Origin of the sequence: Collimonas silvisoli (genome assembly GCF_018305005.1) — a bacterium.
Classification (GTDB): Bacteria; Pseudomonadota; Gammaproteobacteria; order Burkholderiales; family Burkholderiaceae_D; genus Collimonas; species Collimonas silvisoli.
In genome coordinates, this window is record NZ_JAGQEG010000022.1 from 1 (window position 1) to 57671 (window position 57671).

Genomic DNA, 57671 nt, shown 5'->3' on the forward strand with positions numbered 1-57671 from the left:
CCAAAGACAGCATCAACCTGGATGTGGCGCACAGCTTCGAGACCCAGGGGCAAACCAATACCGCCAAAGGCTGGAGTACGGATAACCGGGGCAGTTTGCCGGTCGGGGTATTTAACAGCAACGGCAAGGGCAACGGCAGCACCGACACCATCCACGGCACAACTCTGTCGGCCGGCGGCAAGGCCACGCTGGCGACGACCGAGGGCGATATCACCCTCACTGCCGCTAACCTGGTGGCCAGCAGCGATCTGAGCATCAACGCCGCCAGAGATCTGACTATCCAGAGCGGGCAGGATACGCTCACGAACGCCAACCAGAACAACAGCCAAGCCATCGGTAAAGTCGTGATCTCCGATACGGAGCACTTTGCCGGCTACCATTCAGAGAAGAACCACGCGAACGATACCGCTATCACCCAGGTCGCCAGCAATGTCGGCAGCCTGCAAGGCAATGTCAGCCTCAGCGCGGGCGACAAATACACCCAGACGGCGAGTAATGTCTTGGCCAAGAACGATATCAACATCGTCGCCAAATCCATCGATATCAATACTGCCGCCAACACAGGCAGTAGCGATCAGAGCAGTGCTGATCTGAAAATAGGGGCGTTTGCCAGAGTCAGTTCGCCGTTGATCGATCTTGGCAACAATCTGGAGAATGCCAAGAAATCGGATGGCCGCCTGCAAGCCATGCAAGGCTTGGCAGCGGCGTCGAATGCGTATCAAATTGCCAGCGCCGCCAATGCCGTTGCAGGCGGGGCCGGAAGTGGCGAATTGCTCAAAGCCGAAGTCGGTGTCGGCTTTGCCAGCGCCAATAGCAAGGATCGCAGCAGTTACAGTCAGGCCCAGGGCAGCAGTGTCCAGGGGGGCGGCAACGTCAGTCTGACCAGCACCGAAGGCGATATCCACGCTACCGGGGCGCATATCGCTGCCGGCGATGCGGCAGGTAAAACCTTGACGCTGGATTCGGCCCGCAACATCCTGCTCGATGCCGGTCAGAGTACCGCGACGAGCAGCGGCAGCAATCACAGCGCCGGTGTCGAAGTGGGCGTGGGGTATGAGGTCGGTGCGAAAACGGGTTTCTATGCGTATGCCACGGCGAATGTGGGTAATGGCAATTACAACAACACCTCAACGACCAACAGCAACACGCAGTTAAGCGGCGACACCGTCACTTTGACTTCCAAAGGTGATACGACCTTAAAGGGGGCGACTGTCAAAGCCAATACGATCAATGCCGATGTCGGCGGCAAGCTGGCGATTGAATCGGTGCAAGATACCAGCGTCCAGCACAATGAACAAAGCAGCGTGGGCGGGCGGATACAGATCTCCTTTGGCACCGCGTGGGAGGCCTCGGGCAACGTGGGGCAATCGACGGCCAACGGCAGCAGCAACGCGGTCAATCAGCAGTCTGGCCTGTTTGCCGGCAACGGCGGTTATCACGTTACGGCCGATACGGTGGCCTTGAAGGGCGGTGCGATTGCCAGCAGCAATGCTGGCAAGTCCGATCTGACGGCCAAGTCCATCACGTTTGAGAATCTCACCAATAAGATGGATTACTCGGCAGACACGGTGAGTATGTCGGGTGGCGTGAGCGGTGGTAGCAGCAACGGCAATAGCAAAGGCGAGGCGCCAGCGCAAACCAGCACCGGCGCCAGCAATCCGAACGTCACTCCCGGCATTCCATTGTTGGAGAGCGGCAGTGCCAGCTCTACCACTTACGGCACCCTCACCGACGGCAACATCACGATTGGCGGCCAGCGCATGACAAGTGCGGCCGGCTTGGGCGCGCATACCGATCTGGCGACGGCCCATACCGCCATCGCACCCTTGCCTGACCTGAAGAATGTCATGAACAATCAACAGGCCATGGCAGCCGCCGCGAATACCGTGATTGCCACCAGCGCGCAGATCGCCAACGATTTAGGTACCGCAGCGAACAAGAAATATGACAAAGCACAAGCCGTGCTCAACAATAAAGACAGTACGCAAGAGCAAAAGAATCAAGCACAACAAGACGCCAATGACGCACAAGCCGCTGTTAAGAACTGGGGACCAACGGGCGATTACACCCGCGCCTTGAAAGTCGTGACCGGGGTATTAGTCGGCGGCGTTGCCGGCCAGGGCGCAGGTCAGATTGCCGCCAACGCCAGCGCCCCGTATGCGGCCAACGCGATAGGGGATTATTTCGCGCAACCCGGTCATGAAAACCAGACTGCGCAAGTATTAACCCACGCTGTGCTGGGTGCTATCCTCGCCGCTGCTAATGGCGGCAGTGCTGCAGCCGGGGCCGGTGCAGGCGCTGCAGGCGAGCTTGCCGCGCAACAGATTAGCCGCGAGTTGTATCCGCAAGCCTATGATGCCGATGGCACCTTCCATCCTGAAAAGCTGGATGCTAATCAGATTAATACGGTCATTTCCTTATCAACGGCAGTGGGTGCGCTGGTGGCGGGAGCGACGGGTGGCTCGGCGCTGGATGCCAGCGTGGGAGGAAATATTGCGGCGAATGCGGCGACGAACAATTGGTTAAGCCAAAAGCGGAAAGGCATGAGGCTGTCGGAGCAGGAACAATTTGACGCGGCTCAGAAAAGGTGCACGGAGACCGGTGATTGCACAGCGGCACGAAATTTAGCTGAAATTTCTGCATTACGAGATGCTAATTTAAATACAGCTTGCGCAGATAGAGCTTCGTCGGCGTGCGGTGCAGCTATCAGCGATGCCCGGGCGAACGGCAACACGGTGATTTTTGGAAATAATGGTCACGCTTATGCTTACCCGACTGGTTCTCCGACATGGCAAGCCATAGCTGACCCACGACAAGGGACGTATGAGTCGGCTCAGGCCGCCAATTTGAACGATGCCTTGCAGTACGCTGCAATGGATTCTGTGACGGGGATAGCCCTTAAAGGGATTGTTTTCGGTGCCAAGGCCATTCTTGGAGGTGCTGAAACGCTTTTAGCTGGCCTAACAAAGAGTGCTGCGGAAACAGTGCTTGCTGTGCCAGGTAAGGCAATTGGTCAATTTGATATGATCGCCAATCCTGGGCCTTTGGCAAGTATGCCCGGTACACCTGCAGCTAATTTTGCTGGCGGTAAATATACGGCGGTTACCCTTACCGATGATGTCACTCTCTACCGAGGAGGTGACTCAAATGGAAAGGCTCTTGGTCAGTGGTTTACTACGGAGGCACCTACTTCAGTTGCGCAAGTACGGATAGATACGGCCGTCAAGCCACAGTAGATTGACCCAATAACAGGACAATTGACGAGTAGCTCTCCTATCGATGCTGTCTACGCAGTTAAAATTCCGGCTGGCACAACAATCTATCAAGGTCCTGTTGGAAATCAAGGAGGAATCTTTGTTGGAGGGCAAAATGTTAATCAAATTTTTATACCTCAACCATGGAAAATTCCAGGGGTTCAAGTCGTCGGAAAACCTATTCCTATAAAATAGAGCAATGGAAAATTTAAAAATATCTCACGCGCTTAAACTTCTTGCGGAATTGCAAAATATATATTGCAAGGAGGGAGGGGAAAACTTCGTTTCCGGAATCATGGCTACTATGGCTTCTTTATCTGATGATCAAATATCAGAAAAGGATCGATGGTCTCAGGCCTGTTCCGTTTATCGAACAATGGCTGGATCAAAATCGGGATTTATGGATTTTTATATCGATCGCGAATCAGCGGAGCAAAGAATTATTGCAAATGCCCGTCTCGACAATATTCGTGATGAACTTTGGGCATTATTTGATTATTAAAGCATGCGTTGATTAATGAGGAATAAGAAGGTCACAGGCGAATATTCGCATTGGAAATAAAAGGGTCAACATTCCTTAATTTACAGAAGAAAATCACCTTTTGCATGCTGCAGGAATAAAGGGTCGGAGTCAAATATTCTTCGAAAAATAGTGCTGAATGACTTCAGGTCACCAGGTGACCTGTCCTTCCTGTTTAGCCGATGTGCAAAAAAACTGAATCAGGCCGTCATGACGACGACCAGCCTTTCATTCGTGGGTAATCACTAGACAACCAGGCATCACCCGCACCCGAATGCGGTCATTGGGCAAGAAGCCAGCTTGTCTCAGCCATAAGCCATGCAGGCGTATCCATGATTTGGGGAGGCGACAAAACGGATTGTTGCTGATCATCTGCTCTGGGTTAGCTTCCGGGAATTTCGCCACGGTGATCCAGCGGTCTTGAAGGTGTTGATGGAGGGATGCGGGAATGCGTGCGGGACGATCTGGCCTGCTGCTGGTGGTGGATGGGCGAGAGAGATTGGGCGTGCGAATGTCGAACATGATACCTCCGTGTAATTTGATTAAGCCGATTCCCGCTTCCTAACGGGGGAGGGCGGCAAATAGTAGGGTAGGAAGACCGGTACACACGGAACCCGGCAAGCCTTGCGGCTTCCCTGCTATCGCCGCCCATAGGGGCGCGCGAAGGCAGAACGAACGAGCCGTGAAGAGCGGTACGTTCGCCGGTGTAGTCAGGCTTCCCAACCTGGACCCTGTTTTTTTCAGGGACGGCAACGACTATAAACGCTATTGGAAACGAAGACAATTAGAAGAACGATAAATGCATTGCTATCTCAACACCGACAGCACGATCTCTACCTGGTCAACGTCGGGACACTGGGCGCTGCCGGCAATCTGACGGTCAATGCCGGCAATCATCTGTCGTCGACGATGGAAGCCGATGGCACCTTGAATGTAGCCGCCAACCAGATCAACAACGTGCGGCAGAACGTGCAGGTCAATACGGTGACGGTCTCGGATACGACCAGCACGATGACGCAATCGCCATGGTGGACATCGTTGGGGCCGGGCAGTACGCCCACGCGTAACGGCAATACGCAGATGCACGATAAGTATTACCTGAATCCGGCGGCTATCATCTTTCGAGCGACAGGTAGCGGAGACACAAGTCCGCGCGGCCATCCTGAACCGCTTCACCCGCCTGGATGCGCCGACGACCGTGCGCGTGCCATAAATCCATCTGGAGAACGGGGCGTTACGACCAGCGATTACTTATGTAACAAAACCGGTGCCCAGACTACTCGAAGTGATAGAAAAAACGACCACACTGTGTACGATTAATCTACAATCCGCAATGTCCTACCTGCGGGAGTCTGACCTGGCCACGGGTGGCGAAATTTAACATGGCCAACGGGGTCTAGGTAGAGATTGTTAGAATTATTAAAATCAAAAAATATGAATAAATTAGTTGACTGCGAATTGCATGAGAACAATGATAAGGCCGTATACATTTCGCAGCGCATAGCCGTACTTATCCCATGCTATAACGAAGAAGCAGCAATTGCTTCGGTCATTCGCGATTTCCGCACTGCACTTCCCACAGCAAAAATCTATGTGTTTGATAATAATTCAACTGATCGCACTATAGAAATTGCAAAAAATTCTGACGCAATAGTTCGTACGGTCCCATTGCAGGGTAAGGGCAATGTTATACGAAGAATGTTTGCGGATGTGGATGCAGATATATACGTCATGGTTGATGGCGATAATACCTATGATGCGAAAGAAGCATCGCGCTTAGTCGAGAAACTCGTATCTGATGGACTTGATATGGTTATTGGGACGCGGGTTACTGAAGAGCAAGCAGCGTATCGCTTCGGGCATCGCTTTGGCAATGTATTATTGACTGGTTGCGTGTCATTTATTTTTGGCAGCACTTTCACCGATATGTTATCCGGGTACCGAATTTTTTCACGTCGGTATGTTAAGTCCTTTCCTGCGCAATCCGCAGGTTTTGAAACCGAAACTGAACTTGCAGTACATGCCCTGCAGCTGAGAATGCCGGTAGCAGAACTGGCTACTACTTACGGAGCACGGCAAGAAGGCTCTTCAAGTAAATTAAATACTTACAGAGATGGCTTAAGGATCCTAATCACTATATTTAGATTGTTCAAATCAGAAAAGCCGCTCACATTTTTTTCATTAGGATTTTTGTTTTGTACTTTAATTTCTATTATTCTTGCTGCGCCATTGTTTGAGACATATTTCAATACAGGCCTGGTGCCAAGATTTCCGACCGCGATTTTATGTGCAGCTTTCATGTTATTCGGCGTAATCTTGTTAACATGTGGAATTGTGCTTAATACAGTAACAAAAGGGCGTATTGAGGCTAAACGATTCGCATACCTGGCTAACCCCGCCCCATCTATAGGGCAATCGGAATAATGACCGGTTACCAGCAATTTATTCGCTTCGCTATAGTGGGAGCTATTGGTTTCGCGGTTGATGTAGGGGTTCTATATTTAAACCTTCATCTTGGCATGGGCTATTTTATTGGTCGTGCTATATCTTTTCTTTGCGCTGTATGGGTAACATGGAAAATTAATCGGCAATTCACATTCATTTCAAGTGGCGAAGGTTCTGACTTCAAGGAAATGTTGCGCTATCTTGCTGCAATGCTTTTTGGTGGACTGATTAATTACCTTGCATACTTGATAGTCGTAATGCAGGTGCGTAATTTACCTTTTCTTCCATTCTTTGCGGTGGCTATCGGTTCCGTTTCTGGGATGATGTTCAATTATTTTACTGCAAAATCATGGGTATTTAAATCTGTAGAGAAACTTAAGAATAAAAAATGAGTATTTTTCATCGAGTTATAAATAAAACTGGATTGCGTAATATCGATCTAAACGACTCAGAGACATTTAAGTATTTCTGTTTTTTTGTGCCGATTTTTTTTGGTCTCATTTCCTTATGGTTGGGTGCTGACACGAATTGGGATTTGCAAAATTATCACTTGTATAATGCCTTTTCCCTATTGAATAATAAACTGCATATGGATTTGGCAGTGGCGGGGATGCAGACATATTTTAATCCAACACTCGATGTGCCATATTATTTGATGACGTTGTATTTGCCTGCACCATTGGTCGGCTTTATTATGGGAGCAATACACGGAATCAATTTTATATTGCTGGCGGGTATATGTTATAAGGCTTTGCCGAATCTTCCGCCAGATGATCGTTTTCGGATTCCGCTTCTTCTCTCCATATTTGGCTGTCTTACGGCAAATTTTCTATCGGAAATAGGAAGTACGATGGGGGACGACACCACGTCCATTTTCGTTCTGGCTTCTTTACTTATTGTTTTAAATGATTGGAGCAAGCTTTTTGAACGCGGAATTCGTCCCATCTTAATCGCAATCTTGGCTGGTTCATGCGTGGGTCTTGGCGCGGGACTAAAGTTGACGAATGTTGTATATGCAGTGGCGTTGTGTGCGAGTTTTTTTGTTGTACCGGTTAGTTGGGCAATTCGTTTTCGTGTGGCATTCCTTTTTGGTTTTGGTGTACTGATTGGTATGGCGGCCACAAGCGGATATTGGTTTTATGAGATGTGGCGGTCATTCGGCAATCCGTTGTTTCCACAGTTCAGTGCTTTTTTTGCGAATCCATTGACGCATGCCGTCGCGGTGGTTGATGTCGTATTTCGACCAAAAAATGGCTTTGAAACCGTATTCTGGCCGTTCGTGTTTTCATTGAAATCTGAAAGGGCCGCGCAACTGCCGGGCATACATCAAATTATTTGGCCAGTCGTGTATATCCTTTTCTGGTGTTGGATCGTGATGGCGCTCGTTAAAAATAAAGACCCAAACACTGGAAATGGCATGCGACCATCTTCAAAATATATCGTCGCTGTGGTTGCTATTGGCTATTTGGTATGGATGAAACTCTTTAGTATCCAGCGCTACCTGGTGCCGATTGAGATATGCGCTCCATTAGTGGCGTTTATTCTTCTTATGCGGCTAACGCATTATCAGAAAGCACGTAAGATCGCCATATGGGTTCTTGCCATATCGTCTGCGATTGTGCTTCTCGGAGGCGTGCATACTTGGGGACACGCATCCTGGGCGGGAAAAATGTTTCGCGTTGATTTACCTCCGCTTGATGCACCAGAAAAAACGACCGTCCTTCAAGCTGGCGGTGATCCGCCTTTTGGATGGATTGCAGCCCAATTCCCAGCTAGCGTTGCATTCGCTCAAGTGCATGGTAGCTTTCCGGAAGCCATGCCGGAATATAGCAACCGAATTCATGCCATTGTGAAGGAACGTGGCGGCCCGGTTTTCGCCATTGTCCAAGGGACAAATCAATCTAGTCGGATAGCACAGATCGCCAAAATTAGTGAAACCGCGTCTCATCTAGGTATTACATCGAGTGAAAAGGGATGTGCAGCGCTTCAATGGGCATCTGTACATCTAAAGCTCCACGCATCCGTAACTGTTTTGGATCGCTCTCTTAGCAAAGCTAAATGCTCTATCGATGTATTGTCTTCGGATATCGTAGATGTTGACGCTAAGAACAGGGCGTTCGTTTCAGTCGCAGCAAAACAACTAGCAATTTATGGTTTCTCTATCGATTCTGCTTACTGCAGGCCATATTCAGCATATATCGGCAAGGACGAATCCCCTTTTCAGTGGTGCGAGCTATCTCAGTCTCAATAATTACCTTCGGGTTTTTACGGTCGAAAAGATGGTGTTGGCGGCGTGATTGTCTCAACGTCATGAGTGATTAGCTAACAAGAGAAGTGGGGCTGCTCAAAGTGGCCGCTGTCTTCACTATTGTTCATACAATTCCAGCGGCAAGCCATCGGGATCGGCGAAAAAGGTGAAGCGCTTGCCGGTGAATTCATCGATCCGGATGGCTTCCACTGCGATGCCCTGCTGCTGCAATTCTTGTGCCGCAGCGGCGACGTCGGGCACCCGGAACGCCAGGTGGCGCAAGCCGCAGGCTTCCGGCCGGCTCGGGCGCGGCGGCGGCGAGGGGAAGGAAAACAGCTCTATCTGTACGCCATCCGGGGTGCGCAGGTCGAGCTTGTAGGAATCGCGCTGTTCTCTATAGGTCTCGGCAACGATAGCCAGGCCCAGCAGCTCGCTGTAAAAACGCTTGGAGCGCGGGTAATCGGAGGCAATGATGGCGACGTGATGGATGCCGGAAATTTGCATGTGCGGTCGAAAAAATAGTATCGGCAGGATGGATGGCAGCCGCCAGCTTGCGGCTATCCAGCCATGACTATACCTGACCTATTCCGCTCAAACCCAGCAGCGCGCCGGCTGCGAGCACCCACAGTGGATGGACTTTGCTCTGGTAGGTGATCAGGGCGCAAGCCGCCGCGATTGCCGCCAGGCCCCAGGTATGCGCCGAGGCTTCGGTGATCAAGGAAGCGCTAGCCGCCACCAAACCTACCGTCATCGGCGCCAGCCCGGCTTGTACCGTGGCGCGCCAGGGTTTGTCCTTGAAGCGTTGCCACAGATGCAGAACCACTCCCGTCAGCAACGACGAGGGGCCGAATTTGGCCAGGCTGGTGACCAGTACGCCGGGCCAGCCGGCGACATGCCAGCCGACCAGCGTCACGATCATCATGTTCGGCCCCGGCGCGGCTTGCGCCAGGGCGAACATGGCGCTGAAATCCTGGGGCGACATCCAGTGATGGATGTCGACTACCTGACGTTGCATTTCCGGCAGGATGGTGTTGCCGCCGCCAAAAGCCAGCAATGATAATTGACTGAAAATCGTGGCAAGCGCGAGCAGGGCATCGGTCATGACGGCAGCTTCCAGATAGCGATCACGCTGAGCGGCGCCAGCACCAGCATGGTCGGCAGCAGGGGCAGGCGCAGCACGGCGATCGAGATAAAGAACAGGGATGCGATCAGCAGCGGCAACGGTTTCTTCAAGATCGGCATCAGCATTTTCAGCGCCATCGAGATCAGCAGGCCGGAAGCCGCCGCGGCCAGGCCGGCAAACATGTGCTGCACCGAGGGATTGTCCTGGAACCGCTGGTAGATCACGCCGAGTGCAATCACGATGGCCGACGGCGCTGCGATCAAGCCCAGCAGCGACGCGAAGGCGCCTCTGACGCCGCGAAAATGCAAGCCTATCGCCACCGCAAGATTGATGATGTTGCCGCCCGGGAGAAACTGGCACAAGCCAAGCATGTCGGTGAATTGCGCCGCGCTCAGCCAGCGGCGCTGCTCGACGATCATGCGGCGCGCCAGCGGCAGCACGCCGCCGAAGCCTGTCAGGCCGAGCATCAGGAAGCCGTGGAATAATTCCCGGCTAGAGGGCAAGGGTGCAGGGCGCACGATGTCTTGGTCGGTGGTGATGGTTTCTGTAGTCATTGTTAAATTTAAACGTTGGCGACGATGAAAAGCCTTTTGAACGGCAATAGTGTGATGCCATTCTCGCGCTGCGGGTACGCGGCGCGCATTGCTGCCGCATAGGCGGCGCGGAAAGCCGGGCGTTTATCCTCCGGCAAGGCGTCCAGATAGGGTCGCAGACTGGTGCCCGCAGCCCATTCCACAACTGCATCCGGGCCGCGCAAAGTATGCAGGTAGGTGGTTTCCCAGATGTCCAGCTTGCTGCTGTGCGGACGCAGCAGGTCGTAGTAGTTTTCAGCAGTCAGAATCGAAGGGTGTTGCGGCACTTTCTGCAGATGCGGCGCAAACGACGGCGATCTGGCTAACTCTGCCTGCATTTGCCGCAAGGGGGCGTCGTGCATGGCCGGCATCTGTACCGCCAGCCAGGCGCCGCGGCGCAGAAACGATAGCAGCCGTGGCAGCAGGGTGGGGTGATCTGGCAGCCATTGCAGCGTCGCATTGGAGTAAATCACATCCAGCAGGCCATCTGGCTGCCAGTGCGCCAGATCGGCGTGCTCGAAGCGGCATTCCGGTACCGCTGCCGCGGCGGCGGCCAGCATGTTTTCCGAGCTGTCGACCCCGAGTACATCGGCCGCTGGCCAGCGCGCCTTCAACAAAGCCGATACATTGCCGGTGCCGCAACCGAGATCGACCACCCGCTGCGGCTCCTGCTCCGGAACATAAGCCAGCAGATCGAGGGCGGGGCGCAGACGCTCATTGCCGAAGTGCATGTACTGCTTGGCGTCCCAAAAATCTGCTGTCGTATTAGCTGTACTTGCATTCATGTTATCTCCTAGTATTTGCCACAAGGTAAAGCATCTGGGAAGTTCTTGGCTGTTCCTGATGAAAGCGGCCATTACGGCAGAAGTGGCGATGAATACTGATTCGATAGACGCATGGTACAGAAATTCGAGGTGCCTACAAATCGACTTTTTTAGCGTTATGTTGTGACATATAATCACAAGCATGTCTCGCTCTCTCTCTCCCTCCCTTGCAAGCGCTACGCGCATTTGAAGTCGCGGCGCGCTTTGAAAATTTCTCGGCTGCCGCAGAAGAGCTGCATGTGACGCACGGTGCAGTCAGCCGTCAGGTGGCGGCGCTGGAGGCCTGGCTCGGCATGCAAGTGTTTCACCGCATCGGCAAGCGGGTGCAATTGACCGATGACGGCCGCCGCTATCTGCTCACGGTGCAGGCGGCTTTCGACAATATCGCCAGCGCCACCAAACTGCTGCGCGAGTCCGGCACGGTGCGGGTGTTGCATATCAACGCCTTGTCGACTTTTGCGATGCGCTGGTTGTTGCCGCGTCTGAGCGGCTTCCAGCGCCTGTATCCGGGCGTGGAGCTGAAGCTGTCGACCTCTACCTCTATGCAGCCCTTGGGCGAAGCGGGCGAGCTGTTCGATGTCGCGATCCGGCGCGGCCCGGGCCATTGGCCGAATTGCATGAGCGGTGAGTTCCTGGAAGAAAGCGAGTTGCCGGTTTGCAGCCCGGCACTGCTGGCGCGCGCGCCGATCCGGGCGGCCGGCGATCTGGCGGCGCACACCTTGCTGCATTCGGATACGCGCCCGGAGGCCTGGCCGAAATGGCTGGCGGCAGCCAATGTGGCGCCAGCCTTGTGCAAGAAAAAACAATCGTTCGATCATTTTTACCTGGCCCTGCAGGCGGCCGTCGACGGTCTCGGCGTGGCGCTCGGGCCGTTGCCGCTGATTACCGATGAGCTGGCCAGCGGCCGCCTGGTCATGCCGCTGGCCGAGCCGGTGAGCCGCGCCAGGAGCTATTGGTGGATAGTGGCGCGGCATCAAGCGGAGGTGCCCCTGATCAAGCATTTTTGCGACTGGCTGCAACAGGAGGCGCTGCGCTGAAGGAGATCCGGTAAAGCGGGTCCGCTAAATAGTGATGCATAATGGCAACGGCTGTTTTGAACTCAGATCAATTTTAAAAAAAAACGAATGAGGAGACAAAAGTCATGCGGGTTGCCCAGTTCTGCCAATCTTCAAAATTTCTTGCCGTCACGCTGCTTGGCCTGACGCTTAATGCTTGCGGCGGTGGTGGCGATAATTTGACGCCGCAATCGAAAGCATTTACCGCCGATGGCGGCGTTTCGTCGTTTTACCGATGGAGCGACGCTATCCCCGCTACGCCAGGCGTGTTGTTGCAGCAGGAAGCATTGGCGCCCGCTCAGGTACTGCCGAACGCCTCGCAAGGCATCCGCATTCTGTATAGCTCAACCGACGGCGACGATGGTAAAACCGCGATCTACGTTTCCGGCGATTTGCAACTGCCCAAGGGCACGCCGCCGGCCGGCGGCTGGCCGCTGATCGCCTGGGCTCATGGCACTGTCGGCGTGGCCGACGTTTGCGCGCCATCATGGACACTGCGTGATGCGCGCGATATAGATTATCTGGACGCCTGGCTGGCGCAGGGTTATGCGGTGGTGTCTACCGATTACCAGGGATTGGGCACGCCCGGCTTGCATCCGTATCTGCACGCGCGGCCCGAAGCCTACAGTGTTCTGGATAGCATCCGGGCGGTCACCAAAGCGTTCCCGCAACTCTCCAGTTCGGTAGTGATCGTCGGCCAGTCTCAGGGGGCGCAGGGTGCGCTTGCAACCGCCGCCTATGCGCCCAGCTACGCGCCGGAAATCAAGCTGTTGGGAACGGTGGCAACCGGCGTTCCGTACCAGTTGCAAAGCGTGCTGGCGTATCTGAACGCGCTGACGGCGCAGGTGCCCACCAGCGGTTTCACCTCGGTGCTGTCGACGCTGGAAGCTTACGCCTGGCTGGGTTACGCCACTGCAGAAAGAGTAGTGCCGAATTTCCTGCTGTCGGATCACCTGACTGCCAAGGGTAAAGCGTTTTACTCGGTGGTGGCGACGCAATGCCTGGGGCCGATTGAAGATTACATCACGCAGAACAAGCTGGTCACTGCCGATGTCTTCAACGGCGACGTGACCGCCTGGGCCACGCAAACCCTGCAATCCTCCAATTACCCGACAGTCAAATTCGCCGCGCCGATCTTTGTCGGTACCGGCACCCTGGATACCGATATTCCAACCGTGGTTCAGTATCAGTTCGCTAAAGACGCCTGCGCTGCCGGCAGTACCGTTGAGCAGCATTATTATGTCGGCCAGGATCACGATGGCACAGTGCTGACAGCGCTGGTGGATTCAAAGCCGTTTGTGCAAAAGCTGTTTGAATCCGCGTTTGGGCCTCGCGGTCATCTGCTGCCTTGGCACGCTGCAACTGCACTCCTAGCCAGGCCAGCAGCGGACGACGCCAGCCTTGCGCTGAGGCGGTCTCGGTGGCGTTGGCGATATCTGCCGGCGTCAAGCGGCCGCTTTGCAATAGTGCGGCGGCGGCCACCAGGCGCGCCAGCGGATCTTCGATAGCGCCGATGCGGCCGCTGCTGACCACCGCTTTGTGCTGGGCCGGCAGCAAGCCGGCGTCCAGGCCCTGCCATTGGCCATTTACATAAGCTGCATAACTGCGTTGGGCGGCGTCAGCGTCTTGCGCCAGCGGCTGAAATCCGGCGCAGTTGTCAAACTCCAGGCTGGCCGCACGCGCAGCGCAGCGCATCAGTTCTGCGCGCGCCACCAGATCGGCGCGGCCGGTACTGGCGACGGCATCGCGGGCGCGTGCGAATTCCTGATTGGCCACACGCGTGTCGCCGCTCAGATAAGCCGAGGAAAAACTTTGCAGAGAGTTGAATGCGTTGCCCTGCCAGTCGGGCGCCGGCGGCTTGCTGCTGCAAGCGGCTAACGAAATGGCAAACAATACCGCAAGCGATATAGCGGGTAATGCGGGAAACAAGCCGGGTGGGCAGGTCATTTTCATGGCAGTTTGAGCTCCGTATCGCGGGCGAAAGGCCATTTGCGGTTGATCTCATTGACCAGCTGGTTCACTTTACGCAAACTGGCGTCCACTTCGGCGCGCAATGCGCCCAGGTCGTCGCTGGCGATACGGACATTGCTGCCCACCGCTTGCGCCTCGGCCAGTACCGCATCCACTTTCTTGAGGCTGTTGCGGGCATCGCTCAGCACACCGTTAAGCTGGACGATGGCGGCTTGCGCATCGTCCATCACGCCGCGCTGGCCGGGCTGGCCGAATACGCGTTGGTCGGTTTTGGCCAGCAGCGCATTGACGCGGTCCAGCGTGGCGATGAGTTTCTTTGCATTTTCGTCGCTGCCCAAGGCGCCGCCCAGAACGCCGTATTGTCCAGTCAGGCGGCCGGTCATGGTCTGCACATTCGCCAGGCTGGTGTTAAGGCTGGAGTCTGCGGCGGTGATGGCTTGCAGGTTTTCCAGTAATTCCCTGGCGGTTGCTACCAGGCGCGGAATTTCTGCCGCGGTATCGCCGCGCAGCACGCTGCGTACCGAGTCGGGCGGCAACAGCGGATCGTCGAGGACGCCGGTAAAGGCGCGGATGCGGGTGTCGCCGACCAGGCCGCGTTCCAATGTGAATACGCTGCTGGTGCGCAGCCAGTTGGCGTCTTTGCGCGGGACGTCGATCAAGATGCGCGCCTTGCCGTCCGGCCCCAGATCTATGCGTTGCACGCGGCCGATGGGAAAGCCGGAGAAGGTCAGGTCCATGCCCACCAGCACGCCCTCGGAATCGTCCGCCACCAGCACCAGGCGCTGAGTGCTTTCGAACACGCCGCGCGCATACATCACATACAACACAAAACCGCACACCAGCGCAGCCATCAGGACCAACAGCAAGAGCGCCTTGAATTCAACGTTGGCGGGCGGTTGAGGAGGGGAAGGGGGGGAATCGAGGGCAGATGCCATAGTCGTTTTCCGAGTTAGATATATTTCACTGCCAGCGCCCCGACCTCGATCAGGACCAGCACCAACAACAGGCGCGTGGCGCCCGGCTGCAACGCGGATGACAGCGTGGCTTTGCGCCGCGCGCTTTCAAGAATCGCCGCCGCAGGGACTACCGCCACCGCCAGCCCGAACAGCAGGGTTTTCAAGGCGAAGCCGAGCGTAACCGCCGGCTCGAACACCCGTCCCACGGTGCGCGTGTAGTCAAGCAAGCCCCAGGGGGTGATGCCGTAGACATTGATATAGGCCAGCAGCAAGACAATCATGCCGCTGACCGTAGCCAGGCTCGCCACCGAGAAGGCGCTGGCGATCACGCGCGGCACCAGATCCGATTGCAATTGGGCGATATCCGGTGCTGCCGGGGGGTGGGCAGGGGCAGGGTCGGCGCCGGTTACGGCGAACTGTGCGCCGCTGAATGCCAGGCCGGCGCGCAGCGCCACGAACAGGGCCGCCGACAAAGGGATCAATTCCAGCACCAGCACCCGCACCATCATTTCCAGCGCGTAGCGCGACAGGCCGTAGCTCAGCGCGGTGACGATCACGATGCGGATCAGCACCAGGCTGAGCAAGGTAGAGAGCAGGGTGAACCAGGGCAGGATTTGCCAGGTGCCGGTGTAGATGTAGCGGTAGGTCGCGTTACGGTTGGCGCGGTGATAGGTAGATGGGGAAAATGCCATGACCAGCGCAATCCCGGCCAGATGCAGCATATACCACCAGCTGCGCAGGGCGCGCATGAAAGTCACGGCCCATTGTTCTGGTTTCAGGTAGCGGGAGCGGGGTGAGGTTGGATACATGGTTCAATGATAACGCAGCAGCAACTCTCAAAGTGCTTCTTTGAATTCCAGCCGATTTAATTGCCATAGTTCATCATCTTCAGTTGATCCAGTTGCATAAAATCAACTATCAAACAGTGCAACGGGTTTTCTCAGGGGGGGATAGATGACAAAAAGAACTTCGGTGTTGTTCGCCGTAATGGCATGTTTTGCGCTCAGTTCATGTGCACCCATGGTGGCGACCGCACCAGCCAGAATCGACGTGCCTGCTCAAAGCCAGGCTGCCCGGCAAATTCGGGTCTTGAAGGCCGCGCAAGCCGGCTATCAACGGGAGATAGCGCTTAACTCGATCTGGCGCGACGCAGGCAGTGCGAGGCAGCTGCGGCCAAGTAAATTTTGTGGCTGGCCGCCGCAGATAAAGCGGCCCTCCTATATGGGCCGTTTTTTTTTCCAATGTAATCCAGTTGTCAGGCGGCGCCGCGGTAAGAATTCAGATCCGGTGTAAGCCGCTGCGGGCCTTGCGGTTTGGAGGGCAGTTTGGGTCTCTGCGACTCGGCGACGCTTTCTACGCCATCGGCGGCAATTGCTTCGAGGAAACCGAGGATGTTGCGATAGTAATCGACGCGCATTTCAGCTTCCAGCAACTGCCTTTCCGATTGATACAACGCCAAGCGTGTATCGCGCAATTCATTTTCTGCTAGTTTTTCTGGCGTCAGGATATATTTCGTCGCCAATTTGTTAAGCCATCCCATGTCGACACCTCTTTTTTGTATAGAGACAATTTGATAATAAAACGTTCTTCCGAAATGCGGTTAAAAATTGACATCATTTAACTATGTTGTTGCGCAATTCCCACGCAAAATTTACATAAAACTACAATGCATCAATAGTCAAAAAATGCAAGGTGTGAAAAGCAAGATGCGCATCGCACATAGATTGGCGATTGGCGTTCAAGTGCGCGAGTTTGTCGCTTCGGCGCCTCGTATCTTGAATACGCGGTCGGTGGCGGCGGCAGACACGCTGCGCCGATCGACGCAATAGCACCATAGCGTATCCGCATTGCTGCAATTTGGCTGCGGCAGCACCGCTTAGTGAACCAGCAACGGCGAACGGTAAGACTTGATCCGGTCAAGCTTGGCGGCATACAGATCGTGATCGCCGCGGGTCGTACTATTTTCCATGGCGATACTCAAGTGCTTGGCCGCCTGATCTGTTTCACCCAGGCGCAGGCAGGCAATACCCAGCCAATACTGGAATTCATGGTAGTAGGGGTCGCGTGCAATTTCCCTGGAAAACTGCAGTTTTGCGGTTTTGAAATCTCCCGCACGCATGGCCGCCATGCCCAGGTTGAATGCCTGGAAAGGTGCTTCAGGCTGCAGTTGCGCCAACTTGGCCGCCAAATTTTTTGATTCCGCGGATTTGCCGAGATCATTGAGAACGCCGATCAGATTGAACATGACTACCGTGTTATCCGGTTCGCGTTCGGACACCAGCCGGAACGTGTGTTCGGCGTCCTGCAGGTTGCCATGGCGCCGATAGACGACGCCCAAGGTATTGTAGGAAGCCAGGAAGCCGGCGTCTTGCCGGATCGCTTCGCGTACCCACCAGTAAGCATCGTCCAGCTGGTGCAGGGCTAAGGCTTCGGCCGCTCGGTTATTCATGTACATGGCGACGATGGTGTGCTCGTCGATCTCTAGCCGGCGCTGGCCGTCGGTATCTTCCGGCGGCAGAAAATCAATCGTCATCAGGCGGCTATGGTCGAACGGAGTACGGATGGCGCTGGCTTTTTTGCCCAGGATGAGATTAACGTGTCCGCTGGCAAAGTAGAGGTCGTCGTTGCGGCTCCAGGCTTGATCCATCAGTATGCGCTGGTAGCTCACAGGCAGTCCCAGTTCCTTGGCGAAGGCGGCTGTCATGATCACCAGCGACAGGCAATTGCCGCTGCGGGCGGCGAAGGTCTGCGCCGCATTGCGGGTGCTTTCCGAGTTGTAGTCCAGTTTCAACTGGCTCTTGCTGTACAGCGCATCGAACAGCCCTTGTTGCATGCCGTTTGTGCGCATCTGATGAACCGTCTCCGCGCTGCTCAGATACTGTTTCATGGCAGGGCTGACGGCAAATACATCGTCGACGCTGATGCGCTGCGAGGGAGCTGAGAACAATTGATCGTTGAAGAGATGATCAGCCCGTGGCGCCTGCGGCGTGGTTGCGCAGGCGGCGAGCATGATGCATATAGGCAGGATTACCCAGTTTTTCATCTGAGGCCACCATGTGGAAATTTCTTGTGGTTCTTAATCCATACCTGAATTACTCAGGTTGAGGCCGCCCCATGATGTAGTGTTCGAGCTGCTGAATGATGAACTGCTGCTCGGAAATAATGTCCTTCACCAGATCGCCGATGGAGATGATGCCGATCAGCTTGCCATCGTCCAGGATCGGCAGGTGCCGCAAGCGGTTTTCCGTCATCAGCGCCATGCATTGTTCATTGGTGTCATCGGGGCGCACATACATGACGGAGGAAGTCATGATGTCGCGCACGAAAGTGTCGGTTGACGAGCGCCCCATGAGTATCATCTTCCTGGCATAGTCGCGCTCGGTGACGATGCCGACGATTTTTTCCTGTTCCGTCACCAGCAGCGCGCCGACGCTTTTGTCTGCCATCATTTTTACGGCGTCCAGCACCTTGTCTGCGGGAGAAATCGTGTAGACGGCCTGATTTTGCTTGGTTTTAAGAATCTGTGCGACGGTTTTCATCAGCTATCCCTCCAGGTAAACCTGCCATTCGAATAATTATTCTCGGTCCTGCCTAACTGAGAAAGTAGCCCCTTCGTTTTCAAAATGCAAGAGACTTTGGTGAAGAATCCATAGCGAATAGTCATTGCTGCCGTGTTCGCCATGGCTGGCAATTCTGACAGTAGCAAACGGCTTGCCAACCATACTATCATTGCATTTTGGAAATAAACTCCTGCCCTTGCCGGCGTTGCGCCACGAGCGTGCAGTTCGGTCACGGAAATCCGCCGGCAGATGGGTCCGGGCTATCGCATGGAACAGGAAATGACCTATCAATGACAATGTATTTCAGTTGCTGTTCCGCCGATGACTGATTCTGGTTTTGCCGTTGTGCTGAAAAAAGTACGAAAGTTCGATGTCGCAATGATTTTCTCGCGCAGATCGGATATCCGGCTGGCGCTGTTTTTTTTCGCAAGCGCATTAATCGCATGTATATGGGTAATAACCTTATATGACGAAGCCAGCGAAACGCAGCGAGAGCTGGAGCAGGTGGGCCGCGACGCGCAGAATGTGGCGAGAGCGTTCGATGAGAACATCAGTCGTGTCATTCAGCAGGCGGATGAAGCCAGCAGTCTTCTGAAATTTCAATACGAGCGTTATGGAGAGAAAATGAACAGCCCGGAATATCGGGATGCGCGCTTCATACAGAGCGATCTCGGCAACCGCTTCTTCATTCTTGATGAACACGCGGTACAGATCTATGGCGATGAAGATCTTGTGCTTGACGATCAGGTGGCTGCCCAACATATGCAAATGCACAGGCTGCGCGACTCCGGTCAGCTGCTGTTCCTTGTCAAACCGACGCGCGATCGCACGTCCGGGGAGTGGTCGCTGCAAGCCAGTCGCCGTCTTAACCACCGCGACGGCAGCTTCAGCGGTGTGGTCGGCGTCTCGATGAATAGTGTTGTCGTGACTAATTTCTATCGTCAAATCAATATCGGCAGCAAAGGGGCAATCAGCTTGGTCGGCGATGACGGCACGATCAAGGTGAGGAAGGCGGACGGAGAGTCCGACGCCAGCTTTGCAAATGGACTGGATATTTCCGGGGAGCCGTCGTTTGGCGTGATGAAGGCCCGCCGCCAAGGTTATCTGATTGCCCAAAGCCCGGTCGACGGCAGGTTGCGGGCGTATGCCTATCGGCATATGGAAAAGTATCCGCTGTATGTGATCGTCGGTATTGCCATAGATGAGGCTATGCAACCTTTTTACAGCAATCGCTATCGTGCGTCGATGCTGGCCGGTATTGCGATCATGATGGTGTGCGCCTTCACTATTTTTATCCTGTTCCTGGCTAATCAGTTATTGAGTACGCGCCGTACGGCGACACTTGCCAATCAGGCAAAGTCGCAGTTCCTGGCCAATATGTCGCACGAGTTGCGCACCCCGCTAACCGGTATCCTGGGCTACGCCGAGCTGCTGCGCGATGATCTGTACGGTACCGACAAATGGGATTTTGCGCAGGCGATTCATGACAGCGGAACGCATTTGCTGTTACTGGTCAATACCGTGCTGGATACCGAGCGGATTGCAGCAGGGAAAATGGAGGTGACCATTGCAACGGAAAATTTACGGGATCTGATGCATCAAATCGTCGCCGGCCATGCATCCACTGCGATACGCAAGAAGATTGCGCTGCGACTGATGCTCAATCCGATGTTGCCGCATGAGTTCGCCTGCGATCGCAGCAAGGTCGTCACGGTGCTCAATAACCTGATCCACAACGCTCTCAAATTTACGCATCAGGGAAGGGTGACGATATGGGTTCTTGCCGCGAATCAAATGCTGATATTTAAGGTGATGGATACCGGGGAAGGCATCCCTGCAGAACTCCAGAATGCTGTTTTCGAGAAATTTTTTCAGGTAGGCGGACCGGAAAGGCAAGCCCAGACGGGCAGCGGTCTGGGCCTGGCGCTGGTCAAGGATCTGGTGTCGTTCATGGGCGGCACGATTGCGATACGGTCGCGTCCTGGCAGAGGTTCCATCTTTACTTTCACGCTACCGATCTGAGTAAAACGTTAGGGGGAAATCAAGATGCACATCAAAAATATAATGGTGGTGGATGACAATCCGCTCAACAGCAATCTTGCTTCGATCATATTAAGCAGGGCAGGACATTCGGTCCAAGTGTTTACCGGCGCATCCGAAGCGTTGCGCTACCTTGAGAAAAACAGAGTGGATGTCGTGTTGAGCGATGTCGGCATGCGGGATATGAGCGGCAAGGAATTTTGCCGCCTGATTAAGAGCGGCGGCAATGCTGCCACTCCTCGCATGGTGGCATATACCGCATTTGCGATGGCAGAGGAATTGTCGTCGATCATGGCGGCGGGCTTCGATGCGATTGTGGTGAAGCCGGCAACCCGGTCGCAGATTCTTGCGGCGTTGGATCCCGTGTGTTCGCCCTGACGAAAATATGAGCCGGCCGATCATGCAATCCCGATCCTGCAGCCATTTCAGCGCGGAGATGTTTTTAAGACACTCCTACAACGACAGCGCCATTTTTGCGCAGCTGTGCAGATTGTTCCTGCAAGTGGGGGGCGAGCAATTTGCCCGGCTGGAGGCTGCCGTACGGGCGGCCGACGTTGTCGCCACGACCCGCGAATGCCATGCCCTTAAAGGGACGTTGCTCATTGCCGGCGCGCATACTGCGACCCTGCTGTTAGATCGCATCGATGACGAGTTCAATCGGGAAAAGTCGGCTTGCACCCAGGCTAGGTTCCTGGAGCTGCGCACTGAAATAATGTTGACCTTTGATGAGGTGCGCTGTTTCCTTGATAGTGACGGAGCATTCGGCAATTCCCTCAAGTCTTTGGCTGGCGACGAAACCTACCTTGCCTGACGATTATCCGCAGTCTGTCTGGCGTGGCCCGACAGCAAAGCCGCTGCGTCGTTGATCAGGCGCTCAGTTGGTATCGGCTTGGCAAAGGATGCCGCCAGGAGAGCCGCAAAACTGCCGACAACCAGTGCGCGATTCAATGCCGGCTTTGGCAATTGTTCCGCAAGCCAGAGAAAGCTGAGGCAAACAGCTGTCCCCAGTATCCATCCGCTGAGCGCTTCTGAAATCGAATGGAAATGCAAAAGTACGCGAGACAGTGCGATCAGCGCCGCAAAAGACATGCCGAGCAAGACTGTAGAGAGGCGGACCGCAAGCGTGTTTTGTTGCAAGAGAATATAGAAAAACGGCGGGATAATGGCGGCGGCGCGCATCGCATGGCCGCTGAAACCGGTGAAGTCAAGTGCTTCTATGCCGACGCCCCAGCCGACATAGGCGATTTTCGATGCGGCAACCAGCAGCAGGCCGCCGGCGAACAGCAGGCACCAATAGCAAGCCAGGCGCCAGGCCTGTCCGGCGGAAAGCCAGGCCGCCATCGCGGCAGCGGCCGGCAGCAAGATAGTGCTGCCACCGATTTGGGTGATTTGCATCCATGGGAACATAGGAGTGAGCGCCTGAACGTTGATGACAATACGGGTTTCTTGCGACAGAAGCAGATCGATAGGCGCGGATCGCGCTGCTATTGCTTATTCGGAGGCAGCTGCCGGGGCCGCCAGGCGGGATTGGCGCGCCTTGCGTGCGGCGCAGCCACGCAAGAAGCCTCGCAGTTCTTCGAAGACGATAGGTTTTTGAAAGAACAGCACTTCGTCCGGCAAGCCGCCGCGGGCGTCGAGATCGCTTTTGTCGAGAGTAGTGAGAACCGCAATCTCGATATGCCTGAGCTCGGGGTTGGCGAGCACCGCCTTGACTATCTCATAGCCGTCTATCCCATCCATCACGATGTCGAGCAACAGGATGTCGTGCTTGCGCCGGGCGATTTCTATCAGTGCCTGATAGCCGTTTTCACAGAAACGGAGTTCGATCGGGATATTCCAGGAGGAAATCTCTTTCTCGTAGATCATCCGTTGCAGTTGATTGTCTTCAACGATCAATGCGCTCAAGGTCGAGGAAAGCGAGCCTTTGACCTTTTCCACCAATAGATCGCTGCGTTCAGCTTTGAGCGCATCTACCGCTTCACGCGGGATGCGGCGATGTCCGCCTTGTGTTTTCCAGGCAACCAGAACCCCACGTTCCACCAATTGCTGAACCGAAGTAACGGAAATGCCGAGCAGGCGGGCGGCTTCTTGCGTAGTGACATCGCTTTGATTGAGTTTCACTGCTGTCATCGGGAGATTGGAGAAAGTTGGTTGAGTATTTTAGCAAACTATGAAATGTCAGGGATCAACAGAATTTCTGGTTATTAAATTCAAAATACTATAAAATTAAAAAAAACGTTATTAAATCATTTTTATCTGTATTTTATATGATATTTTTCATTTTGAAGTTACATCGTTACTTTCCAATAGCCAAGCTTTGACGGGCTATCGATAGTCAAACTGGATCGACGTGAATGAAATTGAAAAAAATATTGCTGCTGACTTTTTCTCTGGCATTGGGCGGATGCGCATTTGCGCCAGGCATGAAATTCAATTCAAATTCGCCGCTGGACGCCAGCGATCCAGCATCCGTCCCAGTCATCACACCGATCACGCTTAAATTGATACAGCAGGAAAATGCCGAGCGCGCGCGGGAAAAGCTGAACATCGACAATTACCGGGAGCTGATCGGCAAGCCGCAACCGTATCGCATGGGGCCGGCCGACGTGTTGTCCATCATCGTCTGGGACCACCCGGAACTGGTGGTTCCCAATCTGACCTATACCCTCGGAGCGACCGGCAACCTGTCGAGCAGCGGCATGACTTCGCAGACCTTGCCGGGCTACGTGATCAGTAGCGAAGGCGAGGTTCAGTTTCCGTATATAGGACAGTTCCAGGCAGGCGGGTTGACCGAGGGCGAAGCGCAAAAGAAGCTGCGCGAAATGCTGTCCAAATATATCCGCGATCCGCAAATCACACTGCGCGTAATTGGCTATCGCAGCCAGAAAATCTATGTCGACGGCGAAGTCCGTGCGGCCGGCGTCAAGCCGATCACCGACGTGCCGATGACCTTGTCCGAAGCACTCAACCAGGCTGGCGGCATCCCCGCCAGCGGCGACTCCAGCCGGATTACGCTGGTGCGCGGCGCCAAAAATTATCAGCTTAGCGTACCGGCGATGATCGACCGGAATATCAGTCCATCGACGATTGTGCTATTGAATGACGATGTGATCCGGGTAGCGCCGTTGGAGGACAACCAGATTTCGGTGGCCGGAGAAGTGTTGCGGCCGGGATCGCAGCCGCTGCGCAGCAACGGCCGCTTGAGCCTGAGCGATGCGTTGAGCGGCGCCGGCGGAGTTGACGCCAATACCAGCGATCCGAGCGCGATTTACGTGGTGCGGGCCGCCGCCGACGGCGGCATGCCGACGGTATTCCATTTGAATAGCAAATCTCCGGTCGGCATGGCGCTGGCAGAAAATTTCGCGCTCCAGGCCAAGGACGTGGTGTACGTCGACGCCCCTGGTCTGGTGCGCTTCAACCGTGTGGTGTCGCAATTGGTCGGCAGTTCCACCACGGCGGTCAACTCGCGTAATGCGGTGGATAAGAAAAATTGATCAAATCCATCCTTATCGTTTGCATCGGCAATATTTGCCGCAGCCCGATGGCGGCAGCGCTGCTTGCGCAAGAACTGCCCGATGTCGAATTGCGGTCGGCCGGCATCGATGCCTTGATCGGACAGCCTGCTGCGCCGTATTCGATCGAGTTGATGCAGCGACGCGATATCGATATCAGTGCGCATCGGGCGCAGCAACTGCAGGCATGGCAGTGCGAAATCGCCGATTTGATCCTGGTGATGGATACCCGGCAAAAACAGATTGTTGAAGAGCAGTACCCGACCACGCGCGGCAAGCTGTATCGGCTCGGTCAGTACGGCAAGTTCGACGTGTTCGATCCGTATCGGCTCGACCGCGACCAGTTCGAGGATTGCCTGCGGCTGATCGAGCAGGGGGTGGCCGATTGGGTAAGCCGCATCCATTCGATCAATCAATCATTACCGGAATACTGACCTGTCCATGACACAACTCAACTCGCCTCAGCTACATTCGCCACACTTGCCCGACAAGGAAGACGACATCAGTCTGGCCGCGATTCTCGATGTCTTATTGGATAATCGCCGCCTGATCTGTCTCGTCACTCTCGCCTTCATCGTGATTGGCGCGCTGTACGCTTTTCTGGGGACGCCAATCTACAAAGCCGATATTCTGGTGCAAGTGGAAGACAACTCGCCCAGTGCCGCCGCCAGCAATATCCTGGCCGACATGTCGACGATGTTCGATGTGAAATCGACCGCGCCGGCCGAAATCGAAATTCTGAGTTCGCGCCTGGTGGTATCCAGGTCGGTCGATAATCTGCACCTGTTCATCGAGCAGCGGCCAAAATATTTTCCGCTGATTGGCGCTGTCATCGCGCGCGCAAACAAGGACCTTTCCAATCCCGGATTGTTCGGTATCGGCGGCTACGCCTGGGGCAGCGAAAAAATCGATGTCGATATTTTCAATGTCCCGCTAATCCTGGAAGGCGAATCGTTCAAGCTGAAGACGCTAGGCAAAGGCCGTTACGCCTTGTCCAGTTCCAAGTTCGACCAGGTATTCGAAGGCGTGGCGGGGCGGACGGAAATATTCCATCTCGGCGACGACGTCATAGAGCTGCGTGTGGCTCAGCTGCAAGCCAAGGCGGGCGCCGTCTTCGATCTTGCGCGCAACTCAAGGCTGAAGACCATCCAGGATTTGCAAGAGCAATTGAGCATCGCTGAAAAGGGCAAGCAATCCGGCGTGATCGGCGCTGAACTGCTGGGGGCCGACCCGCTGCTGATCAGTGAGACATTGAATGAGATCGGCCGTCAATATGTACGGCAAAACGTCGAACGCAAGTCTGCCGAGGCCACCAAATCGCTAGACTTTCTTGACGGCCAGCTGCCGCAGCTGAAACAGGAACTGGACCGGGCCGAGAATCTCTACAATGCGCTGCGTGAACGGGCCGGCAGCATCGATATTGGAGAAGAAGCCAAGATAGTCCTGCAGCACGCAGTGACGGCCGAAACGCAGATATTCGAGCTGAGACAGAAGCGCAAGGATCTGGTTACCCGCTTTGCCGATTCGCATCCGTCGATCCTGGCACTCGACCGCCAGATCGCCGCGCTTCAGAGTGATCAGGGAAAGGTTTCAGGGCAGATAAAAAAACTGCCTAACAGTGAGCAGGATCTGTTGCGGCTGATGCGCGACGTGACCGTGAATACCACCTTATATACAGAGCTGCTGAACAATATTCAGCAATTGAAGCTGGTCAAGGAGGGCAAGGTCGGCAATGTCCGGGTGGTCGACGTTGCCGCAATTCCGGAAATCCCGGTCAGGCCGAAAAAGATACTGGTGCTGCCAATTGCCGCAATATTCGGCCTGTTTGCGGGGGTAGTGGCGGCCGTTGTACGCGAGACGCTTTACGGCGGCATCAGCAACCCCAACGATATCGAGCGCTTCGCCGGCTTGAGTGTGTATGCCACTGTGCCGCTGAGCGATGCGCAGGAGGAGCTGAACAAGAAAATCAGAAGGAAAGCCGGGGAGCCGGCCGTGCTGGCGCTGTTCCAGCCGCACGATACCGCGGTCGAAAGCCTGCGCAGCTTGCGCACGGCCTTGCGCTTTGCCATGCTTGAAGCACACAACAATATCGTGTTGCTGACCGGCCCCGCCCCGGGGGTCGGCAAATCGTTCATCGCCGCCAATCTGTCGGCGCTCATTGCCTCTTCGGGCAAGCGCGTGCTGCTGATTGACGCCGACCTGCGCCGGGGCCATCTCAATCAGTACTTCGGATCGGCGCGCGGCAAGGGCTTGTCTGAATTAATTGCCGGCGCCGCCATTCCGGCTGAAGCGCTGCAGAAATCCATCCTGCCGAATCTTGATTTCATTTCCACCGGCAGGCTGCCGCCTAACCCGGCCGAACTGTTCCTTGCCGGGCGCACGGCGGAGCTGCTGCAAGGGTTCTCCGCCGAATACGACATTGTGCTGGTCGACACGGCGCCGGTGCTGGCAGCCTCGGACGCAGGCATTCTGGCGGCAATGGCTGGCACGGTTTTCCTGGTCGCGAAGGCTGATGTGAGCAAAATCGGAGAGATGGTCGAATGCGTCAAGCGTCTGGCGCAGAACGGGATACGGGCAAAAGGAGCGATATTCAACGGCATCAGGCACGACACGCGCAGGTATGGCTATGGCGCCAGGTCGGGGCGCTACCGGTACGCCGCTTATTCCTATAAACCGCAAGACATCGTTTCTTGAGCCTGCCCCTCGCCATGAAAAAAACCAAAGCGCTGTTGCAAATCGTATTCGAGCAAGCGGTTTTCACCTTCTCGTTTTTTTCTACGCAGGCTTTGCTGGCTCGCTACCTGAGTGTGGAGGACTTCGCCACGTTTTCCGTCATTTACTCGGCCGTGATCCTGTTGAATATCGTGCATGGCTGCACGGTCATGGAGCCGTTGCTGGTGTTTGCCAAGGCGGACTATGCAATCGACCGCAAGCTGCTGATGAAATTGCATGTGCCGCTGGCGCTGGTCAGTGTGCCGGTATTGATTTATCTGGTATGGCGGATTCTCGATACGCCGCCGTATTTCGGTTACGCCCTGGTTCTTTCGCTGGCGGGCTTTGTCGCTTACTGGACGGTGCGCTCGATTGCCATTTTGGAAAACAAGAGTCTTAAATCCGTGATTCCCGCACTGGCGCAGCTGGCGGGCGTAGCTGCGGCAATTGCACTGATTCCAAAGAACAGCCCCTATGAGCTGAGTGAGCTGCTCGCCGCGCTGGGTCTGCCGATGCTGCTGACGAGCGCGCTGATTGCGGGCATGTCGAAAGAAAAGATTCGCCAGCCAGGTGAAGCGCCGAGTGCAAACAAAGCCTGGCTGAGTTTCGGCCTCAACAATTCTCTGAGCCAGATTCTGATCTGGGTGATGACCAACGGCTTGGTGATCTACTACATGTCCAGGCAGCAGGCGGATCTGGCGGCCAATTTCCGGGTGGTGCTGATGCTGGTGCTGCCGGCACAGTATTTGAACATCGCGATCTCGAATTTCGGCTTGCCGAGGCTGGCCCGGCTGTTCGATGAAAAATCGGCAGAATTTTCAGCGATGGCGCGCATGCTGATCGCGGCCACCTTGGCTTCCAGTCTTTTGTATAGCCTGGTCCTATGGATCTGGGGACAGTTCCTGGTCGGCTTGCTGTTCGGCGCCAAATACAGCGGCCTGAATATGCACGACTATATTTTGCTGCCGGTGATTCTGGCGGCAATTCAGGGCACCCGTACCGTATTGAAGGCGCTCAGATTGACGCACTGCGCCAGCTGGGCCGTAACCGGCGGATTCCTTTGCTTCATATTGGTATTCGCCGCACGTCCGGCAGCATCCGTCAGCACCTTCTTCATTCCCACCATCTTCGGCCTTTGCCTGGCCTCCATCATCATGTTTTACCAAATTCGCAAAAGCTTAACGGTGATCGTCCTATGAAAATCGTGATTGGCGCCGTGCCTTACAGCCCAAATCTGGGCGATGGAATTATTTATGAAAATATCCGGCAGCTGTTGCTGGAGCATATGCCGAGCGCGCGGGTCAGCGCCCTCGATATCGCCGGACGGGACGATTACGAGGCGCCTGGCGTCTCCAGGAAATCCTTGATCAACAAGGTGCCGAAGCGGCTGCGTCCCTATCTGGTTTGCGCTTACTTCGGCCTGCAATATTTTTTGCGCTGGCGTCGCAAGTGGCTGCGGCAACTGGCCAATGCGGATCTGATCGTGATCGGCGGCGGGCAGTTGTTCCTAGACGTGAATCTGAATTTTCCGATCAAGTTGTTCCTGCTATCGAAAACCATCAAGGCTGCCGGCAAATCCGGCAAGGTTGCGATTCTGGGGGTCGGCGTCGCCACCACCATGTCCGACGCCGGTACCGGATTGCTGCGACGGACGCTGGCCAATCTGGCGCCGATGCAAATCAGCACGCGTGACAGCGCTTCGGCGCACAATCTGCAACAGATTCTGGCAGAGAAGCTGGAAGTGCGAGTCACGCCGGATCCAGGTATCTATTCAAAGCAAACCTATGCCAGCTCTTTGCCGGTACGTGCCGCAGGGGATGTTTTGGGAATCTGCATTTCAAGCCCGCTGGAGTTGAATCAGCTTGGCGCGGAAGATGCGGATTATGGGCAGCGGATCGGCATGTATTTCCAGCAGCTGGCGAGGCAGGCGGTTGAACTGGGGTATCGGGTTCAGCTGTTTACCAACGGCTCTCCGGATGACGAGACATTCAAGGAAGTGCTGGCAAGCGACCTCGATCCCGCAGCCGTGCTTAACCTGCCGCGGCCCGACCTGCCGGCGCAGCTGGTTGCCAATATCGCCAATTGCGATTGCATCATCGCTCACCGGCTGCATGCCAATATCGTTGCCTACGCGCTCGACATTCCCAGCATCGGCTTGAGCTGGGACAGCAAGATCAAGTCATTTTTCAAGCAGACCGGCCGCGACCGCTTTTTCATCCAGGCGGCGATACCGGATGTCGGCCGCACGCTCAGCCTGCTTGATTACGCGCGCCGCAGCCGGGACGCAACAAAAAAAGCGGAATTGACGCAGCAGCTCACATCGGAAATTGCGGCCTTGCTCAACGCATCGAGCCCTTCGTGTGCAGCGCTGACGCCGGAAGACGCCAGCGCCGTAGTCACGGCAGCGGCATAGCAACGGCGATGAAAAAGCTATTCGACAAGCGCATTGCGGCCGAAATCAGGCTCATCAGCGGGGCGCTGATCCTGTTGCTGGGGGCGCTGGTCTATCTATATCAGCGAGTCTTTCTTCCAGCCTATTTTTTTACCGATGAACGGACGATTTACGATCTGATCCGATATACGGATCTTCATCTGGCAGAACAAAACTCTTTTGTCAGCATGGCCGTGATTTTCTCTTTTCTCGGCCAGGCCGGGTCGCAGTTGTTATTGGTGAGCGCCACCGGGCTGGTGATGATCTATGTCAGCAAGCGCTCGTTGCGCTTGGTCGATCTTGTGTTTGCCTGCGTCCTGATGTCGTCATTCGCATTGTTCAATCTCAAGCTGTCGAAAGAAGTCGTCGTCATTCTCCTGAACTTGGCGGCGTGCCTTATCTGCAGCCGGCGCCTGTCGAACCACAGCAAGATCGGATTGACGGTCGCCCTCTATCTGCTGTACGCATGGCAGTTCCGCATCTATTTCGTTCTGGTGGCCGCCATCCTGATAGCGCTGCACATGGTGGCCAGCAGCCACGGCAAACTGCGCGCGGTGATTGTGTTCGGCGTCCTCGCCGCTTGCCTGGCGCTGCCGGGCGACTTCTGGAATCAGTTGCAGCTGGCGCGCGATATTGTCAATGAAAACAGGGAAGGGATGGCGGACGCCAAGACTGTCTTCACGAATATCCTGACTCCCAGCGGCGTACTGACGGCTCTTCCGAATATCGGCTTTGCGACGATACGCTTTTACTTTGCGCCGCTGTTTTCACTGCGCGCGCAAGAACTGATCCTGTCTTTTACCTTGTGGTATCTGACCTTCGTTCTTTTCAGGCGGCGCAACTACCAACATCCTTTGTTCCTACTGCTGCTTGCCAATTTTGCGGTTCAGACTTTCTTTGAACCGGACCTCGGATCTTTTTTTCGCCACTTGACTGCCTATGCCTTCTGCGTGTTCGGCATCGACTATCTACAGCCTGCGCAGGAGGAGGTTGCGCGCAGATTTCCAGCTACAAGGCAAGCATAAAGGCAAGCATATTTTTCTTAGGGGGGGAATAATGCATAAAAATCGTCCGCTCAGTGTGTTGAACGTAGCAGAGACCATCAAAGGAGGGATCGCCACTTATCTCGATACGCTGGAGCGTCTAAGCGGCGATTTCAATTGCAATTTCTCGTATTTGATTCCTGCCTCGCAAGCCGATCAGCTGAATGCCGGCCGCAAGCATTTCCATGCCTATTCGCGCGCTGGCCTGGGGCCTCTCAAACTGGCGATCGCCATCGTCCGTCAGGTGCGCTTGCAGTCTCCCGATATTGTCTTCGCGCACAGCACCTTCGCCGGCGTGGCGCTGTGCCTGGCCAGACCCTGGCTTGGACGCAAGACAAAGACGATGTATTGCGCGCACGGCTGGGCCAGTTTCCGCGATCGCAGCAAGCTGGTGACGCTGCTTACCCGGGTTGTCGAAACGGGCATGTCCTACGTTCCTGATTCGGTGGTAGAGATTTCGCGTTATGAATATGAAAAAAACCGCAGATCCGGTTTTTCCCGAAACTGTACTTTGATCCAAAGCAGTGTGCTGGACCGAAAGGATGCGCCGCGTCCGCAAAGCAGGGACGACGGCCATTTGCATATCCTGTTTGTCGGCCGCCTGGACCGGGAAAAGGGTTACGATATTCTGCTGGAAGCTATTCGTATTTTGCAAAAGACCAGGCCGGAATATGTGTATCACATCGTCGGCGCTCCGGTGCTGGCCAATCTGGCGCTTGAAAAGGTGGATGCCTGGAATGTGCGCTATTACGGCTGGATCGACCAAGCCCATATCGACGCGTATTACGACCGCGCGAACGTGCTGGTAATGCCGTCACGGACAGAAGGGTTCGGCTTGGCGGCATTGGAAGCCTTTCGCAGCTATGTGCCGGTGATTGCCAGCAACCGCGGGGCATTGCCCGATATCGTTGAGCATGCGGTCAATGGCCTTATCTTCAATTGCACCGCCAGCGACCTGGCGGAAAAACTGGAAAATATCGACCACGACACCCTCAAGCGCTATGCAGTCGCGGCGCGGGCTGCCTACGTTGAACGCTTCTCGCCGCTGCAATTCATTGCCGGTTATCAGAAATTATTTTCCCATTTTCGGCAGTTGATGCAGTTGAGTTAGCGCGCAACCTGGCGGCTACATTTTCTTATACTGGAGGATAAACAGATGAAATTACGCGTAGCTCATGTTTCCCCTGTTTTTTTCTGTGGCCTGTTGCTGGCGGGGCCTGCCAGCGGCTGGGAGAAATACGGCATTCATTCCATTTATCCGGTCGCCATCAGCGTGCAGATCAAACCCTCCGCACTGTCGGACGACGATTTGAAAAGAGTCAAGAGGGCGGGCTTTGAGTACCTGCGATTTGGCATACGTCCGCCCATCGCGGCGATCGCCAAAAAAAATCCGGATTATTCGACACTGCTCACCCGGATCCATAACGCACAACTAAAGCCTATCGTCACGCTGTTTGGCGGGGTCGATGTCTGGGGCGGAGAAAAAATGGAATCGCGAATGGCCAGGACGCCGCAGGAATCCGCGGATAAATTTGCCGCCTTTGCGCTGGACACCCTGCGGCAATATGCAGACCCTGATATTTTGTGGGAATTGTGGAATGAGCCGGACGATCCCACTTTCTTGAAGCCGGAGCTGTTGCAATCGGGATTGCTGCCGTCGATACAGGCAATTTGCGCGTCCTTGAAGGGTAACGGGCAGCAGGGGCAACAGGGGCAACAGAAGGGGATTGCGCGCAAGAATATATTTGGCTTCGGTTTCAGCAAAATGCCGAATCTGACCCCTGATTCCATCGGCAGCCAACTCCTTGCCGCTTCGCTGGAGAACTGTCTCGACGGCGTTTCCGTCCATCCTTACCGAAACATTCCCGAGACGGTCATCAACGATGCTGAGCAGACGCGCAGCCTGATGCAACAATACGGACGCGCCGACTTGCCGATGATTGCGTCGGAATGGGGATATTCAAGCTTTACCGCCGCCCGCGATCAGGACGCGCAGGCGGAACTCATTCTGAGGGAATATCTGTCCACGGTATTTGCCGGTATCCCGCTATTGAGTATCTACGAATGGAAAGATTCAGGAACCGATCCGACGGCGATAGAACACAATTATGGACTTGTCGGCAACGACGACAGACCGAAACCAGCGTTGCTGGCGCTTAGCTATTTATTGAAGAAACTGGAACACACTCAACTTGCCGCCAGCAAAAAAGACGGGACAGCGTATCAGCTGACCCTAACCAGCGAGCCTGGCGTCAAGGAAAGGCGCAACGTCTACATGTTATGGGCTTCTTCTTCGCGTGCAGGCAGACCGTTCAGCATTCAAAGGAATGGCGCCAAACGCTGCATCATCAGTCAGTTTCATCCGCAGCAGAGCGATAGGCCCTGTCCGGGCAACGCGGAAAACGTCGAGGTGAACGCCGGTTCTGTGCCGGTGGCGGTAACGCTTTATTTCTAGCCAGAGACCAAGAGAAAAAAGGGAGGGGCGCAGGCCTCAGTTCATGCTCAATATGCGGACTTGCCGCTCCAGCCTTTGAAGGCGGTCCAGACCAGGATGCGGAAATCCATCAGGAAAGACCAGTTCTGTATGTAATGCATATCGAACTGAACCCTCTTTTCCATTTTTTCAAGCGTGTCGGTTTCGCCGCGATAGCCGTGGATTTGCGCCCAGCCGGTGATGCCGGGTTTGACCCGATGGCGCACCATGTACAAATCCAGAAGTTCTTCATACATCTGATTATGTTGCAGCGCATGAGGCCTTGGTCCGATCACGGACATGTCGCCCAACAAGACATTGATGAATTGCGGCAGTTCATCCAGGCTGAAGTGACGCATGAATTTCCCTATTCTTGTGACACGCGGATCGTCCTGGGTGGCCTGTGTAAGCTTGCCGTGTTCCTGATGCGGCTTCATGGAGCGGAACTTGTAAATCATGAATTTCTTGCCGTTCAGGCCCAGCCTGACCTGTTTGAAAAATACCGGTCCGGGCGAAGACATCTTGATGCACAGCGCTAGCGCCAGGAACAGCGGACTCAATGCCATCAGCACCGCCAGCGCGAACAGCTTGTCCAGAAAATGCTTGGCGATACCGCTGGCGCCGCTGCTGGCAGGACGATTCAGATCGAAGGTCGGGGTGCCGAGGAAGTTGCTCATCTTGCTGCTGATCATCTGGATCGCCTTGGTGTCCGGAACCCAGCGGATATCCACCAGCGAATTGCGCAGGTAGATTTGCAAAGGCCTGAGCTGAGCCGCCGCGGTCATCGGCAGCGTGATCCAGATTTCATCGATCTGGTTGGCGAGTACATAGCCATGGATCTGATTGAGCTGTTCGATCCGCGTGATATGGGCGTCGTGCAGAATGCCGGCCTCGTCGGCGTTGGCTACTACAGCCTTGACGTCATAGCCTATCCACGGCTGCTGCAAGGCGCGGCGGTGGATTTCCCGTCCGGCCTGACCATAGCCGACGATCACTACCCGCTTGCCGCCGAGGCGGAGTTTGCGCAGCCTTACCAGGGTGACGTAGGAGAAAGCACGATACAGCAACAGCAGCAGCATGCTGGTCATGTACCAGTAAAGCAGCCAATGGTGAGAGAGCCTGCCGATACCGTGCACCATGCGGCTGAGGAAAATTCCCAGAATCAGCACCAGCGCCCAGGATACGGCAAGGCGCATGAACATGGACGCAGCGGGCCGTTCGGGCCACGCGGTGTAGAGATCGAGCTGGGCAAATAATACAAACGCCAGCGCACAGCAAAAATACAGCAATACCGTGTGCACCGGCGCTGCCAGCGATAGAGGCATGTGGAGCTGGAGATAGGCAACGATCTGGGCCGCAATGGCCAGGATCGCCGTATCTGCGATCCGCCTTGGGAGCTCCTGCCCCAGAACATACTGGAGAATAGTCAAGTGTGTTGAGCGCGACATGATTATCTATCCATTGGACTGTCAAAAAGCGTATGAAGGCAGATGCCCGACTTTCAAACCTTGAATCAGCAATCGTTCAAAGTGATTTTTCAATTGTTGTTGCGCAACAAATTGCCTTCTTGAATCATTTTAATCATTGAAATCAATTTATTCAATGTAAACATTTTAATTAAAATGTTTGTGAAAATTCAATGATGAAGATTTGCCGTTTTGACATTTTTGAGGCTTCTTGTGGTCTGACTGTGATGACGGAGGAGCGGCGCGGTTAGAAAGGCAGTTTGAGTTGGTGAAATGCGTGTGGTGTCGGCCTGTCATGGGTAGAATCTATAGAACTCATTTCATCAATATCCGTGAGTGCGAACGCGGCGTGTGGGAGGTAGTGCAAGGCGCGTCGGGCAGCCAAGGGTGTCCCTTGCAGGGCGCGTTTCCGCTTGCAAGCGGAAACCGTTTCGCAGGCGGACAGCGTGCTGTCCGAATTCCCTGCTACACCCCTTGGCAAGCGGCGCAACGCAGCAATACGCCCAAATAACCCGTTCCCGGAGGGTTCATGCCAGAAGAGGCGCTGGCCGCGTTGTGCTCCTTGCCAATAGCTCGCTATTGGACGCGTCGCACCCTTGCAGGGCGCGTCTGCGCTGGTAGGCGCAGACCGTTACGCAGGCGCACAGCACGCTGTGCGAATTCCCTGCTCCACCCTTGCCAGCGCCTCTTCTGGCAAGAACGCATCTCACGGATATTGATGAAATGAGTTCTAACTTGACCGAAGTTCGAAATTAACCATTCGAAAGAAAATCATGCATACAGCCGCCATAGAAAGAAAACAGCAAAAGCTGGCAGAGATGGTCGAATTCGCTCGCGATCGCTTGCCGCCGGAAGTGTTTGCACCGATGCAAGCTTTTCTGGTCGAGTATTACTCGCAGGTGGGGGAAGAGCAGATAGTGAGCCGCGATATCGCCGATTTGTACGGCGCCGCCGTCGCCCATTGGCAGTTTGCGCGGCACTTCGTCAGCGGTGCGCCGCGGGTGCGCATCTACAATCCGCAGCTCGATGAGCATGGCTGGCAATCCGGCCATAGCGTGATCGAAATCGTCAACGACGATATGCCGTTCCTGGTGGATTCGGTGACCACCGAAATCAACCGCCTGGGCCTGACCCTGCATGCGGTGATTCACCCGGTATTCCGTGTTTGGCGCGACGCCAGCGGGCAGGTGGAAAAAATCCAGCGCGCCAGCGAGAACGCCGGCCAGGATAGCGGACCGGCAGGGCTGGAACCTAGGCTGGAATCGCATATACATATAGAAGTCGACCGCTGTACCGAGGCCGCCAGGATGGAGGAAATCCTGGCCGCCGTGCTCAAGGTGCTGGGCGATGTCCGCGCCGCGGTGGAGGACTGGCGGCAGATGATGACGGCGGCCAATGCCGCCATCGACGATCTGAAACAGCAAGACCATAGCGATGCTGCGTTGCACAGCGAAATTGCCGAGGCGCGCGCCTTCCTCGAATGGATGGTTGACGATCATTTCACGTTTCTCGGCTATCGCGATTACGAGCTGCTGGTGCGCGACGGCGAAAACTATCTGCAAGGCGTGGCCGGTTCCGGCCTGGGGGTATTGCGCGATTCCCTGCGCGCAGCCGACAGCGCCGACATGACCAAGCTGCCGGTCAGCGCGCAGGGCATCATCGACGCCCGTTCGCCGATTTTCATCACCAAGGCGAATTCACGCGCCACCGTGCATAGAGCCGGTTATCTCGATTATGTCGGCGTCAAGCGCTACGACGCTGACGGCAAGGTGGTCGGCGAGCGCCGCATCGTCGGCCTGTACACCTCGACCGCCTACATGGTGCCGACCAGCGAGATCCCGCTGGTGCGGCGCAAGGTGGCGAAGGTGCTGGAGCGCGCCGGTTTCGTCCCCAAAGGCCATCTGGCAAAGACCTTGGCCACTATCCTGGAGCAATACCCGCGCGACGAACTGTTCCAGGTCAACGAAGACGAATTGTTCGACACCGCCAGCGGCATCCTGCGCCTGGAAGAGCGCCAGCGCACCCGTCTGTTTGTCCGGCGCGACGCCTTCGGCCGCTATGTTTCCTGCCTGGTGTTCGTGCCGCGCGACCGTTTCAACACCGAGCTGCGCGAGCGCATCCAGAGTTTGCTGCTGGAGGCCTTCAACGGCACCGGCATCGAATTCACGCCCTTGCTATCGGAATCGGTGCTGGCGCGCATTCAGTTCACGGTACGCACCGAACCGGGCAGTGCCGCCGAGATCAATGTCGAGCAGCTGGAAGCGAGTATCGTGCAGGCCACGCGACGCTGGCAAGACGATCTGACCGAAGCCTTGCTGGAGCAGCGTGGCGAGGAACAGGGCACGCGGCTGCTGCGCCGCTATGCAGCATCGTTTCCGGCCGGTTTCCGTGAAGACTACGCGGCGCGCACCGCAGTGCATGACATCGCCTTGCTGGAAGCCGCGCAGCTGTACAGCGGCCTGGCCATGAGCTTGTACCGGCCGATCGAAGCGGCGCCAGCCTCGTTGCGCCTGAAGATTTACCGCGCCGGCAAGCCGATGGCTTTGTCGCAGAGTTTGCCGATGCTGGAGCATATGGGCGTCAAGGTGAACGAGGAACGCCCTTACCGGATCGAGCTGCACGATAGCGAACCGGCCTGGATACACGATTTCGGCATGCAGACCGCGGACGATAGCGAAGTCGAGATAGATCGCATCAAGGGCGTATTCGAAGAGGCTTTCGGCCGCGTCTGGAGCGGCGAAGCGGATAATGACGATCTCAACCGGCTGGTGCTGGGGGCGCGTCTGAACTGGCGCGAAGTCACCATCCTGCGCGCTTATGCACGTTATCTGCGGCAAGTCGGATCGACCTTCAGCAACGCCTATATCGAACAAGCCCTGACCGCCAACCCGGAGATCGCGCGCAAGCTGGTAGAGCTGTTCCTGGTGCGCTTTGATCCGGCCCTGGCTAAGGATGCCGGTACAGACGCAAAAGCCAAATCGTTGCTGCAGCAGACCGAAGAAGCAATGGACCAGGTGCCGAATCTCGACGAAGACCGGATCCTGCGCCAGTTCCTGGGCGTGATCAGCGCCACCTTGCGCACCAATTATTTTCAGCGCGGCGCCGACGGCCAGCCGAAACCTTATCTGTCGTTCAAGTTCGATCCGGCCAAAGTGCCGGGGCTGCCCGCACCCAAGCCGATGTTCGAGATCTGGGTGTATTCACCGCGTTTCGAAGGCGTCCATCTGCGCGGCGGCAAAGTGGCGCGCGGCGGTTTGCGCTGGTCCGACCGGCGTGAGGATTTCCGTACCGAGGTGTTGGGGCTGGTGAAGGCGCAGATGGTCAAGAATGCGGTGATCGTGCCGGTCGGCTCCAAGGGCGGGTTCGTCCTCAAGAGCGCGCCGCTGGCCGCCGAGCGCGACGCCTATCTGCGCGAGGGGGTAGCCTGCTACCAGAATTTCCTGCGCGGCCTGCTCGACCTGACCGATAACCTGGCCGACGGCAAGGTGGTGGCGCCGCCGGACGTGGTGCGCTACGACGGCGACGATCCTTACCTGGTGGTCGCCGCCGACAAGGGCACCGCCAGTTTTTCCGATTACGCCAACGCGATTTCAGCCGAATACGGCTTCTGGCTGGGCGACGCCTTCGCCTCCGGCGGCTCGGTCGGTTATGACCATAAGAAGATGGGGATTACCGCGCGCGGCGCATGGGAAGCGGTGAAACGCCATTTCCGCGAAACCGGAGTGAATACCCAGGAGCAGGATTTTACGGTGGTCGGCATCGGCGACATGTCCGGCGACGTGTTCGGCAACGGCATGCTGTTGTCACGCCACATCAAGCTGGTGGCGGGCTTTGACCATCGCCATATTTTCCTCGATCCGGATCCGGACCCGGAGACCAGCTTCGCCGAGCGCGAGCGTTTGTTTGCCTTGCCGCGCTCCAGCTGGGCCGATTACAACCGCAACCTGATCTCGGACGGCGGCGGAATCTATGCGCGCAGCCTCAAGACGATTGCGCTGACGCCGCAAGTGCAAGCAGCGCTGGGCGTGAGCGCCAGCGAGCTGGCGCCGGCGGAATTGATACGCGCGATCCTGCTGGCGCCGGTCGATCTGCTTTACAACGGCGGCATCGGCACCTACATCAAGGCCAGCCGCGAAAGCCACGCCCAGGTCGGCGACCGCAGCAACGATGCGATCCGCGTCAACGGCGCCGAACTCAATTGCAAGGTGGTGGCCGAAGGCGGCAACCTCGGCTGCACCCAGTTCGGCCGTATCGAGTTTGCGCAAAAAGGCGGCCGTATCTGCACCGATGCTATCGATAATTCGGCCGGCGTCGATTGCTCCGATCACGAAGTCAATATCAAGATCATGCTCGGCCTGATCGTCAGTGACGGCGAAATGACCGAGAAACAGCGTAACAAGCTGCTGGCGGAAATGACCGAAGAGGTCGGACTGCAGGTGCTGACCGATAACTACTACCAGACCCAGGCGCTGTCGGTGGCGGGGCGCCGCGCCGCCAGCCTGCTGGAACCGGAAGCGCGTCTGATCCGCTTCCTTGAGCGTGCCGGCCGGCTCGACCGCGCGGTTGAATTCCTGCCGTCGGAAGACGAGTGTGCCGAGCGCAAGACCGCCAAGCAAGGACTTGCCGCGCCGGAACGCGCGGTGCTGATGGCGTATAACAAGATGTGGCTGTATGAAGAATTGCTGGCATCCGATTTGCCCGCAGACCCGTTTATCGCCAGCTCGCTGGCTTCCTATTTTCCGCAGCCGCTGCGTGAACGCTTTCCCGACGCCATGCGGCGTCATCCTCTGGCGCGCGAGATTATCTCCACCTATCTGGTGAATACGCTGACCAACCGGGTCGGCGCCACCTTTGTCCATCAAATGGCCGATGAGAGCGGCGCCAGCCCGACCGATGTGCTGCGCGCCATCGTGATTGCGCGCGAGGTGTTCGGTTTCGAGGAAATCTGGCAAGACATCGATGCTCTCGACAACGTGGTGCCGGATGCCTTGCAGGCGCAAATGTTTGTCGATGTCGGCGGCCTGATCGAGCAAGCCAGTTTCTGGTTCTTGCATCGTCATGGGCAAGAAGCTTCGATTGAAGCCACCGTGGCACGCTTCCGCCAGGCCGCCGATCAGTTGGGGCCGCAACTGGTCTCGTTGCTGGCGGCCAGCGACGCCGATGCGCTCAAGGCAAAACGCGATGCGCTGATACAGGCCGGCGTCTCCCAGCAACTGGCGCGCCGGGTTGCCAGCGCCGAGCTGATCGGTGCGGTGCTGGATATCGCCGAAGTGGCGGCATCGACCGGGCGCAGCCTGGAGCTGGTGGCGGCGGTCTATTTTGCGCTGGACGTCAACCTGAACTTCGGCTGGATGCGCGAACGGGTTGGCGCACTGCCGGTCGACTCGCATTGGCAGACTCTGGCGCGCACCGCCTTGCAGAGCGATCTGACCGGTTTGCAGCGCGCTTTGACGGCCAAGGTGATTCAGTTGTCGCCGGCGCTGGAACTGTCGCAGGAAATGATCGAGGTCTGGCAGACCGTCAGCCGGGCGCCGCTGGAACGCTATCGCCGCTTGCAGACCGATTTTCAGATGGGCGGCAATGTCGATCTGGCGATGCTGTCGGTGGCGGCGCGCGAGATGCGGGCAATTGACTCTGTTACCAGCTGATCGCAGGGCGGGCAGGTAGGTAGTGCCTGCGCAATGCCCACTCTACCAGGCGGAAAGGCAAGGCCATGCATACCATTTCATTCGACACCGACGGGGCCATCTGCACCATTACCATGACGCGGCCAGAGAAGCGCAACGCCGTCGATCGCCCCATGGCCGAGGAATTGCGCCTGGCATTTGAACGGTTTGAAAACGAGCCGGCGCTGAGGGTGGCGGTGCTGACCGGCGCCGGCGGTCATTTCTGCGCCGGCGCCGATATGAGCGCTGTCGGCGATCCGGCCTTGCGTAACGAATTGACCGCCGATGGCAGCGGCAGCGGTCCGATGGGGCCGAGCCGGATGGCGTTGTCGAAACCGTTGATTGCCGCGATCAGCGGCAGCGCCGTGGCCGGCGGACTGGAGCTGGCTCTGCTGGCCGATCTGCGGGTGGCTGACGAGGACGCGGTATTTGGCGTGTTTTGCCGGCGCTGGGGAGTGCCGCTGATAGATGGCGGGACGGTGCGTTTGCCGCGCTTGATCGGCATGGGCCGCGCGCTGGACCTGATCCTGACCGGACGCCCGGTGCCGGCCGAGGAAGCCTTGGCCTTCGGCCTGGTCAATCGCATCACGCCGCCAGGCGGCGCGCTGGCGGCGGCGCAGGAGCTAGCGCGCCTGATCGCCGCTTTTCCGCAGCAATGCATGCTGGCCGATCGCCGTTCCGCGTACGAGCAATGGAATTTGCCGCTGGCCGAGGCGTTGCGCCGGGAAGGCGCGCAAGGGGCGCCGATCGTGTTTGCCGAAGGTGAGGCAGGTGCTGCCAGATTCACCCTCGGCGCCGGCCGCCACGGCCGTTTCGAAGACTGATCCGTCTTTATTTTTCAATTCAAACCAGCGCAAGGCCGGATGCCAGCTATACGGCCGTCTTACCGGCGCGACGCCAACTGTTGTCACTCCAACTCCGCGCTGTTTCACCTCCGCTGGTGAACCACTTTGCGTGACAGAGCTCGCCTGAGAAAAACCAAGGAAACTTGACTGAGGTCAATGCCGTGCTCCATCTGAGGTGGCTAAGATGGCATCAAGCTGAAGCAACGCAAGAGGCGCTGCTGGAGCAGATAACAACCGACAACAGGAGGAGCAATGGCAGCAGTGATATCTGAATCGAAGGTGGCCGCAGCATCAAGCACGACTGCCGACGATACGCTCAAGCGCAAGAGCCGGGAAGCAGGCGTGGTGTCGGGCGGGCATCTGGTGGCGCGCGCCTTGAAGAACGAGGGCGTGGACACGATTTTCACCTTGTGCGGCGGCCACATCATCGATATCTACGATGGCTGCATCGATGAAGGCATCCGCATCATCGACGTGCGGCATGAACAAGTCGCGGCCCACGCAGCCGACGGCTATGCACGGCAGACCGGGAAACTGGGCGTGGTGGTGACCACGGCCGGGCCGGGCTGCACCAATGCCGTGACCGGCATCGCGACCGCATTCCGCTCCGAAAGCCCGGTGTTGCATATCGGCGGCCAGGGCGGCATTACCCAGCACATGATGGGGTCGCTGCAGGATCTGCCGCATACCGAGATGATGCGGCCGATCACCAAATTCTCCGAAGGCGTGCGTTCTACCGAACGCGTGGCCGATATGGTGTCGATGGCAATCCGCGCCTGCTTTGCCGGCGCTCCCGGCCCGGCCTATCTGGAAATCCCGCGCGATGTGCTGGACCGTGAAATCGACATCGGCAAAGCGGTGATTCCGGCGGCCGGCCAATACCGCGCCTCGGTCAAATCCCTGGGCGACGTCGCCGACATCGAGAAGCTGGCGGATATTCTGGTGCAGGCGGAGCGCCCGGTGGTGCTGTACGGCGGCCAGGTCTGGTCATCCCGCGGCCACAGGGAAGCGATCGACCTGGTGCGCGGCCTGGATATTCCGGCCTATTTCAACGGCGCCTCGCGTGGTTTGCTGCCGCCCGGCGACCCGCATCATTTCGACCGCACCCGGCGCGAGGGTTTCGATAAGGCCGATGTGATCCTGATCGTCGGCACGCCGTTCGATTTCCGCATGGGCTACGGCAAACGTTTGGGCTTGAATGCCAAAGTGATCCAGATCGACCAGGACTATCGCACCGTCGGCAAGAACCGCGACATCAGCTTGGGGCTGGTGGGCGACCCGGGCACCATCCTGGGCGCGGTCTTGCAAGCGGCCAGCGGCCGCATCAACAAGAGCGCGCAAGAAAAGCGGCGGGCCTGGATGAAACAATTGCAACTGCAGGAAGCGATTGCCACCGAGAAGCTGATGCCCTTGTTCAAATCGAACAGCGCGCCGATCCATCCCTACCGCGTGGCCTATGAAATCAACGAATTCCTGAACGACGACACGATCTATATCGGCGACGGCGGCGATGTGGTGACGATCTCGGCGCAAGCGGTACGGCCGCGCAATCCGGGCCAATGGATGGATCCGGGCGCCTTGGGCAGCCTGGGCGTGGGCACCGGTTTTGCGATTGCGGCGGGGCTGGCCAATCCGGAGAAGGAAGTGATGTGCTACTACGGCGACGGCGCCTTCAGCATGACCTCGTTCGACATGGAAACGGCGAATCGCTTCGGCGTGCCGTACATCGCGGTGATCGGCAACAACTCGGCGATGAACCAGATCCGTTACGGCCAGCTGGCGAAGTACGGCGAGGAGCGCGGCAACGTCGGCAATCTGCTGAGCGACATCCCTTACGGCAAGTTTGCCGAGATGCTGGGCGGCCATGGCGAAGAGGTGCGCGATCCGGCGCAGATTGCCGGCGCCTTGCAACGGGCGCGGGAGGCGGTGCGCAAGACGCGGCGTTGTGCGGTGGTCAATATCTGGGTCGATCCTGCGGTGTACGCCCCGGGGACCATGGCGCAGACCATGTACAAATAAGCCAGTAAAAAATTCGATCAAGTTGAACAGGAGATTTGAAAATGACTACGGAAACAAGCAAGGCAAAACCACTGGACGGCATCCGCATCATCGACTTTACACACGTACAGGCCGGCCCCGCATGCACGCAAATGCTGGCATGGTTTGGCGCTGACGTGATCAAGGTCGAGCGGCCCGGTTCCGGCGACGTCACACGCTCGCAACTGCGCGACATCCCGGATGTCGACGCCCTGTATTTCACCATGTTGAACAGCAACAAGAGATCGCTCACGCTCGATACCAAAAAGCCGGAAGGCAAGCTGGTGCTGGAAAAGCTGATCAAGGAATCCGATGTACTGGTTGAAAACTTCGGACCGGGTGCGCTCGACCGCATGGGTTTTTCCTGGGAGCGCATCAATGAACTCAATCCAAAGATGATCGTCGCCTCCGTCAAAGGTTTCAGCGACGGCCATCACTACGACGATTTGAAGGTCTACGAAAACGTCGCCCAATGCGCCGGCGGCGCTGCTTCCACCACCGGTTTCTGGGACGGCCCGCCCACCGTCAGCGCCGCCGCCCTGGGCGATAGCAATACCGGCATGCATCTGGCGATCGGCATTCTTACCGCGCTGATCGGGCGCGACAAGAGCGGTAAAGGGCAGCGCGTCGCGGTGTCGATGCAGGATAGCGTCTTGAATCTGTGCCGGGTCAAATTGCGCGATCAGCAACGCCTGGACCGGCTCGGCTTTTTGGAAGAATATCCGCAATACCCGCACGGCACATTCAGCGATGTCGTGCCGCGCGGCGGCAATGCCGGCGGTGGCGGCCAGCCAGGCTGGGTGCTCAAGTGCAAGGGTTGGGAAAACGATCCGAATGCGTATATCTACTTCACCATCCAGGGCCATGCCTGGGCGCCTATCTGCAAGGCGATCGGCAAGGATGAATGGATAGACGATCCGGCCTACAACACGCCGAAAGCGCGCCAGCCGCATATCACCGAAATTTTCGACACGATAGAAGTGTGGCTGAAGGACAAGACCAAGTTTGAAGCGGTCGATATCCTGCGCAAATTCGACATTCCTTGCTCACCGGTGCTGACCATGAAAGAACTGGCCAACGATCCTTCGCTGCGCGCCAGCGGCACCATTACCGAGGTCGATCACAAGGAGCGCGGCAAGTATCTGACGGTCGGCAGCCCGATCAAGTTCTCCGATCTGACGCCGGAAATTACCGGATCGCCATTGCTGGGCGAACACACCGACGAGGTGCTGGCGAGCCTGGGCTACAGCGCCGGCCAGATTGCGGAATTGCACAGTGCGCAAGCGGTCTGAGGCTGGCAGCATGATGGGTGGATAATCGTCCAGATGGCGATAGCCGGCGTCCGCCCAGGGCGCCGTTTTTACATGAAAAGCGCTTTATCAATACAGGAGCAAGGATATGTCTTCCACACTTGATCTCAAACAATTGGTCGAGGCGGTTGGCGACGCCATCGTGATTTCCGACGCCGGCGGCGCCATCACCTTATGGAATCCGGCAGCCGAGCGCATGTTCGGTTTTACCCAGGGCGAGGCGCTAGGCAGGTCGCTGGACCTGATCATCCCCGAACGGCAGCGCCAACGTCACTGGGATGGTTACCAGAAGACCATGGATACCGGCGTCACCCGCTATGGCAACGATGTATTGCGGGTGCCGGCCGTGCATAAGGATGGCCACATTTTATCCATCGCGTTTACGGTGGCGTTGCTGCATACGGCAAATAACAAGGTGGCGGCGATCGTTGCGGTCATCCGCGATGAAAGCAGCCGCTTTGCGGAGGATCGCGCCTTGCGCAAACGGCTGGCGGAAATGGAAGCCAGGCTGGCGGCGCAAGAAGCTGAATCCAGTTAAGATCGAGAGGGCGCCGGGAACACGGCGCCGATGATAAATATAAACAGGAGATTTCCATGAGCAAAGCACTGGATGGCGTGCGCATTCTTGACTTCACCCATGTCCAGTCAGGGCCGACCTGCACCCAGTTGCTGGCCTGGTTCGGCGCCGATGTCATCAAGGTCGAGCGGGCCGGCGAGGGCGACGCCACACGCGGGCAGTTGCGCGATATTCCCGGGGTCGACAGCCTGTATTTCACGATGTTGAACCATAACAAACGCTCGATCACGCTCGACACCAAGAATCCCAAAGGCAAGGAAGTGCTGGAAACGCTGATCAAGGATTGCGATGTGCTGGTGGAGAATTTTGCGCCGGGCGCGCTGGACCGCATGGGCTTTTCCTGGGAGCGGATTCAAGAGTTGAATCCGCGCATGATCGTGGCCTCGGTCAAAGGTTTCGGTCCCGGCAAATACGAAGATTGCAAGGTCTACGAAAATGTCGCCCAGTGCGCAGGCGGCGCGGCTTCCACCACCGGTTTCGACGACGGCCCGCCGATGGTGACCGGCGCCCAGATCGGCGACAGCGGCACCGGCTTGCACCTGGCGCTGGGGATCGTCAGCGCACTGTATCAGCGTCACACTTCAGGCCGCGGCCAGAAAGTGCTGGCGCCGATGCAAGATGCGGTGCTGAACCTGTGCCGGGTCAAACTGCGCGATCAGCAACGGCTGGAGCGCACCGGCACCATGCATGAATATCCGCAGTATCCGGACAGCAAATTCGGCGAGGCGGTACCGCGCGCCGGCAATGCCTCCGGCGGCGGCCAGCCGGGCTCGATTCTGAAATGCAAAGGCTGGGAAACCGACCCCAACGCCTATATTTATTTCATCACTCAGGGCGCGGTCTGGCCGGCGGTCTGCAAGGTGATCGGCGAGGAGGGCTGGATTACCGACGAGGCTTACGCCACGCCTGCCGCCCGTCTATTGCATCTGAAGCCCATCTTTGCCCGCATCGAACAATGGACCATGAGCAAGACCAAATTCGAAGCCATGGAGATCCTGAATCAGTACGACATTCCATGCGGACCGATTCTGTCGATGAAAGAAATTGCCGAGGATGCTTCGCTGCGCCAGACCGGCACCATCGTCGAAGTCGATCATCCGACACGCGGCAAGTACCTGACGGTGGGTAACCCGATCAAGATGTCGGACAGCCCGACCGAAGTCACCCGTTCGCCTTTGCTGGGAGAACATACCGAGGAAGTGCTGGCGCAACTTGGCTACGGCAAGGATTACATTGCAACGTTGCGTGAAGAGAAGGTGATTTGAGTACAACATGCAGGCCCGCCTGAACCCACAGGGCCTTGCCATCGCTGATAGAGCTGGCGGGCGCTGAGGCAGTACACCCACCGCGTTCCACCGTTAAACTCCTTCGGCGATTTCTGCCATCCTTATCCCGCTCGCGGATAATTCTCAAAGAATCAAGACCTTAGCTGGTTCCGATGAATTTTCATCGCTGCCCGCTATGCCGGGTCACGGCGTATCGCAGTATCATGCATGGCGTTTCGGTCGTAAAATTCGGATAAGTAATTTGAATATCATGTTTTTTTATAAAGGAGATGGGCATGGGTCAGGAAAAATACACGGTTGAGCATGAATGGTTGCGTATCGAGGACGACGGTCTGGTGACGGTCGGCATTACCGCTTACGCGCAAGATCATCTGGGCGACCTGGTTTTTGTGCAATTGCCTGAAGTCGGCGCCGATATCGCCAAGGGCGAGGAAGCCGCGGTGATCGAATCGGTCAAGGCTGCAAGCGAAATCAATATGCCGGTTGCCGGCACAGTGGTCGAAATCAACGAGACGCTGGCGGACGAACCAGGCAAGGTGAACGAAGATCCGCTGGGCGCCGGCTGGTTCTTCAAGATGAAAGTAGACGATACGGCCGAGTTGAACAGTCTGATGGACAAAGCAGCTTATGACGCCATGATCAAAGGCCTGGCTTAAGCACAAGCGCAGTTTTACTGTTCATTAAATGAAGGAAGCACCCATGACACAATCACGGCCTGCTCTTGAAGATCTGGCGCAACATGCCGATTTCATTGAACGCCATATCGGCCCGGATCACACCCAACAAAAGGCCATGCTGACAGCTCTCGGTTTCGATTCGATCGAGGCACTGATACAGAAAGTCGTACCGGCCGCTATCCTGCAGCGGCAGCCGCTGCCACTCGGCTCCCCGCGCAGCGAAGCGGAAACGCTGGCGGCGCTGCGCCAGATCGCCGGCAAGAACCAGCTGTTCAAATCACATATCGGCATGGGTTATTACAATTGCCATACGCCGACCGTGATCCTGCGCAATCTGCTGGAAAACCCGGCCTGGTATACCGCCTATACGCCATACCAGCCGGAAATTTCACAAGGACGGCTGGAAGCGCTGCTGAATTTCCAAACCATGGTGACCGATCTGACCGGCATGGAAATCGCTAACGCCTCCTTGCTGGACGAAGCCACCGCGGCAGCCGAAGCGATGACTTTTTGCCAGCGCCTGTCGAAAAGCAAGAGCAATATCTTTTTCGTATCGCAAGACTGTTTCCCGCAAACCATCGACGTGCTGCGCACCCGCGCCGCGCCGATCGGGGTCGAGGTGGTGGTCGGCGATCATCTCAAGGATCTGGAGCGGCTGGACTGTTTCGGCGTGCTGCTGCAATATCCGACCGTCAACGGCGACATCAACGACTACGCCGACACCGCGCGTCTGGCGCACAGCAAGCAAGCGCTGGTAGTAGTTGCCGCCGATCTGCTGGCGCTGACCCTGCTGACGCCGCCGGGCGAATTCGGCGCCGATGTGGTGATCGGCAGCGCTCAGCGCTTCGGCGTGCCGCTCGGTTATGGCGGCCCGCACGCGGCGTATTTCGCCACCCTGGACGCGGACAAGCGCGTGATGCCGGGACGCCTGGTCGGGGTCTCCATCGACAGCCGCGGCGAACCGGCTTACCGGCTGGCGATGCAAACCCGCGAACAGCATATCCGCCGCGAGAAAGCCACCAGCAACGTCTGCACCGCACAGGTATTGCTGGCCAATATCGCCAGCATGTATGCGGTCTATCACGGCCCAAGCGGGCTGAAAACAATAGCGCAACGGGTGCACCGGCTGACGGCGATCCTGGCCGAGGGCTTGCGTCAGTTGCACCATGCGGTGCCGACCGCCAGTTTCTTCGACACCATCACCGTGCATACCGGCGGCCACACCCAGGATATCCATGCGGCGGCGCGCAGCCAGTCGGTCAATTTGCGCTTGATCGACGACGGCAGCGTTGGCGTTGCGCTGGACGAAACCAGCACCCGCGCCGATGTCGAGGCGTTGTGGAATATCTTTGCCGTCGGCAAGCCGCTGCCTTCGTTCGCTGCGCTGGAAAACGCTGTCGCAGAACGGATCCCGCCGGCGCTGATGCGCAGCAGCGCTTTCCTGACGCACCCGGTATTCAACAGCCATCATTCGGAAACCCAGATGCTGCGTTATCTGCGCGCACTGGCCGACAAGGATCTGGCGCTGGACCGCAGCATGATACCGCTCGGCTCTTGCACCATGAAGCTCAACGCCACCACCGAAATGATTCCCGTCACCTGGCCGGAGTTCGCTGCGCTGCATCCGTTCGCACCGCTCAACCAGGCTCTGGGATATCAGCAACTGGTGGCCGATCTGGAGCAGATGCTGTGCGTCTGCACCGGCTACGATGCGGTCTCGCTGCAGCCTAACGCCGGTTCGCAAGGCGAATACGCCGGCTTGCTGGCGATCCGCGCGTATCACCAAAGCCGCGGCCAGGGCGAGCGCAATATCTGCCTGATCCCGAGCTCTGCCCACGGTACCAATCCGGCCACCGCTCACATGGCCGGCATGAAAGTGGTGGTGGTGCAATGCGACGAGCAAGGCAATGTCAATGTCGCCGATCTGCGCGCCAAGGCCGATCAGCACGCCGGCGATCTGGCGGCTCTGATGATTACCTATCCCTCGACCCATGGCGTGTTCGAACAAGCCATCGGCGAGATCTGCGAAATCGTCCACGCCCACGGCGGCCAGGTGTATATCGACGGCGCCAACATGAACGCGATGGTCGGCTTGTGCGCGCCGGGCAAGTTCGGCGGCGACGTCTCGCACCTGAATCTGCACAAAACCTTCTGCATCCCGCACGGCGGCGGCGGACCGGGTGTCGGCCCGATCGGCGTCAAAGCCCATCTGGCGCCTTTCCTGCCGGGCCACCGGATGCTGGAAAAGGGCATCGCGCCGGTCTCGGCAGCGCCTTGGGGCAGCGCCAGCATCCTGCCTATCACCTGGGCTTACATCACGCTGATGGGTGCGCCAGGATTGCGCCAGGCCAGCGAGGTGGCGATCCTCAACGCCAACTACATCATGCATCGGCTGGCGCCGCATTATCCGGTCTTGTACAGCGGCAGCGACGGTCTGGTGGCGCATGAAGGCATCATCGATCTGCGGCCGCTCAAGGACAAGACCGGGATCACGGTGGAGGACGTCGCCAAGCGCCTGATCGATTATGGCTTCCACGCACCGACCATGTCGTTCCCTGTAGCCGGCACCCTGATGATCGAGCCGACCGAAAGCGAATCCAAGGAAGAACTGGATCGTTTCTGCGACGCCATGATCGCGATTCGCGAAGAGATCAGGGCCGTCGAGAACGGCGATATCAAGGCGGAGCAGACGGCGTTGCGGCATGCCCCGCATACCGCCCAGGATTTAACCGATAAATGGGAGCGTGCGTATTCGCGCGAACAAGCCGTATTCCCCTTGAAATCGCTGCGCCAGAATAAATACTGGCCGCCGGTCGGGCGGGTCGATAATGTCTACGGCGACCGCAATCTGGTTTGTTCCTGTCCGCCGATGGCGGATTACGAGTAGAGCGCAGGGAAGAGAAAGGCAGGGCGGGCGCAGCGCAAGGCGTAGCGCCCGCCCTGACAATCCGATCAAGCTACTGATAAAAAAAGGACATTTTTTCATGAGTGATACCAGCCACGCCGCAGCGGCGGCGCGCACGCCGCTATACCAGTTGCACCTGGAGCTAGGCGCCAAGATGGTGCCGTTTGCAGGCTATGACATGCCCTTGCAATATCCAAGCGGCATTCTCAAGGAACACATGCACACTCGCAGCCAGGCCGGCCTGTTCGACGTTTCGCACATGGGGCAATTGCGCCTGAGCGGCGCCGATGCCGCCGCCGCGCTGGAGTTGCTGGTGCCGGTCGATATTGTCGACCTGCCCGTAAATCGACAGCGTTACGCCATGTTCACCAATCCGCAAGGCGGGATCCTCGACGATTTGATGGTGGCCAATGCCGGCGATCATCTGTTCCTGGTGGTGAACGCGGCTTGCAAGCAGCAAGACACAGCACACCTGCGGCAACATCTGTCCAGCCGTTGCCAGATCGAGGAATTGAGCGACCGTTCCTTGCTCGCCTTGCAGGGACCGGCCGCCGCCGCCGTCATGGCGCGCCTCGCACCAGGTACCGCGCAGATGGTCTTCATGCAAACCGCGAGAATCACGCTGGCAGGCAGCGATTGTTTTGTCAGCCGCTCAGGATATACCGGCGAAGACGGCTTTGAAATTTCAGTGCCGAATGCTGAAGTCGAAGCCTTGGCGCGGCTGCTGCTGGCGCAACCCGAGGTGGCGCCTATCGGCCTTGGCGCGCGCGATTCCCTGCGGCTGGAAGCCGGCCTCTGCCTGTATGGCCACGACATGGATGCCAGCACCACGCCGGTCGAAGCCAGCCTGGGCTGGGCCTTGTCCAAGGCGCGCCGCACCGGCGGCGCCCGGGCCGGCGGTTATCCCGGCGCTGAACTGATCCAGCGCCAGCTTGAGCAAGGCGTCGGCCGCAAGCGGGTCGGCTTGCTGCTCAAGGATCGGATGCCGGCGCGCGAGGGCGCCGAACTGGTCGATGCCGATGGTAAACAAGTAGGCAAAATCACCAGCGGCGGCTTCGGACCGACGCTCGGCAGTCCGGTGGCGTTGGGTTATGTCGATAGCGCACACGCGCAAATCGGCACATTGTTGCAGGCAATGGTGCGCGGCAAGGCGGTGCCGATTGAAGTGGTCAAGACGCCGTTTACCCCGACCCGTTATTTCCGCGGCTGACAGCTGAATTAAACGGTTTGCCAAAAGACCTGCCTGACACTCTGCCGGCTACATGAGAACGCGCCCAATTGAGATTTGTATCTCAGTTGGGCGCGTTCTCTTTTTTTCATTCCTCCGGCAATCGTTGTTCAGCGTTCCCAGAGAATCCATCATTCCCTTGATATCTGAATTCCGACTATCCGGAGAAGAATTTATTCGTTCGCTTTATTTTGTCCTCTTATTAAGATCGGGCTAACTTAATCCGCTTCATCGAGAAGGCAATATGAGTGATAACAACAGATCCAGATTTAAAAACAATACGCAGGCGGGCCAGCGCCGCCGCCTGTTACAGGCCGGTTTAGGCATCGCCGCAGTGGCGGCTTTAGCGCCGGCTTTATCACCGTTGGCCGCTTACGCCGCGCAACGCGAATTCCGGATCGGCTATCAGAAAGGTTTGCTCAGCTTGCTGAAAAAACGCGGCACGCTGGAACAGCGCCTGGCGCCTTTGGGCGTGACAGTCAAGTGGATAGAATTCAGCGCCGGGCCGGTGCAGCTGGAGGCGCTGAATGTCGGCTCCATCGATTTCGGCGACGTCGGCGAAGCGCCGCCGATTTTTGCCCAGGCCAACGGCACGCCTATCGCGTATGTCGCGGCAACCGTGCCACGCCCGGCGGTGGAAGCGGTGCTGATTCCGGCGGCTTCCACGATCAAGACGGTGGCTGATCTGAAGGGAAAAAAGATTGCCCTGAACAAGGGCTCGAATGTGCATTATTTTTTAGTCAAGCTGTTGCAAAAGAACGGCTTGAACTATAGCGACGTCAATCCGGTCTGGCTGTCGCCGGCCGACGCCCGCGCCGCGTTCGAGAAGGGCGTGGTCGACGCCTGGGTGATCTGGGAACCGTTTCTTGCAGCAGCCGAGAAGACCTTGTCAGCCCGCATCCTGGCCGACGCCAGCGGCGTCGTCAAGAATCGCGCCTATTATTTTTCTTCCAAAGAGTATTCGAAAAAAAATGACGACATCCTCGATATCGCCATCGAAGAACTCAATCAGATCGATCTCTGGGGCCAGGCGCACCGTAGCGACCTGGCGGCCGAACTGTCAGCGGTATGGGGCTTGCCCAAGCCGATCGTCGATGTGCTGGTGGCGCGCTCATCCTTTGGCACGGGGCCGATCACCAAAACAATATTGGCAGAGCAGCAGATCATTGCCGACACATTCTTCGAGCTGAAACTGATTCCGAAGCAGATCGATGTGCGCGACGCCGCGCCAGCGGCTTTGGGTTGAACCTCTTCAAACCGACACAGCGCAACGTTCAACGCTGCTCTGACACCAAGGCAAACATGGCGCCTTGCGGATCCAGGCCCTGGACGATCCATTTGCCGCCAGGAACCTGATGCGGGCCCATGATGACCTTGCCGCCGCCCTGGTTGATGCGGGTAACTGCGGCGTCTATTCCTGCGACGTTGACGTAATACAGCCAGCAAGGGACCGGCATATCGGGCGTCTTGGTCATCATGCCGCCGATTGCCGGGCCGCCGCTGGCGAAGGTCTGGTAGACGCCCATTGGCCCCATGTCGATCGCTTCATCCTTGGTCCAGCCGAACAGGCCGGCATAGAAAGCGAAGGCTTTTTCGCCATCGCCGGCGTGCAGTTCATGCCAGCCGATATGGCCCGGCGTGCCGGCTGCCGCCGGCGTCGGCTCGGCGTCGCTATTGCCTTTGAATAAAATGAATGGCGCGCCATCCGGATCGGCGGCTACGGCAAAGCGGCCGACGCCGGGAATATCGTCAGGTGGACGCCGGATCGCGCCGCCTGCGGCGGCGACCCGCGCCGCATAGGCGTCGACATCGCTGACGGCGATATAGCCGCTCCAGCAAGGCCGCGCCCCCATGGCGCGCGCATCTTCCGGGATCGGCATCAAGCCGCCGACCATGGTCGGCCCGGCAGACAATATGGTGTAGGAGCGGTCGCCCATGCCGGCGTCCTGCATGCTCCAGCCGACCACGTTCTGATAGAAAGACTCAGCGGCCCTGATATCGCTGGTCATGAGGTCGTACCACACAAATTTTGCTTGATCAGTAGACATTTGGCTTGACTCCTTGGTTTGATTTTGAGGGAAGCGCAGTTCCAGATGGTGGCCGCTCCAGAGCGGCCCGGCAGATTGCAAGCAGGCGGACGCCGGCATCGCAGTGCTTGAATACTACAACATTCACTCGCAATTCATAGGGCGAAGAGTTGATAGCTACGCCGCGGCGCAATAAGTCGCCGCTGCAAAATCAGATTTCTCCTACATACGGATCAACACGGCGTTATTAATATGATCATGCAGTAAAGCAGGCCGGCGATGCTGACAAAGCTGGCTTCCTTCACAACCAACGAGTTGCGGAAATATATGATAAAACTTCAAGATGAACAGTGGCAAGAACTGGAACCCTTCCTGTTGGGGAAGCAGGGCGACCCTGGCGCCAACGCAAAGAACAATCGCTTGTTCATTGAGGCGGTTCTTTGGATTGTGTCGCGCAATTCTGCGTGGCGTCATTTGCCGCGGGAGTTCGGCAACTGGACTGCGGCGTATATGCGTTTCCGGCGCTGGAATGAATGCGATTTCTGGCGTCAGCTGACCCAAAGCGAAGTGAGGGATCCCGCCTTGCTGCAATTGCTGGAACGGATCGTTGACTACGGCGATCTGTATACCAGGCGCATCGAGCAACGCCAGGAGCGGAGAATCTGCAGGACCGTGTACGAGGCGACGCTGGCTCCGGCCGACGGCGCGCAAGCTGTCAAGCAACTGGCTTTGTCGCCAAGTGAGTCGATCTTGCATTGGGTTCATCTGGTCGCGCCGCGCTAAGCGGCCGGCGTAACGGTGCATTGCTTGTCCGTGGTGCAGTTTTCGGTATGGCGCTTTGGATATCGTAGTTGGATATCTCTCATCAGTGCGCTAAAGTATGGAGCATGATACTACCGCCTTCAGATCTGCAAAAAATTGCCGCTCTTACCCTGGAGCATTACAATCAGCACGCCGACGATTTCCGCGACGGCACCCGCGATCACGACGTCAGCCAGAATATTGCTGCGCTGCTGCGCCATATCAAGGGTGCGCCGCCGTTCTCGATTCTCGATGTCGGCTGCGGCCCGGGGCGCGATCTGCGCACATTCAGCAAGCTCGGGCACATCGCCGTTGGCGTCGAAGGCGCTGAACGCTTCGTCGAGATGGCAAGAGCGGACAGCGGTTGCGAAGTCTGGCACCAGGATTTTCTCAAGCTGGATTTTCCGGACAGCCGTTTCGACGGCGTCTTCGCCAATGCGGCCTTGTTCCATATTCCCAGCCAGGAACTGCCGCGCGTGCTGCGCCAGTTCCACGCCACGCTAAAACCTGAGGGCGTGCTATTCAGCTCCAATCCACGCGGCAGCAACGAAGAGGGCTGGAATCGCGGACGCTACGGCGCCTACCATGATCTCGCCGCATGGCGGCATTTCATGGCGGATGCCGGTTTTGTCGAGCTTGAGCATTATTACCGGCCGGACGGCCTGCCGCGCGATCAGCAGCCCTGGCTGGCCAGTGTCTGGCGCAAGCAGTCGTGAGGCAACAGGCAGCACTAGGGCCTGTTAACAATTGATTTGGGAGATGCGTTCCAACCAAAACGTGTGGTGGCAAGGGTGTAGCAGGGAATTCGTGCAGCACTGCTGCACGCCTGCGTAACGATCCCGCATGCAGGCGGGTATGCGCCCTGCAAGGGCGTGGCTTGCTGGGGCTGGTGCCCCAGCAAGCCATGCAACGCGGCCAGCACACGTTTTGGTTGGAACCCTTCGGGAACGGCTGCAGGCGTCGCATGCCGTTGTTGCAGCTCCTTGCCGTAGCACCGCTACGTCGCGTCGCTGCGCCTAGGCACGCAACGCCTGCCGCGCGTTCGCACTCACAAATCAATTGTTAACAGGCCCTAAACCACCTCTAGTTTTTCGGCCCGAGGAATTGCCTCACCGTCTCTATCACGTCCGGGTCTTTCAACAAGCGGCGATGCCCCAGATTGCGTGTGCTGAACAGCCGCGCATCAGGCAGTTTTTCCATCAGTATTTGTGCCGCGGAAAACGGCACCTGCGGTTGATTGGGCTTCGATCAAAAGAAGATGAAATCGTCATTGCAGGCGGGCACAAGTTGTCCTGTCAGATAAATCAAGCGCCATAGAGCCAGGCCGATAACGGCAGCGGCGACGAAAATGATGGACCCGGCAATAATTAACATAATCGCTCCTTGAATCGCACGTGTGTGCGAAATTGACGCGTAAAAAAATCGAATGTCCCGTTCTGCAGAGTTTATTGCCGGGTTTTATCCGTGATAGTTGAAGCTGCGATAGGTCGAAGTCAGGCGTTCATAGGCGTTGCGCACCCGATCTTGCGCCTTGGGGTCGCGCAAAAAACGCGCATCGTGCATCAGCCCGACCATCAGGCTGTAGATCTCGAACACCAGTTGTTCCGGATCGGTGTCGGGCCGCAAATGACCGGCCTCCAGCGCCTGGACGATAGCGCGCCGCAGTACCGCACGCCAGCGCAATACATTCTGTTGCAGCCGCTCGCGCATGGGGCTGTCGACATCGTCGTATTCGAAAGCGCCCGCTACATAAATGCAGCCGCTGACATTGCAGGCGCGGTATATCCAGTTCATCACCAGCGCGTTGAGGCGCGGCAGGCCGCGCGGTTGCGCCATCGCCGGGGTGAATACGTCGGCGGTAAAACGGCGGTCGAACTCATTGATGACCGCCTCATGCAAGGCTTCGCGCGAACCGACGCGTGAGAATACGCCGCTTTTGCTGATCCCCAGCCGTTTCGCCACTTCGCCCAGAGACAGGCTCTCCAGGCCTTGGGTGGCGACCATGTCCAATGCCGTATCGACAATAGCCGCCAGGGTGAGCTCGCTTTTTTCGGTGTGGGTATCCATGCGGAACAGTTTAGCACTACCGTGCGAAATATGTCAGGTGTTTTTTAGGTCGCATACAAGGCATGCGCCATTATCAAAAAAACAGGTGCTGTACTCAGCGTCGGTCTAGTTCGCCAGGCTAGAGTCTTGCTGTGTCGGCGCCTGCGCCAGCAGCAATTTCCGCAAGGTGGCGACGGTATAGTCGATTTCTTCGACGGTGGTGTAGCGTCCCAAGGAAAACCGGATCGCGCTGCGCGCCAGCGCATCGGAACGTCCCAGGTTCGACAATACGTAGGATGGCGCGGCATTGGCCGAATTGCAGGCGGAACCGGCCGATACCGCGATATCCATCAGTTGGGCTGCGATCGGCGTGTTGCCGCCGAGATCGAAACTGAGGTTCAGGTTGTGCGGAACGCGCTGCTGCCGGTCGCCGTTGAGAATCACCCCGGGACAATCGCTCAAGCCGTCCCACAAGCGGTCGCGCAAGCCGCGTATCCGCTCGCTTTCGCTCTCCAGCGATTGCGCCGCCAGGCTGAAGGCTGCGCCCATGCCGACGATCTGATGGGTTGCCAGGGTGCCGGAGCGCATGCCGTTTTCATGGCCGCCGCCGTCGATCTGCGCTTCCAGCTTGAATTTAGGATCGTGCCGGACGAACAGCGCGCCTATCCCCTTGGGGCCGTAAATCTTGTGCGCGCTGAATGACATCAGGTCGACTTTCAGCGTGCGCAGATCGATCGCGATCTTGCCTGCCGCCTGCGCCGCGTCGACGTGAAATACGATGTCGCGCTCGGCGCAGATTTCTCCCAGTTGCGCAATCGGCTGGATCACGCCGATTTCGTTGTTCACCATCATCACCGACGCCATGATGGTGTCCGGCCGCAGCGCAGCCTTGAAGCTATCCAGGCTGACCAAGCCATTCGGCAGCGGTTGCAGATAAGTGACTTCGAAGCCTTCGCGCTGCAGCGTGCGCATGGTGTCGAGCACCGCTTTGTGTTCTGTGCTCAGCGTGACCAGGTGGCGGCCGCGGCCACTCTCCCGCAGAACATGGGCGGCGCCTTTCAGGGCCAGGTTATTGGATTCGGTGGCGCCTGAGGTCCAGACGATTTCGGCGGTTTGCGCACTAACCAGCGTGGCAACCTGTTTGCGCGCCTTTTCCACTGCCGCCCGGGCGTCCCAGCCAAACGCATGCGAGCTGCTGGCCGGATTGCCGAATTTCTCCGTCAGGTATTCGCACATCTTGGCCGCTACCGCCGGGTCGACCGGGGTGGTGGCTGCATAGTCCAGATAGATGGGAAGTTGAGGTGTTGCCGCTGCATTGCCGGTCCGGCTTGTCGCGCGATGGTTAGGGATTCCGGTGGTACAGGGACTGGTAGCGGTCATGGTGGCTGCTTCGAAAATAAGATTGACGTCAGGTTACGGTGAAATAGTTATTTGAAAAACGAATGTTATTTAATTTCTATATACGTTTTTTGATTGATTGGGGTGCGCGGTGTTTGCATTGGGCAGATTTCTGAATGCCATTCCATCGTTGAAGTTTTTTGGCATTTGCTTATGCAAAATAATTATACTCAAATCGAATACATATAATCATATAATCCGGAATTTATATATACCAATATGCCATGGACCTGAATCAACTGGAAGCTTTTTCCGCAGTGATGACGATCGGCAGCGTGACCGGCGCCGGGCGCAGCCTCGGCCGTTCGCAGCCAGCCGTCAGCAAGGCGATCCAGGATCTGGAAAACGAACTCGGTTATGCCTTGTTCGACCGCAACGGCCCCCGCGTTACCCCCACCGACAAGGCGTTCCTGCTGTACGAAGAAGTCGAGCGTTCGCTGGTCGGCTTGCGCACCATCCGCGAGAGGGCGCAGGAAATCGGCCGCGACGAGCAGCAGCCGATCCATCTGGTGGCGACGCCGGCGCTGGCGTCGACCATCGCGCCGATGGCGCTGAAGTTGATTGAATCGCAAGGTTTGCCCGAGCATATCCATTTGCGCAGCGCCTCGGCCGAGCAAGTGGTCCATTCGGTGCTGCACCGGACGGTCAGCCTGGGCTTGACCA

51 protein-coding genes (1 of these 51 running past the window's edge) are annotated in these 57671 nt (G+C 57.1%); 33 read left to right on the forward strand and 18 right to left on the reverse strand.

Translation table 11 applies throughout. The annotated features are described in order from the left end of the window. Together KHU33_RS07980 and KHU33_RS07985 are read left to right on the forward strand one after the other, a co-directional pair. On the forward strand, window positions 1-3236 hold a 3236-nt coding region (locus KHU33_RS07980; protein ID WP_211462171.1), incomplete at its 5' end, for a hemagglutinin repeat-containing protein. A gap of 217 nt (window positions 3237-3453) precedes the next feature. After that, complete coding sequence (locus tag KHU33_RS07985) at window positions 3454-3756, forward strand: hypothetical protein (RefSeq protein WP_211462173.1); 303 nt, start codon at window positions 3454-3456, stop codon at window positions 3754-3756. Between the two features lie 246 nt (window positions 3757-4002). Here the strand turns inward: KHU33_RS07985 and KHU33_RS07990 are convergent, their stop codons facing one another. Beyond that, entirely contained in the window at window positions 4003-4296 is a 294-nt protein-coding gene (locus KHU33_RS07990) for a SymE family type I addiction module toxin (protein WP_211462175.1), read from the reverse strand. Between the two features lie 282 nt (window positions 4297-4578). Between KHU33_RS07990 and KHU33_RS07995 the strand changes: the two genes are divergently transcribed. The 4 genes from KHU33_RS07995 to KHU33_RS08010 all read left to right on the forward strand — a co-directional run bounded on the left by KHU33_RS07995 (window position 4579) and on the right by KHU33_RS08010 (window position 8470). Then, complete coding sequence (locus KHU33_RS07995) at window positions 4579-5094, forward strand: hypothetical protein (RefSeq protein ID WP_211462177.1); 516 nt, start codon at window positions 4579-4581, stop codon at window positions 5092-5094. A gap of 114 nt (window positions 5095-5208) precedes the next feature. Further along, window positions 5209-6198 carry a glycosyltransferase family 2 protein gene (locus tag KHU33_RS08000; protein WP_211462179.1) on the forward strand — a complete coding sequence of 330 codons (990 nt, stop codon included), beginning with the start codon at window positions 5209-5211 and terminating at the stop codon, window positions 6196-6198. Then, window positions 6198-6611 (forward strand): GtrA family protein, encoded by a 414-nt coding sequence (locus KHU33_RS08005; RefSeq protein WP_211462181.1) that lies wholly within the window; start codon window positions 6198-6200, stop codon window positions 6609-6611. Before KHU33_RS08000 ends, KHU33_RS08005 begins: the two co-directional genes overlap by 1 nt. Continuing rightward, window positions 6608-8470, forward strand: a complete 1863-nt coding sequence (locus KHU33_RS08010; RefSeq protein ID WP_211462189.1) for a hypothetical protein — start codon at window positions 6608-6610, stop codon at window positions 8468-8470. The genes KHU33_RS08005 and KHU33_RS08010 overlap by 4 nt, the downstream gene beginning before the upstream one ends. Before the next feature lie 114 nt (window positions 8471-8584). On the opposite strand, the gene gloA2 is transcribed toward KHU33_RS08010, so the two are convergent. The 4 genes from gloA2 to tam all read right to left on the reverse strand — a co-directional run bounded on the left by gloA2 (window position 8585) and on the right by tam (window position 10947). Next, the gene (gene gloA2, locus KHU33_RS08015; RefSeq protein WP_211462191.1) at window positions 8585-8971 is read right to left on the reverse strand and encodes an SMU1112c/YaeR family gloxylase I-like metalloprotein; all 387 of its coding nucleotides are present in this window, start codon (window positions 8969-8971) and stop codon (window positions 8585-8587) included. A gap of 67 nt (window positions 8972-9038) precedes the next feature. Beyond that, window positions 9039-9569, reverse strand: a complete 531-nt coding sequence (locus KHU33_RS08020; RefSeq protein ID WP_211462199.1) for a chromate transporter — start codon at window positions 9567-9569, stop codon at window positions 9039-9041. Beyond that, a complete protein-coding gene (locus KHU33_RS08025; RefSeq protein WP_211462201.1) occupies window positions 9566-10144 on the reverse strand; it encodes a chromate transporter in 579 nt (192 codons plus the stop codon). Before KHU33_RS08025 ends, KHU33_RS08020 begins: the two co-directional genes overlap by 4 nt. A gap of 8 nt (window positions 10145-10152) precedes the next feature. Continuing rightward, window positions 10153-10947 carry a trans-aconitate 2-methyltransferase gene (tam, locus tag KHU33_RS08030; protein WP_211462203.1) on the reverse strand — a complete coding sequence of 265 codons (795 nt, stop codon included), beginning with the start codon at window positions 10945-10947 and terminating at the stop codon, window positions 10153-10155. A 206-nt stretch (window positions 10948-11153) separates the two neighbouring features. On the opposite strand from tam, the gene KHU33_RS08035 reads away from it, so the two are divergent. From KHU33_RS08035 to KHU33_RS26765, 3 genes are all read left to right on the forward strand, one after another. Continuing rightward, window positions 11154-12023, forward strand: a complete 870-nt coding sequence (locus tag KHU33_RS08035) for a transcriptional regulator GcvA (protein ID WP_211462205.1) — start codon at window positions 11154-11156, stop codon at window positions 12021-12023. Between the two features lie 104 nt (window positions 12024-12127). Beyond that, complete coding sequence (locus KHU33_RS08040) at window positions 12128-13549, forward strand: lipase family protein (protein ID WP_211462207.1); 1422 nt, start codon at window positions 12128-12130, stop codon at window positions 13547-13549. A 70-nt stretch (window positions 13550-13619) separates the two neighbouring features. Next, complete coding sequence (locus KHU33_RS26765; RefSeq protein WP_211462209.1) at window positions 13620-13919, forward strand: hypothetical protein; 300 nt, start codon at window positions 13620-13622, stop codon at window positions 13917-13919. A gap of 71 nt (window positions 13920-13990) precedes the next feature. Here KHU33_RS26765 and KHU33_RS08050 read toward each other — a convergent pair whose 3' ends face one another. From KHU33_RS08050 to KHU33_RS08075, 6 genes are all read right to left on the reverse strand, one after another. Continuing rightward, window positions 13991-14947: an MlaD family protein gene (locus KHU33_RS08050; protein WP_211462211.1), complete on the reverse strand. Its 957-nt coding sequence runs from the start codon at window positions 14945-14947 to the stop codon at window positions 13991-13993. Window positions 14948-14961: 14 nt separating this feature from the next. Then, on the reverse strand, window positions 14962-15777 hold the full coding sequence (locus tag KHU33_RS08055) for an ABC transporter permease (protein ID WP_211462212.1): 816 nt from the start codon (window positions 15775-15777) through the stop codon (window positions 14962-14964). A 446-nt stretch (window positions 15778-16223) separates the two neighbouring features. Beyond that, a complete protein-coding gene (locus KHU33_RS08060) occupies window positions 16224-16508 on the reverse strand; it encodes a hypothetical protein (protein WP_211462214.1) in 285 nt (94 codons plus the stop codon). Between the two features lie 336 nt (window positions 16509-16844). After that, window positions 16845-18011, reverse strand: a complete 1167-nt coding sequence (locus KHU33_RS08065) for a tetratricopeptide repeat protein (protein ID WP_211462216.1) — start codon at window positions 18009-18011, stop codon at window positions 16845-16847. Window positions 18012-18060: 49 nt separating this feature from the next. Beyond that, the gene (locus KHU33_RS08070; RefSeq protein WP_211462218.1) at window positions 18061-18507 is read right to left on the reverse strand and encodes a CBS domain-containing protein; all 447 of its coding nucleotides are present in this window, start codon (window positions 18505-18507) and stop codon (window positions 18061-18063) included. Window positions 18508-18990: 483 nt separating this feature from the next. Then, window positions 18991-19473, reverse strand: a complete 483-nt coding sequence (locus KHU33_RS08075; RefSeq protein ID WP_211462219.1) for a hypothetical protein — start codon at window positions 19471-19473, stop codon at window positions 18991-18993. On the opposite strand from KHU33_RS08075, the gene KHU33_RS26345 reads away from it, so the two are divergent. Genes KHU33_RS26345 through KHU33_RS08090 form a run of 3 tightly spaced genes read left to right on the forward strand, consistent with a single transcriptional unit; the run spans window position 19453 to window position 21379 of the window. Continuing rightward, window positions 19453-20550, forward strand: a complete 1098-nt coding sequence (locus KHU33_RS26345; protein WP_211462221.1) for an ATP-binding protein — start codon at window positions 19453-19455, stop codon at window positions 20548-20550. The genes KHU33_RS08075 and KHU33_RS26345 overlap by 21 nt on opposite strands. Window positions 20551-20574: 24 nt before the next feature. Beyond that, complete coding sequence (locus tag KHU33_RS08085; RefSeq protein WP_211462223.1) at window positions 20575-20946, forward strand: response regulator; 372 nt, start codon at window positions 20575-20577, stop codon at window positions 20944-20946. A 7-nt stretch (window positions 20947-20953) separates the two neighbouring features. After that, window positions 20954-21379 (forward strand): Hpt domain-containing protein, encoded by a 426-nt coding sequence (locus KHU33_RS08090; protein ID WP_211462225.1) that lies wholly within the window; start codon window positions 20954-20956, stop codon window positions 21377-21379. Here the strand turns inward: KHU33_RS08090 and KHU33_RS08095 are convergent. Further along, window positions 21367-21963 (reverse strand): phosphatase PAP2 family protein, encoded by a 597-nt coding sequence (locus KHU33_RS08095; protein ID WP_211462227.1) that lies wholly within the window; start codon window positions 21961-21963, stop codon window positions 21367-21369. The two genes, KHU33_RS08090 and KHU33_RS08095, sit on opposite strands and share 13 nt — an antisense overlap. Before the next feature lie 96 nt (window positions 21964-22059). Next, a complete protein-coding gene (locus KHU33_RS08100; RefSeq protein WP_211462229.1) occupies window positions 22060-22698 on the reverse strand; it encodes an excisionase family DNA-binding protein in 639 nt (212 codons plus the stop codon). A 224-nt stretch (window positions 22699-22922) separates the two neighbouring features. Here KHU33_RS08100 and KHU33_RS08105 point away from each other — a divergent pair, with 224 nt between their 5' ends. Genes KHU33_RS08105 through KHU33_RS08140 form a run of 8 tightly spaced genes read left to right on the forward strand, consistent with a single transcriptional unit; the run spans window position 22923 to window position 32721 of the window. Further along, window positions 22923-24062 (forward strand): polysaccharide biosynthesis/export family protein, encoded by a 1140-nt coding sequence (locus KHU33_RS08105; protein WP_230414125.1) that lies wholly within the window; start codon window positions 22923-22925, stop codon window positions 24060-24062. Next, on the forward strand, window positions 24059-24514 hold the full coding sequence (locus KHU33_RS08110) for a low molecular weight protein-tyrosine-phosphatase (protein ID WP_211462231.1): 456 nt from the start codon (window positions 24059-24061) through the stop codon (window positions 24512-24514). The genes KHU33_RS08105 and KHU33_RS08110 overlap by 4 nt, the downstream gene beginning before the upstream one ends. A 7-nt stretch (window positions 24515-24521) precedes the next feature. Further along, window positions 24522-26774, forward strand: coding sequence for a polysaccharide biosynthesis tyrosine autokinase (locus KHU33_RS08115; RefSeq protein ID WP_211462233.1), 2253 nt, complete (start codon window positions 24522-24524; stop codon window positions 26772-26774). Between the two features lie 14 nt (window positions 26775-26788). After that, a complete protein-coding gene (locus KHU33_RS08120) occupies window positions 26789-27991 on the forward strand; it encodes a hypothetical protein (RefSeq protein ID WP_211462235.1) in 1203 nt (400 codons plus the stop codon). Continuing rightward, window positions 27988-29205, forward strand: coding sequence for a polysaccharide pyruvyl transferase family protein (locus KHU33_RS08125; RefSeq protein WP_211462237.1), 1218 nt, complete (start codon window positions 27988-27990; stop codon window positions 29203-29205). Before KHU33_RS08120 ends, KHU33_RS08125 begins: the two co-directional genes overlap by 4 nt. Before the next feature lie 8 nt (window positions 29206-29213). After that, window positions 29214-30248, forward strand: coding sequence for a hypothetical protein (locus KHU33_RS08130; RefSeq protein ID WP_211462239.1), 1035 nt, complete (start codon window positions 29214-29216; stop codon window positions 30246-30248). A gap of 31 nt (window positions 30249-30279) precedes the next feature. Further along, window positions 30280-31377 carry a glycosyltransferase gene (locus tag KHU33_RS08135; RefSeq protein WP_211462241.1) on the forward strand — a complete coding sequence of 366 codons (1098 nt, stop codon included), beginning with the start codon at window positions 30280-30282 and terminating at the stop codon, window positions 31375-31377. A gap of 45 nt (window positions 31378-31422) precedes the next feature. Further along, the gene (locus tag KHU33_RS08140) at window positions 31423-32721 is read left to right on the forward strand and encodes a hypothetical protein (protein WP_211462249.1); all 1299 of its coding nucleotides are present in this window, start codon (window positions 31423-31425) and stop codon (window positions 32719-32721) included. A gap of 47 nt (window positions 32722-32768) precedes the next feature. Here the strand turns inward: KHU33_RS08140 and KHU33_RS08145 are convergent, their stop codons facing one another. Continuing rightward, window positions 32769-34187 carry an undecaprenyl-phosphate glucose phosphotransferase gene (locus tag KHU33_RS08145; protein WP_211462251.1) on the reverse strand — a complete coding sequence of 473 codons (1419 nt, stop codon included), beginning with the start codon at window positions 34185-34187 and terminating at the stop codon, window positions 32769-32771. Window positions 34188-34993: 806 nt separating this feature from the next. Here KHU33_RS08145 and KHU33_RS08150 point away from each other — a divergent pair. The 10 genes from KHU33_RS08150 to KHU33_RS08195 all read left to right on the forward strand — a co-directional run bounded on the left by KHU33_RS08150 (window position 34994) and on the right by KHU33_RS08195 (window position 51982). Beyond that, window positions 34994-39853, forward strand: coding sequence for an NAD-glutamate dehydrogenase (locus tag KHU33_RS08150; protein WP_407928260.1), 4860 nt, complete (start codon window positions 34994-34996; stop codon window positions 39851-39853). Window positions 39854-39918: 65 nt separating this feature from the next. After that, window positions 39919-40695: a crotonase/enoyl-CoA hydratase family protein gene (locus KHU33_RS08155; protein ID WP_211462256.1), complete on the forward strand. Its 777-nt coding sequence runs from the start codon at window positions 39919-39921 to the stop codon at window positions 40693-40695. A 273-nt stretch (window positions 40696-40968) separates the two neighbouring features. Further along, complete coding sequence (locus KHU33_RS08160; RefSeq protein WP_211462258.1) at window positions 40969-42735, forward strand: thiamine pyrophosphate-binding protein; 1767 nt, start codon at window positions 40969-40971, stop codon at window positions 42733-42735. A gap of 41 nt (window positions 42736-42776) precedes the next feature. Next, window positions 42777-44045 (forward strand): formyl-CoA transferase, encoded by a 1269-nt coding sequence (frc, locus tag KHU33_RS08165; RefSeq protein WP_211462260.1) that lies wholly within the window; start codon window positions 42777-42779, stop codon window positions 44043-44045. Between the two features lie 106 nt (window positions 44046-44151). Then, entirely contained in the window at window positions 44152-44601 is a 450-nt protein-coding gene (locus KHU33_RS08170) for a PAS domain S-box protein (protein ID WP_211462262.1), read from the forward strand. 56 nt (window positions 44602-44657) lie between these two features. Continuing rightward, a complete protein-coding gene (gene frc / locus KHU33_RS08175; protein ID WP_211462264.1) occupies window positions 44658-45905 on the forward strand; it encodes a formyl-CoA transferase in 1248 nt (415 codons plus the stop codon). 296 nt (window positions 45906-46201) lie between these two features. Then, entirely contained in the window at window positions 46202-46582 is a 381-nt protein-coding gene (gcvH, locus tag KHU33_RS08180; RefSeq protein WP_407928257.1) for a glycine cleavage system protein GcvH, read from the forward strand. Between the two features lie 43 nt (window positions 46583-46625). Next, window positions 46626-49490 carry an aminomethyl-transferring glycine dehydrogenase gene (gene gcvP / locus KHU33_RS08185; RefSeq protein ID WP_407928258.1) on the forward strand — a complete coding sequence of 955 codons (2865 nt, stop codon included), beginning with the start codon at window positions 46626-46628 and terminating at the stop codon, window positions 49488-49490. A gap of 97 nt (window positions 49491-49587) precedes the next feature. Beyond that, window positions 49588-50718 carry a glycine cleavage system aminomethyltransferase GcvT gene (gcvT, locus tag KHU33_RS08190; protein ID WP_211462270.1) on the forward strand — a complete coding sequence of 377 codons (1131 nt, stop codon included), beginning with the start codon at window positions 49588-49590 and terminating at the stop codon, window positions 50716-50718. Between the two features lie 262 nt (window positions 50719-50980). Further along, window positions 50981-51982, forward strand: a complete 1002-nt coding sequence (locus KHU33_RS08195) for a sulfonate ABC transporter substrate-binding protein (RefSeq protein WP_211462279.1) — start codon at window positions 50981-50983, stop codon at window positions 51980-51982. A 28-nt stretch (window positions 51983-52010) separates the two neighbouring features. Here KHU33_RS08195 and KHU33_RS08200 read toward each other — a convergent pair whose 3' ends face one another. Continuing rightward, window positions 52011-52784: a VOC family protein gene (locus tag KHU33_RS08200; protein WP_211462281.1), complete on the reverse strand. Its 774-nt coding sequence runs from the start codon at window positions 52782-52784 to the stop codon at window positions 52011-52013. 306 nt (window positions 52785-53090) lie between these two features. Between KHU33_RS08200 and KHU33_RS08205 the strand changes: the two genes are divergently transcribed. Both KHU33_RS08205 and KHU33_RS08210 read left to right on the forward strand, forming a co-directional pair. Then, window positions 53091-53546 (forward strand): transposase, encoded by a 456-nt coding sequence (locus tag KHU33_RS08205; RefSeq protein ID WP_211462283.1) that lies wholly within the window; start codon window positions 53091-53093, stop codon window positions 53544-53546. 104 nt (window positions 53547-53650) lie between these two features. Continuing rightward, on the forward strand, window positions 53651-54280 hold the full coding sequence (locus KHU33_RS08210) for a class I SAM-dependent methyltransferase (RefSeq protein WP_211462285.1): 630 nt from the start codon (window positions 53651-53653) through the stop codon (window positions 54278-54280). 532 nt (window positions 54281-54812) lie between these two features. Here the strand turns inward: KHU33_RS08210 and KHU33_RS26675 are convergent. The 3 genes from KHU33_RS26675 to KHU33_RS08220 all read right to left on the reverse strand — a co-directional run bounded on the left by KHU33_RS26675 (window position 54813) and on the right by KHU33_RS08220 (window position 56990). Next, window positions 54813-54938: a hypothetical protein gene (locus KHU33_RS26675; protein ID WP_268907116.1), complete on the reverse strand. Its 126-nt coding sequence runs from the start codon at window positions 54936-54938 to the stop codon at window positions 54813-54815. A gap of 84 nt (window positions 54939-55022) precedes the next feature. After that, window positions 55023-55631: a TetR/AcrR family transcriptional regulator gene (locus KHU33_RS08215; RefSeq protein ID WP_211462287.1), complete on the reverse strand. Its 609-nt coding sequence runs from the start codon at window positions 55629-55631 to the stop codon at window positions 55023-55025. Between the two features lie 105 nt (window positions 55632-55736). Beyond that, on the reverse strand, window positions 55737-56990 hold the full coding sequence (locus KHU33_RS08220; RefSeq protein WP_211462289.1) for an IscS subfamily cysteine desulfurase: 1254 nt from the start codon (window positions 56988-56990) through the stop codon (window positions 55737-55739). A gap of 242 nt (window positions 56991-57232) precedes the next feature. On the opposite strand from KHU33_RS08220, the gene KHU33_RS08225 reads away from it, so the two are divergent. Continuing rightward, window positions 57233-57671: the 5' portion of a LysR family transcriptional regulator gene (locus KHU33_RS08225; RefSeq protein WP_211462291.1), read on the forward strand. 437 nt of this gene lie beyond the right edge of the window; 439 of the gene's 876 nt are visible here — the first part of the coding sequence; its start codon is at window positions 57233-57235; its stop codon lies beyond the right edge, outside the window.

Bases quoted from the DNA above. Each gene is read 5' to 3' on its own strand.
- KHU33_RS07985 (WP_211462173.1), top strand. From the start codon at position 3,454: ATGGAAAATTTAAAAATATCTCACGCGCTTAAACTTCTTGCGGAATTG.
- KHU33_RS07990 (WP_211462175.1), bottom strand. From the start codon at position 4,296: ATGTTCGACATTCGCACGCCCAATCTCTCTCGCCCATCCACCACCAGC.
- KHU33_RS08000 (WP_211462179.1), top strand. From the start codon at position 5,209: ATGAATAAATTAGTTGACTGCGAATTGCATGAGAACAATGATAAGGCC.
- KHU33_RS08005 (WP_211462181.1), top strand. From the start codon at position 6,198: ATGACCGGTTACCAGCAATTTATTCGCTTCGCTATAGTGGGAGCTATT.
- KHU33_RS08010 (WP_211462189.1), top strand. From the start codon at position 6,608: ATGAGTATTTTTCATCGAGTTATAAATAAAACTGGATTGCGTAATATC.
- gloA2 (WP_211462191.1), bottom strand. From the start codon at position 8,971: ATGCAAATTTCCGGCATCCATCACGTCGCCATCATTGCCTCCGATTAC.
- KHU33_RS08020 (WP_211462199.1), bottom strand. From the start codon at position 9,569: ATGACCGATGCCCTGCTCGCGCTTGCCACGATTTTCAGTCAATTATCA.
- KHU33_RS08025 (WP_211462201.1), bottom strand. From the start codon at position 10,144: ATGACTACAGAAACCATCACCACCGACCAAGACATCGTGCGCCCTGCA.
- tam (WP_211462203.1), bottom strand. From the start codon at position 10,947: ATGAATGCAAGTACAGCTAATACGACAGCAGATTTTTGGGACGCCAAG.
- KHU33_RS08040 (WP_211462207.1), top strand. From the start codon at position 12,128: ATGCGGGTTGCCCAGTTCTGCCAATCTTCAAAATTTCTTGCCGTCACG.
- KHU33_RS08050 (WP_211462211.1), bottom strand. From the start codon at position 14,947: ATGGCATCTGCCCTCGATTCCCCCCCTTCCCCTCCTCAACCGCCCGCC.
- KHU33_RS08055 (WP_211462212.1), bottom strand. From the start codon at position 15,777: ATGTATCCAACCTCACCCCGCTCCCGCTACCTGAAACCAGAACAATGG.
- KHU33_RS08060 (WP_211462214.1), bottom strand. From the start codon at position 16,508: ATGGGATGGCTTAACAAATTGGCGACGAAATATATCCTGACGCCAGAA.
- KHU33_RS08065 (WP_211462216.1), bottom strand. From the start codon at position 18,011: ATGAAAAACTGGGTAATCCTGCCTATATGCATCATGCTCGCCGCCTGC.
- KHU33_RS08070 (WP_211462218.1), bottom strand. From the start codon at position 18,507: ATGAAAACCGTCGCACAGATTCTTAAAACCAAGCAAAATCAGGCCGTC.
- KHU33_RS08085 (WP_211462223.1), top strand. From the start codon at position 20,575: ATGCACATCAAAAATATAATGGTGGTGGATGACAATCCGCTCAACAGC.
- KHU33_RS08090 (WP_211462225.1), top strand. From the start codon at position 20,954: ATGAGCCGGCCGATCATGCAATCCCGATCCTGCAGCCATTTCAGCGCG.
- KHU33_RS08095 (WP_211462227.1), bottom strand. From the start codon at position 21,963: ATGCAAATCACCCAAATCGGTGGCAGCACTATCTTGCTGCCGGCCGCT.
- KHU33_RS08100 (WP_211462229.1), bottom strand. From the start codon at position 22,698: ATGACAGCAGTGAAACTCAATCAAAGCGATGTCACTACGCAAGAAGCC.
- KHU33_RS08105 (WP_230414125.1), top strand. From the start codon at position 22,923: ATGAAATTGAAAAAAATATTGCTGCTGACTTTTTCTCTGGCATTGGGC.
- KHU33_RS08115 (WP_211462233.1), top strand. From the start codon at position 24,522: ATGACACAACTCAACTCGCCTCAGCTACATTCGCCACACTTGCCCGAC.
- KHU33_RS08120 (WP_211462235.1), top strand. From the start codon at position 26,789: ATGAAAAAAACCAAAGCGCTGTTGCAAATCGTATTCGAGCAAGCGGTT.
- KHU33_RS08125 (WP_211462237.1), top strand. From the start codon at position 27,988: ATGAAAATCGTGATTGGCGCCGTGCCTTACAGCCCAAATCTGGGCGAT.
- KHU33_RS08130 (WP_211462239.1), top strand. From the start codon at position 29,214: ATGAAAAAGCTATTCGACAAGCGCATTGCGGCCGAAATCAGGCTCATC.
- KHU33_RS08135 (WP_211462241.1), top strand. From the start codon at position 30,280: ATGCATAAAAATCGTCCGCTCAGTGTGTTGAACGTAGCAGAGACCATC.
- KHU33_RS08140 (WP_211462249.1), top strand. From the start codon at position 31,423: ATGAAATTACGCGTAGCTCATGTTTCCCCTGTTTTTTTCTGTGGCCTG.
- KHU33_RS08145 (WP_211462251.1), bottom strand. From the start codon at position 34,187: ATGTCGCGCTCAACACACTTGACTATTCTCCAGTATGTTCTGGGGCAG.
- KHU33_RS08155 (WP_211462256.1), top strand. From the start codon at position 39,919: ATGCATACCATTTCATTCGACACCGACGGGGCCATCTGCACCATTACC.
- KHU33_RS08160 (WP_211462258.1), top strand. From the start codon at position 40,969: ATGGCAGCAGTGATATCTGAATCGAAGGTGGCCGCAGCATCAAGCACG.
- frc (WP_211462260.1), top strand. From the start codon at position 42,777: ATGACTACGGAAACAAGCAAGGCAAAACCACTGGACGGCATCCGCATC.
- KHU33_RS08170 (WP_211462262.1), top strand. From the start codon at position 44,152: ATGTCTTCCACACTTGATCTCAAACAATTGGTCGAGGCGGTTGGCGAC.
- frc (WP_211462264.1), top strand. From the start codon at position 44,658: ATGAGCAAAGCACTGGATGGCGTGCGCATTCTTGACTTCACCCATGTC.
- gcvH (WP_407928257.1), top strand. From the start codon at position 46,202: ATGGGTCAGGAAAAATACACGGTTGAGCATGAATGGTTGCGTATCGAG.
- gcvP (WP_407928258.1), top strand. From the start codon at position 46,626: ATGACACAATCACGGCCTGCTCTTGAAGATCTGGCGCAACATGCCGAT.
- gcvT (WP_211462270.1), top strand. From the start codon at position 49,588: ATGAGTGATACCAGCCACGCCGCAGCGGCGGCGCGCACGCCGCTATAC.
- KHU33_RS08195 (WP_211462279.1), top strand. From the start codon at position 50,981: ATGAGTGATAACAACAGATCCAGATTTAAAAACAATACGCAGGCGGGC.
- KHU33_RS08200 (WP_211462281.1), bottom strand. From the start codon at position 52,784: ATGTCTACTGATCAAGCAAAATTTGTGTGGTACGACCTCATGACCAGC.
- KHU33_RS08205 (WP_211462283.1), top strand. From the start codon at position 53,091: ATGATAAAACTTCAAGATGAACAGTGGCAAGAACTGGAACCCTTCCTG.
- KHU33_RS08210 (WP_211462285.1), top strand. From the start codon at position 53,651: ATGATACTACCGCCTTCAGATCTGCAAAAAATTGCCGCTCTTACCCTG.
- KHU33_RS26675 (WP_268907116.1), bottom strand. From the start codon at position 54,938: ATGTTAATTATTGCCGGGTCCATCATTTTCGTCGCCGCTGCCGTTATC.
- KHU33_RS08215 (WP_211462287.1), bottom strand. From the start codon at position 55,631: ATGGATACCCACACCGAAAAAAGCGAGCTCACCCTGGCGGCTATTGTC.
- KHU33_RS08220 (WP_211462289.1), bottom strand. From the start codon at position 56,990: ATGACCGCTACCAGTCCCTGTACCACCGGAATCCCTAACCATCGCGCG.